At 40.4% G+C, this 57671-nt stretch carries 55 protein-coding genes (2 of these 55 running past the window's edge); 13 read left to right on the forward strand and 42 right to left on the reverse strand.

What is annotated here, in order from left to right; all coding sequences use genetic code 11:
• From BHF69_RS05150 to BHF69_RS05240, 18 genes are all read right to left on the reverse strand, one after another.
• Positions 1 to 1193: the 5' portion of a M18 family aminopeptidase gene (locus tag BHF69_RS05150; protein WP_075670006.1), read on the reverse strand. The gene continues 121 nt to the left of window position 1, outside the view; only the first 1193 of its 1314 coding nucleotides appear in the window; it begins with the start codon at positions 1191 to 1193; the stop codon falls past the left edge of the window.
• A gap of 15 nt (positions 1194 to 1208) precedes the next feature.
• On the reverse strand, positions 1209 to 2396 hold the full coding sequence (locus BHF69_RS05155) for a ribonuclease E/G (RefSeq protein WP_075670007.1): 1188 nt from the start codon (positions 2394 to 2396) through the stop codon (positions 1209 to 1211).
• The gene (locus tag BHF69_RS05160; RefSeq protein WP_075670008.1) at positions 2393 to 3085 is read right to left on the reverse strand and encodes a TIGR03936 family radical SAM-associated protein; all 693 of its coding nucleotides are present in this window, start codon (positions 3083 to 3085) and stop codon (positions 2393 to 2395) included. Before BHF69_RS05160 ends, BHF69_RS05155 begins: the two co-directional genes overlap by 4 nt.
• The gene (locus BHF69_RS05165; RefSeq protein ID WP_075670009.1) at positions 3075 to 4934 is read right to left on the reverse strand and encodes a TIGR03960 family B12-binding radical SAM protein; all 1860 of its coding nucleotides are present in this window, start codon (positions 4932 to 4934) and stop codon (positions 3075 to 3077) included. Before BHF69_RS05165 ends, BHF69_RS05160 begins: the two co-directional genes overlap by 11 nt.
• A 145-nt stretch (positions 4935 to 5079) precedes the next feature.
• Positions 5080 to 5457 carry a DUF2935 domain-containing protein gene (locus BHF69_RS05170; RefSeq protein WP_075670010.1) on the reverse strand — a complete coding sequence of 126 codons (378 nt, stop codon included), beginning with the start codon at positions 5455 to 5457 and terminating at the stop codon, positions 5080 to 5082.
• Between the two features lie 167 nt (positions 5458 to 5624).
• Positions 5625 to 6224, reverse strand: a complete 600-nt coding sequence (locus tag BHF69_RS05175; RefSeq protein WP_075670011.1) for an SGNH/GDSL hydrolase family protein — start codon at positions 6222 to 6224, stop codon at positions 5625 to 5627.
• 11 nt (positions 6225 to 6235) lie between these two features.
• Positions 6236 to 6916, reverse strand: a complete 681-nt coding sequence (locus tag BHF69_RS05180; RefSeq protein ID WP_075670012.1) for a DUF554 domain-containing protein — start codon at positions 6914 to 6916, stop codon at positions 6236 to 6238.
• Between the two features lie 178 nt (positions 6917 to 7094).
• A complete protein-coding gene (gene fabV, locus BHF69_RS05185) occupies positions 7095 to 8285 on the reverse strand; it encodes an enoyl-ACP reductase FabV (RefSeq protein ID WP_075670013.1) in 1191 nt (396 codons plus the stop codon).
• A gap of 127 nt (positions 8286 to 8412) precedes the next feature.
• The gene (locus BHF69_RS05190; protein ID WP_075670014.1) at positions 8413 to 9354 is read right to left on the reverse strand and encodes a M14 family metallopeptidase; all 942 of its coding nucleotides are present in this window, start codon (positions 9352 to 9354) and stop codon (positions 8413 to 8415) included.
• 1 nt (position 9355) lies between these two features.
• Positions 9356 to 10288 carry a M14 family metallopeptidase gene (locus tag BHF69_RS05195; RefSeq protein ID WP_075670015.1) on the reverse strand — a complete coding sequence of 311 codons (933 nt, stop codon included), beginning with the start codon at positions 10286 to 10288 and terminating at the stop codon, positions 9356 to 9358.
• A complete protein-coding gene (locus BHF69_RS05200) occupies positions 10289 to 11077 on the reverse strand; it encodes a transglutaminase family protein (RefSeq protein WP_075670016.1) in 789 nt (262 codons plus the stop codon). It abuts the gene before it with no gap.
• A gap of 3 nt (positions 11078 to 11080) precedes the next feature.
• Positions 11081 to 11752 carry an alpha-E domain-containing protein gene (locus BHF69_RS05205; protein ID WP_075670017.1) on the reverse strand — a complete coding sequence of 224 codons (672 nt, stop codon included), beginning with the start codon at positions 11750 to 11752 and terminating at the stop codon, positions 11081 to 11083.
• The gene (locus tag BHF69_RS05210) at positions 11734 to 13047 is read right to left on the reverse strand and encodes a circularly permuted type 2 ATP-grasp protein (protein ID WP_075670018.1); all 1314 of its coding nucleotides are present in this window, start codon (positions 13045 to 13047) and stop codon (positions 11734 to 11736) included. The genes BHF69_RS05205 and BHF69_RS05210 overlap by 19 nt, the downstream gene beginning before the upstream one ends.
• A gap of 108 nt (positions 13048 to 13155) precedes the next feature.
• A complete protein-coding gene (locus tag BHF69_RS05215; protein ID WP_075670019.1) occupies positions 13156 to 15198 on the reverse strand; it encodes a transglutaminase-like domain-containing protein in 2043 nt (680 codons plus the stop codon).
• 8 nt (positions 15199 to 15206) lie between these two features.
• The gene (locus BHF69_RS05220) at positions 15207 to 16181 is read right to left on the reverse strand and encodes a hypothetical protein (protein ID WP_075670020.1); all 975 of its coding nucleotides are present in this window, start codon (positions 16179 to 16181) and stop codon (positions 15207 to 15209) included.
• A gap of 1 nt (position 16182) precedes the next feature.
• The gene (locus BHF69_RS05225; protein WP_075670021.1) at positions 16183 to 17118 is read right to left on the reverse strand and encodes an AAA family ATPase; all 936 of its coding nucleotides are present in this window, start codon (positions 17116 to 17118) and stop codon (positions 16183 to 16185) included.
• Positions 17119 to 17308: 190 nt separating this feature from the next.
• On the reverse strand, positions 17309 to 19600 hold the full coding sequence (locus BHF69_RS05235) for a hydratase (RefSeq protein ID WP_075670023.1): 2292 nt from the start codon (positions 19598 to 19600) through the stop codon (positions 17309 to 17311).
• 150 nt (positions 19601 to 19750) lie between these two features.
• Positions 19751 to 20482, reverse strand: coding sequence for a lysophospholipid acyltransferase family protein (locus BHF69_RS05240; RefSeq protein ID WP_075670024.1), 732 nt, complete (start codon positions 20480 to 20482; stop codon positions 19751 to 19753).
• Between the two features lie 113 nt (positions 20483 to 20595).
• Here BHF69_RS05240 and BHF69_RS05245 point away from each other — a divergent pair, with 113 nt between their 5' ends.
• A complete protein-coding gene (locus BHF69_RS05245) occupies positions 20596 to 20829 on the forward strand; it encodes a chorion class high-cysteine HCB protein 13 (RefSeq protein ID WP_075670025.1) in 234 nt (77 codons plus the stop codon).
• 210 nt (positions 20830 to 21039) lie between these two features.
• Here BHF69_RS05245 and BHF69_RS05250 read toward each other — a convergent pair whose 3' ends face one another.
• Positions 21040 to 21456 (reverse strand): hypothetical protein, encoded by a 417-nt coding sequence (locus tag BHF69_RS05250; protein WP_143249483.1) that lies wholly within the window; start codon positions 21454 to 21456, stop codon positions 21040 to 21042.
• A gap of 114 nt (positions 21457 to 21570) precedes the next feature.
• Positions 21571 to 21771, reverse strand: coding sequence for a hypothetical protein (locus BHF69_RS05255; protein ID WP_075670026.1), 201 nt, complete (start codon positions 21769 to 21771; stop codon positions 21571 to 21573).
• Positions 21772 to 21827: 56 nt separating this feature from the next.
• On the opposite strand from BHF69_RS05255, the gene BHF69_RS05260 reads away from it, so the two are divergent.
• Both BHF69_RS05260 and BHF69_RS05265 read left to right on the forward strand, forming a co-directional pair.
• Complete coding sequence (locus tag BHF69_RS05260) at positions 21828 to 22217, forward strand: hypothetical protein (RefSeq protein ID WP_075670027.1); 390 nt, start codon at positions 21828 to 21830, stop codon at positions 22215 to 22217.
• A gap of 9 nt (positions 22218 to 22226) precedes the next feature.
• On the forward strand, positions 22227 to 22496 hold the full coding sequence (locus BHF69_RS05265; RefSeq protein ID WP_075670028.1) for a hypothetical protein: 270 nt from the start codon (positions 22227 to 22229) through the stop codon (positions 22494 to 22496).
• Between the two features lie 149 nt (positions 22497 to 22645).
• Here the strand turns inward: BHF69_RS05265 and BHF69_RS05270 are convergent, their stop codons facing one another.
• From BHF69_RS05270 to BHF69_RS05285, 4 genes are all read right to left on the reverse strand, one after another.
• Positions 22646 to 23134 (reverse strand): hypothetical protein, encoded by a 489-nt coding sequence (locus BHF69_RS05270; protein WP_075670029.1) that lies wholly within the window; start codon positions 23132 to 23134, stop codon positions 22646 to 22648.
• A gap of 187 nt (positions 23135 to 23321) precedes the next feature.
• Positions 23322 to 24662, reverse strand: a complete 1341-nt coding sequence (locus BHF69_RS05275; RefSeq protein WP_158022556.1) for an MATE family efflux transporter — start codon at positions 24660 to 24662, stop codon at positions 23322 to 23324.
• A 95-nt stretch (positions 24663 to 24757) separates the two neighbouring features.
• The gene (leuS, locus tag BHF69_RS05280; protein ID WP_075670030.1) at positions 24758 to 27169 is read right to left on the reverse strand and encodes a leucine--tRNA ligase; all 2412 of its coding nucleotides are present in this window, start codon (positions 27167 to 27169) and stop codon (positions 24758 to 24760) included.
• Between the two features lie 162 nt (positions 27170 to 27331).
• Complete coding sequence (locus tag BHF69_RS05285; RefSeq protein WP_075670031.1) at positions 27332 to 29008, reverse strand: L,D-transpeptidase family protein; 1677 nt, start codon at positions 29006 to 29008, stop codon at positions 27332 to 27334.
• A 154-nt stretch (positions 29009 to 29162) separates the two neighbouring features.
• On the opposite strand from BHF69_RS05285, the gene BHF69_RS05290 reads away from it, so the two are divergent.
• A complete protein-coding gene (locus BHF69_RS05290) occupies positions 29163 to 29528 on the forward strand; it encodes a VOC family protein (RefSeq protein WP_075670032.1) in 366 nt (121 codons plus the stop codon).
• Between the two features lie 91 nt (positions 29529 to 29619).
• Here the strand turns inward: BHF69_RS05290 and BHF69_RS05295 are convergent, their stop codons facing one another.
• On the reverse strand, positions 29620 to 30168 hold the full coding sequence (locus BHF69_RS05295; RefSeq protein ID WP_075670033.1) for an HD domain-containing protein: 549 nt from the start codon (positions 30166 to 30168) through the stop codon (positions 29620 to 29622).
• 15 nt (positions 30169 to 30183) lie between these two features.
• Positions 30184 to 32259, reverse strand: a complete 2076-nt coding sequence (locus BHF69_RS05300) for an elongation factor G (protein WP_075670034.1) — start codon at positions 32257 to 32259, stop codon at positions 30184 to 30186.
• A 241-nt stretch (positions 32260 to 32500) separates the two neighbouring features.
• Between BHF69_RS05300 and BHF69_RS05305 the strand changes: the two genes are divergently transcribed.
• Positions 32501 to 33616: a prephenate dehydrogenase gene (locus BHF69_RS05305; RefSeq protein ID WP_075670035.1), complete on the forward strand. Its 1116-nt coding sequence runs from the start codon at positions 32501 to 32503 to the stop codon at positions 33614 to 33616.
• 44 nt (positions 33617 to 33660) lie between these two features.
• Positions 33661 to 34938 carry a 3-phosphoshikimate 1-carboxyvinyltransferase gene (gene aroA / locus BHF69_RS05310; RefSeq protein ID WP_075670036.1) on the forward strand — a complete coding sequence of 426 codons (1278 nt, stop codon included), beginning with the start codon at positions 33661 to 33663 and terminating at the stop codon, positions 34936 to 34938.
• A gap of 100 nt (positions 34939 to 35038) precedes the next feature.
• On the opposite strand, the gene BHF69_RS05315 is transcribed toward aroA, so the two are convergent.
• The 11 genes from BHF69_RS05315 to BHF69_RS05365 all read right to left on the reverse strand — a co-directional run bounded on the left by BHF69_RS05315 (position 35039) and on the right by BHF69_RS05365 (position 45576).
• The gene (locus BHF69_RS05315) at positions 35039 to 35974 is read right to left on the reverse strand and encodes a glycosyltransferase family 2 protein (RefSeq protein ID WP_075670037.1); all 936 of its coding nucleotides are present in this window, start codon (positions 35972 to 35974) and stop codon (positions 35039 to 35041) included.
• A 10-nt stretch (positions 35975 to 35984) separates the two neighbouring features.
• Positions 35985 to 36800, reverse strand: a complete 816-nt coding sequence (locus BHF69_RS05320) for an aldo/keto reductase (RefSeq protein ID WP_202816992.1) — start codon at positions 36798 to 36800, stop codon at positions 35985 to 35987.
• 70 nt (positions 36801 to 36870) lie between these two features.
• A complete protein-coding gene (locus BHF69_RS05325) occupies positions 36871 to 38319 on the reverse strand; it encodes a polysaccharide biosynthesis tyrosine autokinase (RefSeq protein ID WP_075670038.1) in 1449 nt (482 codons plus the stop codon).
• 31 nt (positions 38320 to 38350) lie between these two features.
• Complete coding sequence (locus BHF69_RS05330) at positions 38351 to 39847, reverse strand: CpsD/CapB family tyrosine-protein kinase (RefSeq protein ID WP_075670039.1); 1497 nt, start codon at positions 39845 to 39847, stop codon at positions 38351 to 38353.
• A 15-nt stretch (positions 39848 to 39862) separates the two neighbouring features.
• Entirely contained in the window at positions 39863 to 40735 is an 873-nt protein-coding gene (locus BHF69_RS05335; protein ID WP_242946117.1) for a DUF5011 domain-containing protein, read from the reverse strand.
• A gap of 13 nt (positions 40736 to 40748) precedes the next feature.
• The gene (locus BHF69_RS05340; RefSeq protein ID WP_075670040.1) at positions 40749 to 41507 is read right to left on the reverse strand and encodes a tyrosine-protein phosphatase; all 759 of its coding nucleotides are present in this window, start codon (positions 41505 to 41507) and stop codon (positions 40749 to 40751) included.
• A gap of 152 nt (positions 41508 to 41659) precedes the next feature.
• A complete protein-coding gene (locus tag BHF69_RS05345; protein WP_075670041.1) occupies positions 41660 to 41905 on the reverse strand; it encodes an LPXTG cell wall anchor domain-containing protein in 246 nt (81 codons plus the stop codon).
• 25 nt (positions 41906 to 41930) lie between these two features.
• Positions 41931 to 43082, reverse strand: coding sequence for an LCP family protein (locus BHF69_RS05350; protein WP_075670042.1), 1152 nt, complete (start codon positions 43080 to 43082; stop codon positions 41931 to 41933).
• The gene (gene srtB, locus BHF69_RS05355; RefSeq protein ID WP_075670043.1) at positions 43066 to 43863 is read right to left on the reverse strand and encodes a class B sortase; all 798 of its coding nucleotides are present in this window, start codon (positions 43861 to 43863) and stop codon (positions 43066 to 43068) included. The genes BHF69_RS05350 and srtB overlap by 17 nt, the downstream gene beginning before the upstream one ends.
• Positions 43864 to 44004: 141 nt before the next feature.
• Positions 44005 to 44898, reverse strand: coding sequence for a metallophosphoesterase (locus BHF69_RS05360; protein ID WP_083651075.1), 894 nt, complete (start codon positions 44896 to 44898; stop codon positions 44005 to 44007).
• Positions 44899 to 44979: 81 nt separating this feature from the next.
• Positions 44980 to 45576: an Ig-like domain-containing protein gene (locus tag BHF69_RS05365; RefSeq protein WP_075670044.1), complete on the reverse strand. Its 597-nt coding sequence runs from the start codon at positions 45574 to 45576 to the stop codon at positions 44980 to 44982.
• Between the two features lie 215 nt (positions 45577 to 45791).
• Here BHF69_RS05365 and vanR point away from each other — a divergent pair, with 215 nt between their 5' ends.
• Together vanR and BHF69_RS05375 are read left to right on the forward strand one after the other, a co-directional pair.
• Positions 45792 to 46493 (forward strand): VanR-ABDEGLN family response regulator transcription factor, encoded by a 702-nt coding sequence (vanR, locus tag BHF69_RS05370; protein WP_442855852.1) that lies wholly within the window; start codon positions 45792 to 45794, stop codon positions 46491 to 46493.
• An 8-nt stretch (positions 46494 to 46501) separates the two neighbouring features.
• Positions 46502 to 47596: a sensor histidine kinase gene (locus BHF69_RS05375; RefSeq protein ID WP_075670046.1), complete on the forward strand. Its 1095-nt coding sequence runs from the start codon at positions 46502 to 46504 to the stop codon at positions 47594 to 47596.
• A gap of 12 nt (positions 47597 to 47608) precedes the next feature.
• On the opposite strand, the gene BHF69_RS05380 is transcribed toward BHF69_RS05375, so the two are convergent.
• On the reverse strand, positions 47609 to 49324 hold the full coding sequence (locus BHF69_RS05380; protein WP_075670047.1) for an AAA family ATPase: 1716 nt from the start codon (positions 49322 to 49324) through the stop codon (positions 47609 to 47611).
• 162 nt (positions 49325 to 49486) lie between these two features.
• Here BHF69_RS05380 and BHF69_RS05385 point away from each other — a divergent pair, with 162 nt between their 5' ends.
• The 3 genes from BHF69_RS05385 to asnB are packed head-to-tail and all read left to right on the forward strand — an operon-like array spanning position 49487 to position 52821.
• Positions 49487 to 50386, forward strand: coding sequence for a dipicolinate synthase subunit DpsA (locus BHF69_RS05385; RefSeq protein WP_075670048.1), 900 nt, complete (start codon positions 49487 to 49489; stop codon positions 50384 to 50386).
• Complete coding sequence (locus tag BHF69_RS05390) at positions 50377 to 50955, forward strand: dipicolinate synthase subunit B (protein WP_075670049.1); 579 nt, start codon at positions 50377 to 50379, stop codon at positions 50953 to 50955. The genes BHF69_RS05385 and BHF69_RS05390 overlap by 10 nt, the downstream gene beginning before the upstream one ends.
• Before the next feature lie 15 nt (positions 50956 to 50970).
• A complete protein-coding gene (asnB, locus tag BHF69_RS05395; protein WP_075670050.1) occupies positions 50971 to 52821 on the forward strand; it encodes an asparagine synthase (glutamine-hydrolyzing) in 1851 nt (616 codons plus the stop codon).
• Positions 52822 to 52907: 86 nt separating this feature from the next.
• On the opposite strand, the gene BHF69_RS05400 is transcribed toward asnB, so the two are convergent.
• Both BHF69_RS05400 and BHF69_RS05405 read right to left on the reverse strand, forming a co-directional pair.
• Positions 52908 to 53558 (reverse strand): retron system putative HNH endonuclease, encoded by a 651-nt coding sequence (locus tag BHF69_RS05400; protein ID WP_075670051.1) that lies wholly within the window; start codon positions 53556 to 53558, stop codon positions 52908 to 52910.
• Between the two features lie 13 nt (positions 53559 to 53571).
• Positions 53572 to 54858, reverse strand: a complete 1287-nt coding sequence (locus BHF69_RS05405) for an AAA family ATPase (protein WP_075670052.1) — start codon at positions 54856 to 54858, stop codon at positions 53572 to 53574.
• 283 nt (positions 54859 to 55141) lie between these two features.
• On the opposite strand from BHF69_RS05405, the gene BHF69_RS05410 reads away from it, so the two are divergent.
• Both BHF69_RS05410 and tnpB read left to right on the forward strand, forming a co-directional pair.
• Complete coding sequence (locus BHF69_RS05410; protein WP_075670053.1) at positions 55142 to 55534, forward strand: hypothetical protein; 393 nt, start codon at positions 55142 to 55144, stop codon at positions 55532 to 55534.
• Positions 55524 to 55892: an IS66 family insertion sequence element accessory protein TnpB gene (tnpB, locus tag BHF69_RS05415; protein ID WP_083651079.1), complete on the forward strand. Its 369-nt coding sequence runs from the start codon at positions 55524 to 55526 to the stop codon at positions 55890 to 55892. Before BHF69_RS05410 ends, tnpB begins: the two co-directional genes overlap by 11 nt.
• A 299-nt stretch (positions 55893 to 56191) precedes the next feature.
• Here the strand turns inward: tnpB and BHF69_RS05420 are convergent, their stop codons facing one another.
• Together BHF69_RS05420 and BHF69_RS05425 are read right to left on the reverse strand one after the other, a co-directional pair.
• On the reverse strand, positions 56192 to 57487 hold the full coding sequence (locus BHF69_RS05420) for an RNA-guided endonuclease InsQ/TnpB family protein (RefSeq protein ID WP_158022557.1): 1296 nt from the start codon (positions 57485 to 57487) through the stop codon (positions 56192 to 56194).
• A gap of 102 nt (positions 57488 to 57589) precedes the next feature.
• Positions 57590 to 57671 carry the 3' portion of a hypothetical protein gene (locus tag BHF69_RS05425; RefSeq protein WP_075670054.1) on the reverse strand. The gene runs 350 nt beyond the window's last position, so 82 of the gene's 432 nt are visible here — the last part of the coding sequence; its start codon lies beyond the right edge, outside the window — the gene reads right to left on this strand; it ends in the stop codon at positions 57590 to 57592.

Consider the following 57671-nt stretch of genomic DNA (forward strand, 5'->3'; position numbering starts at 1 on the left):
ATCGCCAGCTGAGCAACCCCAATGTCTGCTGTATTGATGGCAACCTGCATATTGGAAATGTTCCCCAATGTAGATCCACCTAAGATATCAGATCGATTCAGATAATCCTGATATGGCACTTTCGCCTGTGCACAGATCATACGAATCATCGCAGCAGAAATAGCATCCGTGGTGTATTTCTGATTGGCACTATGCTTAATCAGAATTCCTCCATTCATTCTCGGGCGATTCGTAGGATCGGTCTTATCCGGCTGATTTGGATGAACGGCATGCCCATTATCCGCCGAAATCATAAATCCGGAAGCTAATGCTTTCAGATAATCCTCTTTTGTCCTGCCCAGGACAAAATTCACCCTCTGCAATGTATCCTTCAGAAACGTAGACGCAGCTCCCTGCTTTGTCCCACTTCCTACTTCTTCGTTATCGAAGACTGCACAGACGGTAACTGTTTCTGAATTACCACCTTTTAAAAATCCTTTCAGAGAAGAAAATACACATTGAAGATCATCCAATCTAGGGCTTGAGATAAATTCTCCCTTGGCACCCCAAATCGTCCCTTTCATCCGATTATACAAAGACAATTCACAGCCGATGATCTCCTCTTCTTCCACCCCTGCTGCCTGAGCAATGATCGCAAGAAAGCTTTCTTTGGCATCTCCGTCTCCCAGCAGCGGAAGCATATCTTTCTGTGGATTGTATTTATAGCCATCATTGGCTTCCCGATTCATATGGATGGCCAGATTAGGAATCATGACCAAATCCCGGTCAACCGAAACCAGCTTTGTCTTGATTTGATTTTCCTCTTTTATGACAATTCTTCCTGCCACAGACAGAGGTCGATCAAACCATGGTGCCATAAGCATGCCGCCATATTTTTCCACATTTAATTTGGTATACAGCTTTTCCACATCCATTTCTCCATGCTCTTTGATGCGAAATGTTGGTGCATCGCTGTGACTTGCCATAATATGAAAGCCCTTAAAATCTTTCTTTGGTATCTTAAAAGCAATCAGGGAAGAACCATTTCTTGTCACATAATAGCTTCCGCCCTCTTTCAAATTCCAGTTCTCGCTTTCCTTTAATTCCTCAAATCCCTGCTGTCCAAGCATATTTTTCATATTGTCAATGACATGAAAGGTACTCGGACTTTGCTCAATAAACGCAAATAACTCTTTTGCCGCTTCCTGATACATATGTTATCCCTCCTATTATATGGATTCTTTCCATTGTTCATACAGAGGCTTGCGCACTTTTTTTCTCGTAATTTCCACCAAATGCAGCTTCGTCATATCCACTACCATGGCCTTGATTCGATCTTTTCGTAAGACCTGCTCCATTTCTTTCATAAGAATAGCCTCAGATTCTGGCTCCTTCATATCAATAAAATCTACAATAATAATGCCAGATAAATTTCTCAGCCTAAGTTGGCGTCCAATTTCTATGGCCGCTTCCCGATTAATCCGAAGAAAATGCTCCTCTACTCGTTTTCCTTTGATCGCCTTCCCTGTATTTACATCAACGACAACCATAGCCTCTGTAGGCTGGATCACCAGATATCCTCCTGACTTAAGCCATACCTTTTCCTGAAGAGCCTGCTTTAACTCATGAGAAATACGATAAATCTGGTCCAAACGGACCGTATCCTTCTCAAACAGCTGCAGTATCTTCCGCTCCTCTTCTTCCTCTTCCAGGTAATGGGCAATCTGATCATAAATGTCCTTTTGGTCTGTGATGATTTCATTGAGACAGGTCTGCTTCTGATCCCGAATCAATGACAAGTAGCCCTTTGGAGCTTCTTCCACCATCTGACATGATTTTAGATAGCCCGCACGGTCACACACTCGGTCATAACGTCTGATCAATCGATCTGCTTCCTGCAGAATCTCCTCATCCAAAGCACTTCCTGCATTGGTCCGAAAGATAATTCCAAAATCATCCCGTAAAAAATTCTGTGCCAATTGCTTTAACTGGCAGATTCTCTGTCTATCATGTATTTTATTGGAAATCCCAACACCACGCTTTTGCGAAGTCAACACTACATATTTCCCGGTAAAATTCAAATTGCTGGTCACGGTTGGCTGCTTTGTTTTCACGTTCTCCCGGCTCACCTGAACCAAAATCTCATCGCCAGCTGCCAGCGCTCTTTCTCTGACCGGCGTCAGAAAATGATGATGGGGATTTTCCGCCAAAGAGTAATAGCAGATTATCCCATCAGCCACTTCTACAAAGGCCGCATTGATATTCTTTACAATGTTCTTTACCTTTGCCGTGTAAATGTTTCCCAAAATACTTTCCTTCTTTTCATTTTCACAGGCAAATTCTACAATCTTTCCCTGCTCTACCATGGCAGTTACGATTCTTCCTTCCATACGGGTGATGATGATCTTATCGCTCATAGAATCTCTTCTCCTGCACTTCCCAGAGGGAGAAGTTCTCCATCTTTTTCCAGATACGTATCCAGCCGATGAACCATAAATGCAAATGGTTCATGCTCCAGTCCCAAATAACGACAGAAGGCTTCCATGACCAGATTTGGTTTTAAGTTATTTACACTTCCCGTCGCCAGCTTCATGTAAATATGACCATCCTGCACCTTCATATCATAGATCATCGGGCGAATATCCACTTCTCTTTCACTTTTTTTCGTCTTCTTTACGATGGAGATTGCGTCCTGCGCAAAGAAATCCTCTGTCTTTTCCAGAAACTCTTCCTCTTCATAATAACCGTCCCGGAAGGTAATCCGATAATCAGCTCCAGCCACCGAAGACATAGCATTCTTGCATTTATCTGGCAACTGTTTAAATTCCAGCAATACGATTCCTTCATTCATCTGTTCATTGATTTTTTCCAACATCTCCCTGGATGAGCTTACAGAATGAAATTCTGCATCCAGATATTCTCCATCACTGGTAACTCCCAACCCCAGGGGAGCGGCAAAGGAGATGATCTGATGAGGGCTATAGCCTTTGGAATATGCAATATCCACTTCTGCCCGACGAAAAACCTTCTGAAAGTATCGCATAATGTCCAGGTGTCCTACAAATTTTAATGGACCATTTTTGGAAAACTTCATTCTAATCTTCATAGCATACACCTCCTTTGTACATCGCTGCTCCACAGCCAGAACACTGCATTCTGCAGTTCGGTGTGACCTTTTCTTCTATGGCATTTTTCCATTCCCGTTTCATAAAGTCCTTCGTTACTCCAATATCTATAAAGTCCCAAGGGAAGACTTCATCCAGATCTCTAGGGCGAGTCGTATAAAAATCAATGTCCACCCCGGTCTTTTCAAAGGCTTCCAGCCATTTCCCATAATCAAAATATTCTGTCCAGGAATCAAACAGACATCCACTCTTATAAGCTTCATAGACAGACTGTGCCACCTTTCTATCTCCTCTGGCAAGTACCCCCTCCAGAATCGTCGTTTTGGCGTCATGCCATTTAAAGCTTAAACTCTTTCTATTCACTTGTTCCTTAAATGTATCATTTACCAAATGGGCCCGATCCATGTATTCTTTTGGTGAAAGCATGGTCGCCCACTGGAATGGTGTAAATGGCTTTGGAACAAAGAAGGATGCGCTAGCCGTAATCTGCACCCGTCCATTTCTTTCATGCTTTGGAATAGAGTAGTATTCTTCTGCAATTTTTTGTGCCAGATAGGCAATCCCCTTTTGATCCTCTTCATTTTCTGTTGGAAGTCCTAACATAAAATATAGCTTTACTCGATTCCATCCGCCTTTAAACGCCTCTAACGCACCATTTAGAATGACTTCTTCTGTTAACCCCTTATTGATAACATCTCGAAGTCTCTGAGAACCAGCTTCCGGAGCAAATGTCAGACTGCTTTTCTTAACATCCTGTACCTTGCTCATAACATCCAGTGAAAAGGCATCAATCCGAAGGGATGGCAAGGAAATGTTCACTCCTTGCTTTCCAAATTCTTCAATTAGAAAATAAGTCAGTTCCTTTAGCTGTAAATAATCGCTTGAGCTTAAAGAACTTAAGGAAATCTCACCGTGCCCGGTATTCTTTAGCATCTTGTATGCATAATCCTTTAACGCCTCTAAGGATCTTCCTCTCGTTGGACGATAGATCATCCCTGCCTGACAAAACCGGCATCCGCGAATACACCCTCTTTGAATCTCAAGCACCACTCTGTCCTGTGTCACCTTAATATAAGGGACCACCGGCTTTTCCGGATATGTGGCTTCTGTCATATCAGAAACCACCTGCTTTTTCACCTTTTGTGGCACACCCTCCTGTGTTGGAACCATCTCTTTGACAGTTCCATCTTCGTGATATGTGACCTGGTAAAGAGACGGTACGTAAATTCCCTCAATGCCAGCCGCTTTCCGTAAAAACTCTTTTCGACTACAGCCACTTTCTTTCGCTTCTTTATACAGATCGATCAAGTCAAAATACACCGTTTCGCCTTCTCCGATGTAAAAAAGATCAAAAAACTCTGCAATTGGCTCTGGATTATAAGTACATGGACCTCCGCCAATCACAATTGGATCTTTCTCCGTGCGATCCTTTGCCCAGATCGGAATCTGGCTCAATTCCAGTACCTGAAGAATGTTGGTATAGCACATCTCATACTGGATCGTAATTCCCAAAAAGTCAAAGTCCTTTACAGGGTCCTGTGATTCCAGCGCAAATAACGGAATATTCTGCTCTCTCATAATTTTATCTAAATCTGTCCAAGGAGAATATACTCGTTCACAATAGACATCCTCTCTTCGGTTGAACATATCATATAAAATCTGAATTCCCAGGTGAGACATCCCGATTTCATACACATCCGGGAAGCACATACAAAAACGTACATCCACTTCATTGAGATCTTTCTTCACACTATTTACTTCATTTCCAATATATCTTGCCGGCTTTTCAATGGTCAGCAAGATTTCATCTGATAACGCTAATTTCTGCATAAAATAAATCCTTTTCTAAATCATCCGTCTGTTTGATGGATATGCCACATTGAAAAGAATAGATTGCTTTCAATGTGGCTCTAAATAGTTACATCAACTTTACTATTATACGCATTTAGGGGAAGAACATCAAGAAAATATTATTTTATCCTTCTTCTTCTGTTTCTAACAATCTGATATAATGATTGGCCTCTCTCAAAACATGATCTGCCAGCAGTTCTTTATATTCTTTTGCATATTGATCTGCTGTCTCGATCAACTGTTCCTGAGTTGGATCCAAAAGTCCTCGAATGAATAACGCATGTTCCATCATAATACGATTCCAAAAATCCTCCATATTTCCTAATTTTTTTCTGGAAACGGATTTATGATATATGATTTCCATCAAGATGGCCCGATACATTTTCGCTTCTCTTAAGATATGTTCTATGAGTAATGGATAATTAGCTGTAAATAACCTGCACTCGTCCACCTGCCGAAGAATCTGTTCTTTAAAATGAATAAAATCAGAAAGCAGCTTCACTGCTCTTTCATAATCCTTGCAAAAAATAAATGTGTTTCCAAAGATAGATCTGCATAATGCTTCATACTATTTCATACCTTTATATAACCATATTCTTTATAATATATGTCAGATTACCGTATATGGTGATCTTGCCATAGCCCATATTCGGTATGATCACATGGATGCTATAGTGCGAAAAACTCTTTCAACCAGGCTTCCTTTACCATATGATGGCCAAGTCTGGTCAAGTGTACTCCATCCAGCGTTAATTCTTCATACGTATGTTTAATACTTGCTTTGGCAAACATACCATCTAAACAGATCAGTCCTGTTTGATATTTTCTTGCCAGTTCCCTGACCACCTGAATCTCCTCATCTAGCTGAGGACGCCATAGCAGTCTTTCCGCCGGATAGGGAAATACAAATGGCTCCATCAAAATCATCCTGGCTCCGGTCTTCTCGATAGTCTCACGAATCAAAAACTCCAGATTATGCTCAAATTGTTCCGTGGTCGTCTTCATTCCTCCATCCATGCCTGTCCAGATCTCATTGGCACCGATCAAAATGGTCACCACGTCTGGATGAAGGCGGATACAGTCTCTGTCCCATCGCTTGATCAGCTCCTCAGCCCGGTTTCCATTCACTCCCTTATTGGTAACCTGATATCCTTTTGGAAGCAGTTCTTTGGCTATCATACCCACATAACCATAACCATATCCATGGTATTCCGGATAAAATAAGCGATCTGCATCCGTAATACTATCCCCTTGAAATAATAAATGCATGATGATTCCTCCTAAAAAAATCTACATAATAAAATTGGCAGAAAGATTGCCGGAACATAATTCATAACCTTTATTTTTCCAATCTCCAGCATGTTGATGGACAATCCGATCAACAACACTCCCCCTACACAGGACATCTGTGTAATGACAACATCTGATAGATATGGTGCTACCAACGAAGACAAAAGAACAATTCCTCCCTGATAAATAAACAATAAAACACTTGAAAATAATACACCAATTCCAAAGGAAGAAGCAAAGATGATGGCTGCGATCCCATCCATCAGTGATTTGGTAAAAATCATATCATGATTTCCCGTAAGACCGCTCTGCAGAGAACCCACGATGGACATGGCACCTACGCAAAATAGCAATGTTGCCGAAATCATCCCTTCTGCAATGGAAACTTCGTTGCCATCCTTTTTAAATTTATCTTCTATCCATTGACAAAAAGCAGATAATCTGGCATCCAAATCGATTCCTTCTCCAATAAGTGCTCCAATGGCAATGGAAAGAATGATAACCATGGTCTTTCCTCCATCCACACATCCGGTTATTCCAAGATACATGGTACAGAGTCCCAAGCCTTTCATAATTGTAGAGCGCATCCGTTCCGGGATTCCCTTTTTCAACATCAGGCCGATGGTTCCTCCTAAAATAACAGCTGCCGCATTTACAATAGTTCCTAACATATCCTTTTCCCTCTTTTCTTCATATCCCTTTCTGCCAGCTTTTAGTTTAGCGATTTAAAGCGTTGTTATGCCAGATTATTTTATCATAAAGTATAAGAAAAAGCAAAAAGAGCTGTTGCCTGTAAAAGAAAACCAAAAGAAATTTTCTTCCACTGACAACAACTCTATCTCCATGTTATTATTCTTCTATACTAGGAATCGGAACTACTACATCTAAATCCTCTTCGTAATCCACACCATCTATACGGAATCCAAACATCTGATAAAAATCATCCCAATATCCATCAATATCTGCCAATTCTTCCAGATTATCTTCATTGACTGTTTCCCAGCTTTCCTTGATACGATCCTGCACTTCCTCGGATAATTCATAGTCATCCACACGAATCAGTCCCTGGGCATCTACAATTGTTGGGTCTTCCAACAATCTTTCATGAAACATGCGATAGATTTGTTCGATGCATCCTTCGTGATTTCCCATTTCCTTCATTACTTTGTACATAATAGAAATATACAAAGGAACAATTGGAATCGCTGCACTGGACTGTGTCACCAAAGCCTTGTTCACAGAAACAAACCCTTTAATGTCCTTTGCCTTCATCTCTTCTGTAATCACATCGGCAGTCTTATATAAATGCTGCTTTGCCTGTCCAATAGTTCCACCATAATAAATTGGATACGTAAGTTCTGGTCCAATATAGGAATACGCAATCGTTACAGCATGGTCTTCAATGGCATCTGCTTCTACTAAAGCATGAATCCAGTCATTCCAGTCTTCTCCACCCATAACCTTAACCGTTGCTTCTACTTCCTCTTCTGTAGCAGTCTCTACCGTCTTCTCACTCAGCTTATTAGTACGAAGATCTAAACTCTTATTGGTAAAGGTCTCTCCCGTTGTCTTCAGAACAGAGGAATAAGTCGTTCCGTCTTCCATCGTTCTTCTAGGTGCAGCAAGACTGTAGATTACCATATCCACCTTGCCAAGGTCCTCTTTGATCACCTGGATGGCCTTTTCCTTCATTTCCTTTGAAAAAGCATCCCCATTTAAGGATTTTGCATAATATCCATTCTGAGAAGCAAAGGTTTCAAATGCAGCTGTATTATACCATCCTGCTGTGGCTGTCTTTCTTCCATTGGATGGACGCTCAAACATAATTCCAAGAGTATCTGCACCACATCCAAATGCCGCTGTAATTCTAGAAGCCAGTCCATATCCAGTAGATGCACCGATTACCAGCACCTTCTTTGGACCATCCTTCATCATACCCTTCCCGGTTACATATTCAATCTGTTTTCTTACGTTCTCTTTACATCCTTCTGGATGTGCAGTCAAACACATATATTCTCGAACTCGTGGCTTTACTACCATAATACCCTCCTAATCATTCATTCAAAATGTTAACTATTGATGAGTATAATGAATAATACTTTGATTGTCAAGATAATTCACAATACTACATCTATGGGTATTTTAGACCATTTTTCAGCTTTTTGAACTATACGTAAGATGCCTCCATACGAATCATCTGAAATGCAATGGTGTTTTGATACACCAGCGGTTCATCATGATGGAAGAACACCATACCATCACAAGGAGCCAGTACTCTGGATATCACATGTCCTTCGTATGGATCTACGATCTCTGCAAGGATTTCTCCCGCTTTTACATTCGTTTCAATATCTACCAGACAGCGGAACAGCCCGGCATTGTCAGTTTTCACGATTTCGATCATATCCTCGGTCACCTTCCGGGACAGGAATCCACCATAAGTAGGGTAATCAATACATCCACGATCATGCAAAAAGCGTAGCACTGCTTCAATAGCCTGATTGGCAGATACCAGATCGATACGATCTGTTTCCTTTGTATAGAGAGAAAATGCCTTTGTCTCCCAAATCTGCCAGTTGTAATTCAATGTCGTGGTATCAAATGGAGTAATATCCCTGATCATCACATAAGGAAGCCCGAATTTTTTTGCCAGCTCCACATCTTCAAATCCAGTTTTCATCATACGGACATGAGGAACATAGTTCCCAGGAATATAAAAACTGGTAAAATGAATCCCATATTCATAATCTTTGACCGCCCGAAAGATTCCATCCGCAATTCGCTGAGTCGTCTCACCCAGATCATATCCTGGAAACATTCGATTGATATCTGTATTATCCACCGCCCAGAACCGTTTTCCAATATTCATTCCATAATGATTGGCTGATGGAAGAATTAAAATCCCCTTTTCACTGGAAACTCTTCCATCCCGTTCCAGCTTCTTTAATGCTTTTACAATCTGCGAACAAATATAAAGCTGCTGAATCTCATTGCCTCGAAATGCACCTGCAATGGCAACCGTCTTTTGATTTCCTCCAAAGTGATATCCAGTAATTCTAAGATGATCCCGGTATAAAGACTTTAGTTCATATATTATCTCTTTTTCCATGTCAATCCCTTTCTAAGATTCTTCCAACCAAAGAACCTTCATATACGACCGGATATTCTCTCAGCGTAAAGAGTACGCCTGTGACCGGTGACAACACTTCCTCCAGTAATGCTCCTGTCAGAGGATCTACGATCTCTCCAATTTTTTCGCCCTTTTTCACATTGATCCAATGCTCCACACACGACACAAAAATTCCAGAATACGCAGCATTTAGATAAGAAACATTCCCATCGGTGGATACAATTGGTTCCTTGGGTTCCGTAACTGGTCCATCCCAGATTCCCAGATCCTTCATCAGAGTAAAAATCCCATCGGTCAGCTGATTTCCATATTCTCTCGTAATCCTCATTCCAACTCCCATCTCTACGACCAGACAAGGAGTCCCCGTCATATTAAGAGAATGCGCCAGCGTAGATTCCAATACCGTAGCGGCACTATGAATCCAGATGTAATCGATGTTCAATCGTTTGGCATATGGAACCAGCGTCTCCTGACACATCTCATTGATTCGCACCTGTGGGATTTCTTTTAGAAAGATATTGCTGGCATGGATATCAATGACCATATCTGCACCACTCATGTCCTCAATGATTTTGGCTGCGGCATATTCCACCATGGTTCCTTCTGTGTTCCCAGGGAAGATTCGATTCATATCCAGGTCAAATTTCGGTACTCCACGGGTAATCGTATCCACTCCCAGAGGATTCAGTGCCGGATAGATATCTACGATCCCTTTCAGATGCTGCAGATTCTCCTGAAGCCTTCTTTGTACCTCATAGCAGACATATTGTCCTTCTAATTCATCCCCATGGGTTCCGGTAACAATACAGATGCGTTTCTGATTCGCATCAGAAGCCTGTGAATGTATGGAATTCTTTTGAATTCGAAATTCTTCATCTACCGGAAGCATAGAGGAAGCTACTTTTTCTATCATTTATATTTCCTCCACATTTACATGTATTTTCTGGAGCTGTTCTCCAGTTCCATAGAAGCGTCCTTTGTTCAGAACACAATCCTGATAATCCCTTCCTACACCAATCATAATATAATTGCTGTCAATCAACAGATGGTTCGTCGGATCAAATCCATACCATCTTCCATTACTATAGATTTCTACCCATGCATGGCTATAGCCTTCCCCGATCATCATTCCTGCCACATAACGAGCCGGTATTCCATAGTGACGACAAAAGGCAAGCATAATATGGGCATAATCCTGACAAACACCCTTTTTCTGCGCAAATGCCTGAGCTGCCGTCGTAGAGATTCCCGTAGAACCACTTTCATATTGAAATACGTTGTATAACGTATCCATGATCTCATGGGCTTTATTCATCTTACCCATGCGGAAAAACCTTAAATTACCCCATTGCTCATCGGCAAATTCCTCCATCTCCTTTGACATTTTTGTCAGAGACGTTGGCATCCGATAGAGCAAAAGTCTGGAAGGATCCGTATCATAAACAGCCCAATCCACCCTGGCAATCCCCTTGACCCGAACTCCAAATCTCGTATGCTCTTTCTCATAATGACCATAAAGGGATTCATTCCCAAATCCATCCTCCGACATCTGATAATGATCATCCGGCGTTACGATAATCTCCCGTTGCACAATTTCCTGTCTCGGCCGAGTTTTGGGAAAACATTTCAATGTAAAATAATGCTCCCACACCGGACTTGAGAATATAATTTGCAGATCATAATCAAATCTGAGTGTTTTCATTTTCTATACCTCGAATAAATTCTCCACTAGTGTAATCAGTTCAGGATAACATAATTCTTCCTCATTGACTAAAACAGATAACTCATCATATGCCTTACGATTTATCGGAAGATCTGCTCTCAGAACTCTGGCCGTCAGCATATGAAATGCTTTCATAACCTGTTCCTTGTTCTTTCTCAGTCGCAGCAGCAGATCCATCTTTTCCTGACGTTTTCCCGTCTTAAAAATTCCCCGAATCTTGCGTTCCTCCACATTTTCATCGATACAGGCAATAAAAGCAAGAAGATAGTCAATGACTCTCTGCAGATGCATTAGAAATCCTGATTCTGCCGTTGATTTTGCCATTTCCATTTCGGACAATGCCAGCTCCACATAAGATATGCTTTCGGTTCCAATCGCATCCCGCATTACCACCGCATTGTCATAAATTCCGTTTAAGGTTGCCATTACGGAATTGATATTCTCCATGTCAAACAGATAACGTTTTGTAAAATCGGATACGGATTCATATACATTTGGAATATCCAGGTATTGGCAATAAGTAATATAATCGTCAGGTTCTTCGATCATGATGTCAAATCCATCGAAAAATTCCCGAATCGTTGTATATGTTCTTTCTGTGTACCGACCTAGCCAGTACAAATGATCCATTTTTTCTATTGAGATAGTACCCATGTGTCTTTAAATCCTCCTCCCTGAGATGAATTAACAATAAAGGAATCCGGCACTGTAGAATATCTGGTCAGGCCGCTTTTCCATACCTTCGTCTCCTTTCCTGATAAGACAAAGGCTCTTAAGTCTGCTTTTCTTTGCACGATCGTATCATGATCCTTGATTTCCAGATCTTTAAAATCGATCACTTCCTGCGCAATAAAACGTCTTGGTTCTGTTTTGATCTTTTCCTTAAATTCTGCCTTTTGTTCTTCTGTCAGACTGTTTCCGAATACAACTCCATAGCCACCTGCTTCGGCCACGTCTTTGATGACCAGTTCATCAAAATGTTCCAAAACATAGTCCCTGTCTTCTTCATAATAAGGAAGATAGGTCGGCGCATTATGTAAAATTGGTTCTTCCTTGAGATAATAAGAAATCATCTTCGGAACAAAATAGTAAATTCCTTTGTCATCGGCAGCTCCATTGCCCGGGGCGTTGATCAGAGCAACATTTCCTTTTCGATAGACCTCCATGATATGGGGAACGCCGATCACTGATTCTTCGCAAAATGTCATCGGATCCATATATTCATCTGAAATTCTGCGATATACGGCACCAACCTTTTCCAGGCTGTCAGAAAAGCCTTTAAAATACAGATATCCATCCTTAACCACCAGATCATTTGGCTTAACTAACAGGACTCCTGCCTGCTCTGCCAGATAGGAATGCTCAAAGAATGCAGAATTATATCTTCCTGGCGTCAAAATGACATTAATTCCTCCCGTATTCACATAATCCATAACTTCTCTCAGCATTGACGCATAATTTCGGTTGTCCTCAATTGCATGAGTACGGAACGTCTCCGGATCTGCTCTTCTGCAGAGTTTTCTGGCAATCATCGGAAAAGAAGCACCAGACGGAACTCTTAAATTATCCTCCAAAACATACCATGTTCCATCCTTTGCCTGAACCAAATCGATACCTGATATATGACTATATATCTTCTTTGATGGAACAATTCCCTCGCATTCCGGCAGATAACCAGTAGAAATAAAAGCAAATTCCTCTGGTACTATTCCATCCTTAATAATCTTCTTTTCCCCGTAAATATCATTTAAAAAAGCGTTCAATGCATCCACTCTCTGAATGAGCCCTTTTTCCAGATAATCGAATTCTTTCTTCTCAATCACACGTGGAATTGCATCAAACGGAAATAGCTGTTCCCGATACGTATTATTTTTATAAATTCCAAACTTTACACCATATCTTGCCAACAGGCTATTAATATCCTCTGCATGCGGTATCAAACTATACATATTCTCCACTCCTTTCAAATTTATATAGAAAAAAGGCGTCCTGATCATTCAGGACGCCTTCGTCATTTCTATAGTACTATTCTAAACAAGTTGTCATAGTTTGTCAATTTACAAAATATCACGGCAAGCAATAAATACATCAAATAAATTCATGTATGCCGGCAGCTTTTGCCGATATTCATCTCTCACCTTTTTTGCCGCCACATATACCTTATCCTCTTCTTCCTGCATCATCTCATGATCGCTATATCGCGCACATTGGATGATCTGACCAATCTCGGCTTCTTTCTCCATACTGTAACGTTCCCAGGTATCTGCATAATGCAGGATTCTTTCCCGTCTTCCCATTCTCTGTTTCTGATAATGATACCATGCAGATACAAGAAATACTCGAAGAATAATAAGAAAAATGATAAATCCAAAAAGCTTGATACCGCCAAGAACCAATTCTCCAGTGGACATCGTAAGCTTTGGAAGGCTTGGAAGCTCAATCTCTCTGGCATCGCTGGCAGCAACCAATGTATTTCCAGGAACCACATCCACCGGTACCCATCCTACTCTATCTGCATAGACTTCCACCCACGCATAGGCATTCTCCTCTTCCATATTCACAACCATTTTTCCGCCCGTTACTGTTCCATCCCGAAAGTCCTCTTCCTTTAAGACATAACCTTCTACATATCTGGCAGGTATCCCACAGCTTCGGAACATAAAGACAGCTGCTGATGCGTATTGGGAGCAATATCCCCTTTGGGACTTCTGAAGAAAATATAGGGTCGGGTCTTCCCCTTTTGGTGTATCAACAACACTGGAAGTATAGGTATAACGACTTCTTAAATATGAACGGATATTCTTCTTCGTCTGTCTCAGAGAATCCCCTCGCTGAAAGAATTCCTTTCGCATCTTTTGTATTTCTTCCTGAAGATTGTCAGGAATGGATAAATAATGCTTTTTTGCATTTTCCCTTGCTTCCTGTTCTCTGGCATAAAATTTCCTGGAAAGTGCTTCATCATATTCCGGAACCCGGATATCCAACAACTCATCAAAGCTTTCTACCGATACATACGGAATCTGCTGCTTTTTCGAATTTCCGATCTCTTCATCCTCATTCGCCTCAGAAGCAGGGATAAAATACGGTATCAGATCCATTTTCTCATCTTCTGACATGTATTGAATCGTCATATTCTTTCCTGTGGATGAAACCGAACTTCTATCCCTTTGCTCCAGTTCCTCCATAACTTCATAATCCCACAGCCAGGTTACTTCATCCTCTCCACTCATAGCTGTTTCATCTTTGCGCCATTTTCCAGAAGCATAATCCCTTCCGACATATCCTCGCAGGTAGAACGGATCTTCCACAGAATCCAATGTCACTCGGATTTTTACACCTGTATCATGACGACGAACAGCTTCTTGCTTTAAATCACCAAAATTTAAAGTAAAGACCGATTTCTTTCCTCTGACAATATTATTGGCATATTCCATAACAACCAGGCTCCCCTGACGGATGCTGTTCATCTTCTGTCCAAACAATTCTGTGGAAGGATACACCTCAAAGATCATTGCCATGAGTACCAAAAGAGTAAATCCTATCATTGCACATTTGGGCTTATGATGTTCCATATAATACAGCCCTATGATTCCTGCAAAATATAAGAAAAAATCCCCATGAACAGCCCTTGGTGCAAGAATCAGAATCATTACCATCACCGGCATTGTATATAAAACTACCAGGCCACATCTTCTTCGGCTTAATAATAAAATTCCACTATAAAGCAATAATACGATTACAACAAAAATGATCATATCTGACTGTCCAGTCTTTTCATTGGCATCTGCAAAATATGTAAAATCCCGATGGAAGGTGGTATTAACAATATCAAACAGGCGATTTGCCAAAACCTTACCGCCTCGCAAACAGGATTCACCCTCATACAATACATATCCAGCCAGGCCACAATACTGGACATACTGAATCCATCGAAGCTGCTGGTTGTTGTGAAACAGATCCGAAGACAGAACACTCCAATATAGAAAGAAAAATACCGCTACGATCACAACAAAGCCTTGATATCCTTCTACACCAAAACCGGTACATATTCCATATATAACTGATAAATATACACAAAACAATAAGAATAATTTCTTCATGCTCGCTCCTATAATGATAAATAAAAGATATCCTCCTGTAAATTCTTTGCTCTGACATATTCGGTCATTGCAAATTCCCTCTGAATCGAATTTTCATCACGAATCACCGCAATGGCTTTCCCATAATAAGAAGGCAGAGGAAGTCCCTTTCCAGTCGTAATCACGTGGGTGATCATACTCATATCCTTGGGTCGCTCCAATAGACGATCAGCCCGTAGCAAATCAAAAATTCTTCCAAATACGGGAAGATAATCTTCCCAGTCCTCCACCACGAACTGTTCCATCCCAAATAGCAGTCGATGACAATACCGATGCTTTAAAAGCGTACTGGATACCGCATATACGACCAACAAAAAACAAGTTCGAATTGACAGATCCTGCTCATACATCAGGCTGTTCAAATCCAGATACAGCATAGGCTCTGTCTTATCTTCCTGCTTTTTTGTTCCCGTCAGTCTCACATTACCATACTCTTCTACGGCATCTGAAATTTCCCCATTCTCAATGCTATATTCTTTGGGCAACACCAATATCTTTTCATAAAAGTCCACGTTCTTTTTAAATTGAAAACAGCCACACAGATCCTTTAGATAGAATTCATTGATTTCGATTTCCAGACAGTCACATTGCTTAAGCTCATGCTCCAACACTACTTTTCCGTCTGTTCTCCGCTGTAAAAGTAACGATTCCCGGACCTTTTGGGTCTTTCTTTCCATAATAGATGTGTACTGTACCTCTACTATGATTTCCCTTGTTTCAAAAATCCTTTGTTTGGGAACCTCAATGATCAGCTCAAACTTTTCTCCCTGCCGATAGACCTTCTTATATTCATTAAAGGATATATCAACATAACGAATCATTCTTCTTCCCTTGAAAAAAGAATATCCAAGCATAACAAATAAGAATGCCAACAGGCAGCCTCCCATGACATTCTGATAAATAAGAAAATATATAAAGCTAAATCCAAGAAACACCAGATACATGCTATCTTTTCCTTTCCATTCCCCTTGGCACCGGAATCTGCTCCAGTATGGTCATCAAGATCTGACCACTCTTCCTGTTTTCCAGCTTCGCATACCTGCTTAGCCTTACCCGATGACTGGCCGTGTCCACTAAGATTCTCTTTACATCAGAAGGAATCACATAATCTCTTCCTTCTAAAAATGCATTGGCCTTAGACATCTTTAAAATATCAAAGGATCCCCTTGGGCTGATCCCCATCTCCAGAAGTTGATTATTCCTGGTCGCATTCACAATGGAAACAATATATTCATAAATCTGGTCACTGACATAGACATGCTTTACCTGATTACGAATCTCAAGAACATCGGTAATTTCCAGTGCTTCATTTAAGGATAAGATCTTTTCCCGAATATTCTCTTCCTTTAGCATCTGAATCTCACTCATCATATCCGGATATCCAATGGAAATTCCGATCATAAAATGATCCATCTGAGATTCTGGAAGCATATTCCCGGAAAGGCTTAATGGATTCTGTGTCGCGATCACCACATAAGGATCCGGAAGCACCGTCACATGATCATCCACCTTAAGCTTTTTATCCTCCATCATCTTCACCAGCATGGACTGGATCTTTGGTGAAGAACAATTAATCTCGTCAGCCATCAATAAATGTGCCGTCTCCTTCTCTTCTTCTCTCTTCCCAAACCTCTGATGATGAACGCTGTAATAAGCAAGATCCTTCGGCATAAGATCCGGCGTAAATAAAATTCTCTGATAATTAAGTCCCAGCACTCTTGCAAATGCCAATGCCATCGTTGTTTTCCCTACTCCTGGAATATCCTGGATCATTATATGGCCTCCTGCAAGAATCGCCGTCATCACTCTCTTGATCATCTCTTCTTTTCCGATCACTACTTTGGAAATCTCATCCATCCCATTCTTGGCTTTATTCACCATCTTCCCCACTTCCTCTCCATTTTAAATCCATTCTTCGATAAAATATCCGATCATCATTTACTCTTATTCTACACGAAATCATTTTTTTCCGCAACACAAGGAAACAGGATGCCTCCAGCTTCTGCCGAAGACATCCTGTGATATATCGATATTTGGTTATATTCAAACCTGTGGACAAATCTTATATTCTTTATCCACGATAATAGTTGATCAGGCATCCCTTTAAGATAATCGTACGCTCATCATCAGTCAATTCGCCCATCTTTAAAGTAAATTCTTTTAATTCAGAACCGGATACAACATAAGCCTTGATTTCTGTCAGCTTATCTTCGATCGCCTTTCTGATCTCTGGAATAAACAGATAATCGCCATTCGCAAATGGAAGATCCTCACCATCAATCAAGAATGGAAGCATACCCCAGTTGATCAGGTTGGAACGATAACGCTTTGTAGCATATTCATTGGCAATATTGGCCCATCCGCCTAATACCTTCTGGCAGGAAGCTGCCTGTTCACGGGCAGAACCATCTCCTGGTTTTACTGCAAAGATGGTACTTCCAACACCCAGATTGTCCTTTCCAATAGAAGGATATACCGTATGAATGGTATCCATTACTGGCTTTAACTCTGGAAGTGCCTCTACTGGACACTGACTCGCTTCAATGGCCTTTTGTGCTTTCTGAACTTCCTTCGCTCTTCCTACATATGCAGGATCTTTTCTAGATAACGCAAACTCTGCCAATCCCAGAGGGTTAGAACGATAAGAAGATGTCTCACCGGATGGAATCAATTCATCGGTAGTCGTAACTGGATCATGAATCTCAGATACCACTTTTAATATCATATTTTCTGGAAGTGCAGACATCTCTGGCCAATCTTTGATGTTTGGTCCAAATTTAATTTCTACGCTTTCATCTGCAACTCCTTTAGAATCAAATACACGGTTATCATAAATTGTCTTATCGAAATGATACTTTGGTTTTGTATAGTCAACGTCTACCATATCTGTTGCAGGTGTTAAATAGCCTTTGTTTGCTGCGGTCGCTGCAATAGAACGAGCATCCATCAGTGCTACAGAAGAAATCTGTCCGCTCTGTAATTTAGAACCTTCGCGGTTCGGGAAGTTTCTCGTTGTATGACGGATAGAAAATGCATTATTGGCAGGTGTATCACCAGCACCGAAGCAAGGACCACAAAAGGCAGTTTTTACAATAGCTCCAGTTGCCAGCAGATCTGCAACGGTTCCATTCTTAGCCAGTTCCATAAAGATCGGTGTACTTGCAGGATATACACTTAAAGTAAATTCATCTGCACCAATATTAGCTCCTTTTAAGATATCCCTTGCGTCACAGATGTTTTCATAACCTCCACCTGCACATCCAGCGATAATTCCCTGTTCTACATATAATCTGCCGTTTCTTACTTTATCTCTTAATGTATAATCAACTGCTCCATCTAAGCTTACCAATGCTTTCTTTTCTACATCAGCAAGAATATCATCTAAGTTTGCATTCAGTTCTTCGATGGTATATGTATTGCTTGGATGGAATGGCATTGCGATCATTGGTTTTACTGCACTTAAATCTACTTCTACCATGCCATCATAATAAGTAACTGCCCCTGGAGCCAGTTCTTTATATTCTTCCGGTCTCTGATGAATTTCATAAAATTCTTTAATCTTATCATCTGTTTTCCAAATAGAAGAAAGGCAGGTTGTTTCTGTAGTCATAACATCAATGCCGATACGGAAATCTGCACTTAAATTCTCTACACCAGGACCAACAAATTCCATAACTTTATTATTTACATATCCATTTGCAAATACTTCTCCGATAATTGCTAAAGCTACGTCCTGAGGTCCAACTCCCTTTTCTGGTTTTCCTTTTAAATAAATACCTACTACACCTGGCATATTAATGTCATAAGTTCTGGAAAGAAGCTGTTTTACCAGCTCTGGTCCTCCTTCTCCCATTGCCATGGTTCCTAAAGCTCCATAGCGGGTATGGGAATCAGATCCTAAGATCATCTTACCGCCACCTGCCAGCATTTCTCTTGCAAACTGATGGATAACAGCCTGATGAGGAGGAACATAGATTCCACCATAACGTTTTGCACATGTCAGACCAAATACATGGTCATCCTCATTAATCGTACCACCTACTGCACATAAAGAATTATGGCAGTTTGTGAGCACATAAGGAATTGGGAATTTTTCAATTCCTGATGCACGACATGTCTGAATGATACCAACAAATGTAATATCATGTGATGTTAATTTATCAAATTTAATTTTTAACTTTTCCATATTACCGGAAACATTATGTTCTTTTAAGATGCCATATGCAATGGTATTCTTTGCTGCATCTTCTTTTGCCATAACCTGTCCCGTTGCTTTTTTCAGTTCGTCTGCCTGCTCTGGTCCATCTGGAATAATCGTTGTTCCATTTACCAGATACGCTCCGCCTGGATATAATTTAACCATTTCAGTTCCTCCTATAATTCACGCTTTTGAAGGAATTATATCACAATCCTTCATATTTGTAAAATAATATTTTGATTCCTGCCTTGATTCAAAGCCAGAATCTCAGATTTGAAAAAATATGGCGTGACAAAAGCCACGCCAGAACCCTTTTTATAAGATTGCGTTCCCCTCTTCCTCCTTAGTCCGACAAATAGCCTCACGAACACGGTCTTCTACCATCTTCGCAATCTCCGGTGTCTTCATTCCCTGATATTCTTCATAATAAATCGGTGTCAAATACCGTACATACACCTTGACCTTCTTCACACTTCCAGAATCAAATGGATAAAAGGAATTCATAATTGCTACCGGTACAATGGGACACTTAGCCTTGGTGGCACTTTTAAAAGTCCCCGCCTTAAACTCTCCTGGAACATTCCCGTTCTTTGACCTGGTTCCCTCTGGAAAAATCAGATAATTCCTGCCTGACTTTACTTCCTTTGCCATCTGTTTGATCACACTCATAGACTGGCGGATATCATCCCGATCGATATAAATTCCTCGTACTAGCCGGATAATATCCTTGACAAAAAAAACGTTGGACATTTCCTTCTTAATGACGATTCCAAATGGTCGTTCATGTGTCTTAAAAAACACCAGGCTGTCAAACAGGCCCTGATGATTGGAAAATAAAATGTAGCCATTTTCCTTCGGAAGCTGTTCCATCCCTTTCGCATCGATTTCCACTCTTCCTGCCCTGCAAATCTTTCCCATTAGCCGATGTACAAATGTAAATGCTTCTTCTTCTGAATATTTTTCCGTATTCCCATATTTTTTAATCTGATAAAACCAGAATGGTACAAATACAATACATCGGACTACCATTAATATAATTCTTTTCATACAGCTCTCCTTTATCCCCTATAGCCTTTATTGTATCACTTTTCGTTTTGATTGTCACCACGATTCCCATCTCGCATACTATATACTGTAATCAAAAAATCGGAGGTATTCCAATGAGCGATTTAGCTGCAACTGGATGTGGAAATGGATGTGGAGGAAATAGCTGCGGATGCGGTGGAAACAGCTTGTTATTGATCATCCTCTTATTATGTTGCTGCAACAATGGAGATAGTTCTTTATTCGGAGGCGACTGCGGATGTGGAAACGATAACTTCTTATTATGGATTATCATTCTGTTCTGCTGTGGCGGATGTGGCGGCGGATGCAATGGTGGCTGTGGCTGCTAGTTTCTAATTTGATCCAGACAAAGGAGCTGTGGCAAAACGAAGTGAAATAATTTCACTTCTGGAGCCCAGCTCCTTTCTTTTATGAAATAAAATGCGGGTTTTGTGGACTAAATGAAGAAGAAAATTTCTCCTCCTGCGCCTAGGATGCCAGAACGTAAGAACAACCAAAGCTGTCTGGATTTACCCCGAGCCAAACCCTAATCCGCTCCGCTAGTCGGGCTTGGCATGGCACAAGACGAACTGCATTCCTTTTTTCCATAACAGTTGGAAAGGTAAGTAAACTTCCCTACCAACTGTCCTATGGAAAACAGTCATCTTCGATGCCTGAAGCAGTTCTGGTGATAGAATCCAGCCAACAGGTTGTTCTAACATTCCGCATATGTCGCTTTCGGAGAAGTTTTCTTCTTTGCCACACTCCGTTTCTCCACACGAATATGAGAGAAGCCAATATACTACAAAGAACGAAACCATTCCGGTAAAGCAATCTGCGAAGGAGCTTACATGTTTTCTCAGGCAGAAAATCTTTACCAAAAGCAATGCTTTTGGTCGTCCATAAGGACAAATGGCTGGAAGCTTGCTTACATAGCCATTTGTCCCTGGACGAGAAATAAGATTTTCGTCTGTCATGGTATAGAACAAGAGAAAACATGTATCAGATTTGGAAGCTCCGTAGTCTGATTGCTAATCGGAATGATTTCGTTCTCACTCACTATCCCATAGTCAAAGAAACCCGCATTTTTTCTATTTACAGCACATGATTAAAAGTATTAACAACAGATTATTGGAAATTCCTCTTTTTTTTCGCCATTGTACCTCCACATAAGCATCTACTGCCTCCTGCTCCTTGCAGGCTTTCTCCCCTTGCCCTTCTTCATTTAGTCGCATACATTCCTCATCGATTTCATATACCGTATTTTCTTCTTCCACTAATTTGGTACTCATAATTTCAATCACCTCCCCATAAAATAGGTTATGATAGAAATGAAAGGTTGTGTCTCATGGAAGATATTTATGCTGACATGTTGGAAGCTGCTTTTCCCTATGTGTCCAATGAAATGAAGCGTCCCATTGCGACGCTGTTAAAAATACAGGAGCTTCAGCGGGTATGCAATGACTTTGATACCGATGAAATGATCCGCGCCTGTAATCTGGACTCCAGCAACATCAACATCGAACAAATGCTGATGGCCATGAAGGCCCGTGCCACTCCAGAAGTGGCTTCTCAGATTGAAATGATTCTAAACACCATGAATATGATGAAAATCTATCAGAATTATCAGGAATTTCTTCAAAAGAATCCCTCTCTTTCATCATCCATGGAAACCAATTCTTCTTCCAGCGATATGCTGACATCACTCTTAAGTGATCTAATCAAAAAGAATAGCTGAGGTATATGTATGAAAGCAAAATGGATGGATGATCCAAGAATCCGAACCGTCTCACCAGAAAAACTAAAAGTGATGATTCTGTTAATGGAACAGGCAAAAGGAAAGACACCGGAAGAATTCCTTCCCATTCTTCTTAAAACCAGCCAGTCTCTGGAGAAGGCCGGCATGACCTTCACCCCTGCCGAAACAGAATTGATCATCGATGTAATAAAAGAAGATATGTCTCCTGCTGAAAAGCAAAAGCTTGCCTTCCTACAGTCTCTCATGAAAAAACATTAATATCTTCAATTCCACAATACAACAAAAACAGGAGCGTCATGAACAACAGGGTCTTCTGCCTGTTCTCCTTTGTGACACTCCTGTTTGATAAGAAGTAGGGGAATTGCATGATAAAAGGCTATAGTAGGGATTACTTTCTCCTGATAAACTTATTCATACCAGATTCCTGTCTTTGATAATCTAGATAAAGCTTCTTTGTCACCAACTAGCATTACACATTCATGTTCTCTTAAAATAGCCATTGGATTCTCGGATAAAACACTACTTTCAAAGATATCTTTGATCATCCGCGCCTGTTCTTTGCCTTTCACAACCATAAGTACCGTTTCTGCTTCCTTGCATGTCTGATATACTTCATAACCACGAGAGAAATTGCTGTTCTTAGACACTTCCACAAACAACAGATCCACATCAGACAAATAAGAATTGCTTTTCTCATAATCAATCAATGAAGCCTGAGAAAAATCCACATATCCATCTTCCGTCCAACGCATTAAGATCCTTCGAATCCCTTTTGTTTCTTCAGAATAGTTCATAACGCCCAATACACTTTCCGGTTTTTTCAATATCTGCGCAGCTATGATATTGGCCGCCACCAAAAACACTTTCTGTTCACTTTCTTTACAGTAAACAATCACAGCACAAACCTCCTCTATTCAGTTTTGTCGAACAAACCTTCTTCCTCCAATTGTTCCGCCCTATTCTTTCTTTTATCGTAACATTTTGACAGAATTCCGTCAATCTGATATTAAAAATTTTCTTCATTTTTAATAATTTTAGAAAAATTTTCTTCATTTTACAGCAATGAGAAATTTCTATCATTGCCTATTTTATCAGCAAATTCCGCTTCCAGCGATTTGATTTCGCATACCACCATCCGATGGGTACGGAAATGGATGTGGCCACCATACATGCTATGTAGATACCGGTCACGCCCCAAATCTTGTTAAATGCATAACAAAGTGCCACTCTCACCACAATACAGTTCATAAAGGAATTAAACATAGCAAATTCTGACTGTCCCGCTCCGATGGACAGTGCATTGTAGATCATAAAAATAGCATAAAAGATCTGTCCAAAAATCTCAATTCTAAGATTTAAGGAAGCCGCTGCTGCCGCTGCCTCATTCTGAGTAAAGAACCCTACCATCACCGGTGCAAACAGCTGACATATGACAATCGTAGCAACTGCCATCACCAGAGAAATCCCAATGGCCGTATTTACCACTGCCATGACTCTGTCGTATTTCTTTGCTCCCAGATTCTGGGCTACCATCGTAGAGGCCGCCAGACTCATAGCACTTAAGAATAGCTGACAAATATCCTTGATTTTAATACTGACACCATTTCCTGCTGAGACATCCACGCCATACTGATTGATCAGATAGGTCACAAACAGCCAGGAGATTCCCGCAATGGTCATCTGAATAGCCGATGGAATTCCCAGACGGAAGATCATCTTGATTTCATGCGCCTTCATTCCCATGCTGTCCTTGGTAAAGGCAAAGCTTTCTTTATGCCGGAGCAAAAAGATAAGTGCTACGATGCAGGAAACTCCCTGGGAAATTACCGTAGCAAGTGCTGCTCCTTTTGTTCCCATAGAAAAAAATGCCACAAATACAATATCCAAGACTATATTGACACAAGTGGAGACCATAATGCACTGCATCGGCATTTTGGAATTTCCCATAGCACGCAAAATACCACTCAAAGCGTTATACAGCCATACAAAACCTAACCCAATGGCACAGATTTTCAGATATGTGACAGCTTCCTCCAAGGCAGGTGCCTTTAGCTTTATGAGAATCCACTCCGCTCCTACAAAGAAGGTGACCATACTTAAAATTCCAAGCAATACAGACAGCATCGTAAGCGTTCCAACAGCATCTTTCTTTCGTTTTTCATCGGAAGCCCCAAAATACTGACCGATCATAATATTTCCACCCTGGGTAATTCCTACTGCGATCTTTGTAATCAGTAAAATCACCTGACTGGAATTATTGATCGCAGATATTCCCGTGCTTCCAATAAAATTGCCGGCAATCAGTATGTCCACCAGACTATACAGCGACTGCATAAAACTGGTCATCACCAATGGAACGGCATAGCGAATCAACTGTTTTGCTACATTCCCTTTCGTTAAATCATTTTCCATTTTTTTATTCATTTCTTTTTCCCATTTTCTTATTTGTGTACAAAAGTACAGCGCAAACAATACATTCATTGTTTACGCTGTTGACTCATTTTTTATTATGATTGATTCTATTTTGCAACGATATTTACAATCTTACCTGGAACATAAATTTCTTTACGAATCGTAGCAGTGATCTTACTTTCCACTGCTGCTTTCGCTTTTGCAAGTACCTGGTCTTTTGCTTCATCTGCAGCAATTACGATGGTTGCTCTTGTCTTGCCATTTACCTGAACTGGAATGGTCAATTCATCGTCTTTCATCTTATCTTCATCATAAGATGGCCATCCTGCCTCAAACACGCTTTCGGTATGACCTAATTCTTCCCACAATTCTTCTGCAATATGAGGAGCAAATGGAGCCATTAAGACTACCGCTGTTTCTAAGGTTGCTTTATCTACTCCGCCCTTCTTAGCCATTTCATTTAACTTATTGTTGTATTCCATGAAACCGCTGATTACGGTATTTAAGCTGAAGTTTTCTAAACGAGTAGTAATATCATATACTAATTTATGACGGATTTTTACTAATTCTTTTGTTTCCTTGATTCCTTTGTCTTTCTGATCCATTACCAGATTGTAGAAACGATTCAGGAAGCGGTATACACCATCAATTCCTCTTTCATCCCATTCAGAATCCAGTTCTGGTGGTCCAACAAACAATTCATATAATCTTAAAGAATCACAGCCGTAATCTCTTACCAGATCATCTGGAGATACTACGTTTCCTTTGGACTTACTCATCTTGATTCCATTTTTACCAGTAATCATACCCTGGTTAAATAATTTCTTGAATGGTTCATCGAAATCAATCGCTCCAATGTCATATAAGAATTTTGTATAGAATCTGGAGTATAATAAATGAAGAACCGCATGCTCTACTCCACCGATATACATATCTACTGGAAGATACTTATCTGCTTTTTCTCTGGAAACCAGTGCTTCTGTATTCTTATTATCTACATAACGTAAGAAATACCAGGAAGAACCAGCCCACTGAGGCATTGTATTCGTCTCACGTTTTGCAGGCTTTCCACAAACAGGACAAGTAGTATTTACCCATTCTTCGATATCTGCAAGTGGAGATTCTCCTGTACCTGTTGGCTGATATTTTTCAACTTCAGGCAGCTTTAATGGCAGCTGATCTTCTGGAACCGGTACACATCCACAGTCTGGACAGTGAACGATCGGAATTGGTTCACCCCAGTAACGCTGACGAGAGAATACCCAGTCTCTTAATTTATAATTGGTTGTCTTCTTACCAAATCCCATCTTTTCGATCATCTCAGGTGCTTCTTCTTTCAATACAGAAGATTCCATGCCATTCCAATCGCCGGAATTGATCATGATACCAGAAGCATCTGTATAAGCTTCTGTCATATTCTCAATTTCTTTTCCGTCTTTTGCGATAACCTGGATAATCGGAATATTGAATTTAGTCGCAAATTCAAAGTCACGGTCATCATGAGCAGGAACACACATGATCGCACCTGTACCATAATCTGCTAATACATAATCAGATAACCAGATCGGTACCTTAGCACCATTCAATGGATTGATCGCATAGCTTCCTGTAAATACACCCGTCTTTTCCTTATCCTGAAGGCGGTCTACAGATGACTTCATAGATGCCTTAAAGATATAATCTTCCACTGCTTCTCGTGTTTCATCCGTTGCAAGCTCTTTTGCCAGTGCATGTTCTGGAGCCAATACCATGAAGGTAGCACCATATAAGGTATCTGGTCTTGTTGTATAAACAGTGATCTTATCCTCTCTTCCATCTACTGCAAAATCAACTTCTGCACCATGACTCTTTCCGATCCAGTCAGACTGCATCTTTTTCACCTTTTCAGGCCAATCTAATTTATCTAAGTCTGCTAACAGACGATCTGCATATGCTGTAATCTTTAACATCCACTGCTTCAGATTCTTTTTTGTAACAGGTGCTCCACAACGTTCACAGCATCCATTGACAACTTCTTCGTTGGCAAGACCTGTCTTACAGGAAGGACACCAGTTGATCGGCATCTCCTTCTCATATGCCAGCCCTTTTTTGAACATCTGAACAAAAATCCACTGTGTCCATTTATAAAATTCTGGATCTGTTGTGTTTACTTCCATATCCCAATCATAAATAGCCGCAATTTCATTGATCTGGCGTTTGATGTTTTTGATATTACTTTCCGTAGAAATACTTGGGTGTACTCCCATCTTGATCGCATAGTTTTCTGCTGGAAGACCAAATGCATCCCATCCCATTGGATGAATGATGTAATATCCCTGTAATAATTTGTAACGACTCCAAACATCACTGATCACATAACCTCTCCAGTGTCCAACATGAAGCCCGCTTCCTGATGGATATGGGAACATATCCAGACAATAATATTTTTCCTTTTTGCCATCGTTGACATTCACAGGATGTTCCTGCCATTTGTTACGCCATTTCTGTTCAATGGCCTTATGGTTATACGGTGTTGCCATATATCTATTCCTCCTAATGATATCTGCCTTCTCACAGATTTATTGATATAATAAAATATAGATTTTAACTGTTTTATTTTACCATACTGAATTTTCTTGTCAATATTTCCGGATAAAGTTTAAAAAGCAGCATGAAAAATCATGCTGCTTCTTTAAAACAAATTATTCTACAACAGGTACATCCTCTTCAGTTTCTGATGTCTCTGCTGCCCCTGCTAACACAAGATTCAATGTGATCTTATCGTTTGGTGCTTTTTCAAAAGTAATGGTACATGTGCTGTTTTCTGCATCGATCGTATAGGTTGGTGTAATTGCTACTCCGTTAGAAAATACGAATTTACCATATGCTTCAATCGCTGTCTGTACACTCTTTTCATCCATTGCAGGAACTTCAATGGTCATGCCATCTTTTAATTCTTCGTATCCGTCATTTGCTTCAAATACTACTTCTGCAATTGCGACTTTCATCGTTGCCGTAACTTTGATGTTATTCTCACCAACTGCTGTATAAGTGATTGTGTATTCACCCACTTTATTTACATCAATATCATCAAATCCAGAAATAGATACAGACAACTTACTTCCATCATAATCCTTTGCTGTTGCTAAGGACTTCAGATAGGATTCTGTGATCTTTGTTCCAAGACCTCTGGTTATTCTCTTATATTTTAATTTCAATGTTGGTTTCTTAACGGTTACTGTAATTTCCTTTGTAGCTTTGTTATACTTACCACTTAAAGTCTTATTCTTACAAGTTACAGTATATTTTACTTTATATGTACCAGTTTTGGTAAATTTGTACTCTTTTGCTTCATTATAAGATTTTGCTTTGCTGTAAGAATCGCTTCCTGGTTCTTTGATGTAAACCTTTGCTGCTGTTGTACGAACAGTTCCATTGTTCATCTTCGCAGACATACCTTTCACTGCACTGACAGTATTTAAAGCAACGGTTCTGTCAGATGCTTTGATGGTTGGAGCGGATGTATCCTTTACTACGAATTTAAATGTCTTGGTAATAGATACTCCTTTAGTACCAACTGCTTTGTATTTGATCTTATACGTACCTTCCTTCTTATTATTAAATTCTGCAGATACGTATTTTTCTTTTTTTGCATCCCATTTTGTTACAGTAATAGTCAGACTCTTTAAGCTCTTACCATTCTGCTGTTTTGCAGTAACTAATTTTCTTGCTGTATCATTGCTGGAACCATAATTAATTGCCTTATACTTCTGAGTTAACACTGGTCGTGTCTGGTAATATGGGTTCTTAGAACTTGCATCTGTTGGATCCCAGTTCATCTTACCAGCACTGCTTGGCATCTTATAAGCTGCCGGTTTTCCAAGAGGTCCAGGGTTCGAGCTCTTATAGAAGGTAACCTTGGTTCCTACTGCACAATTATTATAAACCCACTTTGCGTCCTCTGTAGATAAACGAACGCATCCATGAGAAGCTGTTGTACCCAGCTTATTAAACTGCGCAACTGCCTGAGTTGTTCTGTCTTTGCTGTAATACCATACTGAATGGAATAAAATACTTCCTACGATACGGGTAGAATACTGACCATAGCTTGGTCCCATTAATGCTTTCCATCCAGGACATTTTTCTACCGTATTATAACTTCCACTCTTTGGTGTATTCGTACCACAGGAAGTCAACATTGCTTTTACCGGTTTCCATTCGCCACTTGTGTACTTGTAAACAGTAGCAACATTTGCCTGATAATTTACTTTGATCCAGTATTTACTGGAAGCTGCCTGAGTGTCCACTGCCTGTAAGTTCACACAGGTAAAACACATTACAAGAACAAGAAATCCGGCAATTAATCTTTTGATTTTCATGCTTTTTCCTCCTAATCTTACATTTAAACAATAACGACTTTAATTATACTATTTTTTTAATAAGAAAGATAGTACAAATTTCTTTTTTTTGAAAAATATGCTATACTAAAACACAGCAATGCTGTTTTACAGTAAATCAAAGGAGGTTTCTATTATGTTTCAATTTAACCATTTTAATTTTAACGTATTAGATCTAGACAAAAGTCTGGCATTTTACAAAGAAGCTCTCGGACTTTTTGTTGTACGGGAGAAGAAAGCTGATGACGGTAGTTTTATCTTAAAATATCTGGGTGATGGAAGTACAGATTTCCAGTTAGAACTTACCTGGCTCCGCGATCGTACGGAACCATATAATTTAGGTGAATTGGAATATCATCTTGCATTTACCGTAGATGATTATGATGCTGCACACAAAAAACATGAGGAAATGGGCTGCATCTGCTATGAAAATCCAGATATGGGCATCTACTTCATCAACGACCCGGATGGATACTGGATTGAAATCGTTCCAGCAAAATAAGTTTTTTATCATTTTAAAAGGCCATCATGCCAAGCGCTCTCGCTCCCAGCATGACAGCCTTTTTTATATCTTTTTATATCATAAAAAACTTCTATTTCATAATATCTTGAAAAACATCCTGTACCAGTCTTACATATTCGTGATATTCTGAACTATAGCTTAAAGAAGACAGGCTTGGAATCATACTGCAATAGTACCAGCCCTGCTTACGCTTATCCTTCTCATTAAATCTCTGCCATAATTCATCTCCTATCTTTAAGTAATCCCTCTTCAAAGAACGGATATTCGCCAACTTATCTGATAATGCGATAATCTTCATCTCCCTTGAGGCTTCATAGGTCAGGAAATCGATGGTATGCTGCTTTCGCTCCTGCCAGGTCTTAGATTTGTCTTCTGACTCCATAGCTACTAAAGATGCTACCCTTGACCCAAATTCCTGTTCCAGTTGCGTGTAGGTTACCCCATCACAATCCTCAATCACATCATGCAGCATAGCCGCACAGATCACCTCTATATCATCCGTAATCCCTGCTGCAATGGCTGCAACCTCCATCGGATGAACAATATATGGAAGATTCGTTCCTTTTCTACGTTGACCTCTATGGGCATTTGCCGCAAATATTACCGCTCTTTCCAGCATGTCTTTCTTCCTCCATTAGTCGTTCTTGGCTTCTTTTAAGATCTTTTCCTGTACGTCAAATGGCATCTGCTCATAACGACTGAATTCATATGAAAATTCTCCGCTTCCGCCAGTCATAGAACGTAAGGTAGTTGAATATCCAACCAGACTTCCCAATGGCACGTCTGCAATGATTTCCTGCTTACCTTCCAGTGGATTCATTCCCAATACTCTTCCGCGACGTTTATTCAGATCCCCCATAACATCTCCAGTATAGTTATCGGTTACCACTACCTTCAGAGATACGATAGGTTCTAACAGAACAGGATTTGCATCCATAATACCATTCTTAAATGCCATCTTAGATGCCATCTTAAATGCCAATTCAGAAGAATCTACTGGATGATAAGAACCGTCTAACAATGTTGCCTTAATACCAACAACTGGATAGCCAGCCAATGGTCCTGCTTCACAGCTTTCTGCAACCCCTTTTTCTACTGCAGGGAAATAATTCTTTGGTACTGCTCCTCCAAAAATCTTTTCATCAAATGTATATGGTGTATCCAGATCGCCAGATGGCTCGAATTCCATCTTAACATCACCGTACTGTCCATGTCCACCGGATTGCTTTTTGTATTTTCCCTGTACCGTAACTTTTCCTCGGATAGTTTCCTTATATGCAATTCTTGGTTTGGTCAGTTCGATCTCAACTTTATAACGTTCTTTCAACTTGCTGACTACAACGTCTAAGTGCTGATCACCTAAACCATATAACAAAATCTGTTTGTTCTCTTTGTCGTTTACTTCCTTTAAAGTAAGGTCTTCTTCCATCAGACGTTTGATGGCGCTGGACGCTTTGTCTTCTTCACCCTTTTTCTTTGTTACATAGCTCATAAATGTATATGGAGTTGGAACTGGAGTCTTTTCGTAAATGATCGGACAATCTTTTGTAGATAACGTATCTCTCGTCTGGGAAACTGCCAGCTTGGCAATGGCACCGATATCTCCTGCATTAAGCATATCGACTTCCACATTATCCTTGCCTTTTAATATATACAGTTTACCAACCTTTTCTTCTTCGCCTTTTTCTGCATTATACAATACAGAATCCTTCTTCAGAACACCGTCACATACTTTTACCAATGAGAATTTTCCCACAAATGGATCTACAATGGTCTTAAAGATATATGCGGATACCGGCTTACTGCTGTCATATTCTGCAACATAGGCTTCTTCTGTCTTCTGGTTCACACCATGATAGATGACATTATCCTTAACTGGAGATGGAAAATACTTCTTAATTGCTTTTAAAACAGCATGTGGGCCGTATCTCATAACAGAAGATCCCATCAATACAGGAATGATATCCCCTTCAATAACGGTCTGACGAAGTGCCAGAGATACTTCTTCTCTTGTAAATGTTCCGCCTTCAAAATAACGTTCCATATACTCTTCGCTGGTCTCTGCAACTGCTTCCATCAGCATATCTTTGCATTCGTCTAATTCGTCGATCTCGCCCTCATCGATATCATATTTCTCATAAGTTCCGTCAGGATTATAACGACGTCCTGCCATCTTAACTACATTTACAAATCCCATGAACTTATCTTCTTCCCATAATGGTAACTGGAATGGTGCGATCTTCTGTCCATACAGATCCTTTAGCTTACTAACCACTCCCATAAAATCTGCTTTCTCGCTGTCAATATTAGACACGAATACCATGCAAGGAATATGGTAATCACGGCAATATTCAAACGCCTTTATGGTACCAACCTGTACACCATCTGTTCCTGAAATACAGATGATCGCTGCATCTGCAACGCTTAACGCTTCGTAAACCTCCCCTGAAAAATCAAAAAAGCCAGGTGTATCTAAAAGATTAATCTTGATTCCTTCATATTCAATCGGAACAACGGAAGCCTGAATAGAGAATTTACGCTTGATCTCTTCTTTATCATAATCGCTGATCGTTCCGCCCTCTTCAATCGTACGAATACGATTGATCATACCAGCTGCATATGCCAATCCTTCAAGCAAAATAGTCTTTCCGCTTCCGCCGTGCCCTAGTAATACTACGTTTCTGATTTTGTCTGACTCATATACGTTCATCTTCTAGCCCTCCAATACTAAATTCGTTATTCATATTTTACTAGAAATCAAAGCAACATTCAATACTTTTGGATACTTTACACAAAAAATTCCACACTTTTTTGTATCAAAATAGAAGCTTCCGTCCATGCTTCCCATTTTGTTCCAACACTTTATTGCCTTAAAGCATTAATGTATTGACTTTCCTACTTTTTTTGTGTACAATGAATTGGAGATTTTATCGAAAGATTGGTGAATAAATATGAAACAAGACAAACGCGAAACCTTATGCATTGGCTTTGTAGGATTAGGATTAATTGGTGGTTCCATAGCCAAGGCAATCCGCAGAGTCTTTCCAAATTACAAATTGATCGGATTTGATACGGATACCGAAGCACTACAGGCTGCCAAAGACGATGGCACCTTGGATATTACTGTACATAATGTAAAATCTGAGTTTTATCCATGTGATTACATCTTCTTATGCACACCAGTAGGACATAACATGGCATATCTTTCTATTTTACAGGAATGCTTAAATCCAGACTGTATCATCACCGATGTAGGAAGTGTAAAAAGTCCGATTCACGAGATGGTCAAGACCCTAGGCATGGAAAAACGTTTTATCGGCGGACATCCTATGGTAGGTTCTGAAAAGAGCGGCTACAGTGCATGTCATGACCGTTTGATCGAGAATGCTTATTACTTCCTGACTCCGACGGACAAGGTCCCTCAGGAAAAGGTAAATGAACTAAATAGTTTTATAGAAGAATTAGGTGCTATGACCATCCATCTTGATGCAGTCGAGCACGACCAGATTACAGCAGCTATCAGCCATGTGCCTCATCTTCTTGCCTGCGAACTGGTGCACACCGTACGAAAGATGGATACGAAGGACGGTATGCTTAAGCAGCTCTGTGCAGGAGGATTTAAGGATATTACCCGTATCGCTTCTTCTTCCCCGGAAGTATGGGAGCAGATTACTATCTCCAACCGCAAGAATATTGCCCATCTGCTGGAGAACGTCATCGGAGATCTTAATGAGCTTCTGGATGCGATCAATGACACAGAGAACGATTATATCAACCAGTATTTTCAGATGGCTGGAGAGTACCGTGATTCCGTACCAGAAACTGCCGTAGGCCTGATGCAGAAGACACATGAGCTTTTCCTGGATATCCCAGACGAACCTGGTATGCTTGGTGCTGCCTTTACACTTCTGGGCCAACACAACATTAACATTAAGAATATCGGTATTATTCATAACCGTGAATACGAAGAAGGCTGCTTAAAGCTTGTTCTGCATGATAATGAATCTGCAATTCAGGCAGCACAGATTTTCCGCGAACACGATTACGTGGTATATCAGAGAAAATAACTATTTCCCAGCAGCCATAGATTTTAATACAAAGGAGACTTGATATGAAATTAACACGCACAAAGGGACTTCATGGAACCATTTCCATCCCTGGAGATAAATCCATCAGCCACCGTTCCATTATGTTTGGATCCATTGCAGAAGGTACCACCACAATTCGAAACTTCCTGATGGGAGCCGATTGTCTGGCTACTATCGACTGTTTCCGCTCTATGGGCATTGCGATCGATGTCAGCGATGAGGTGGTAACCGTACATGGTAAGGGACTTCATGGCCTTACCAAACCTGACAAAACCCTGGATGTAGGCAATAGCGGCACAACGACCCGCCTGATTTCAGGAATCTTAAGTGGTCAGGATTTTGACGTTACCTTATCTGGAGACGAATCCTTAAACAGCCGCCCGATGAAACGAATCATGACCCCATTGAATGCAATGGGAGCGAATATTACCAGTGTACATAATAACGGATGTGCTCCTTTATCCATAAAGGGCAGCAAAATCAAAGCATTTCATTATGACTCCCCTGTCGCTTCCGCTCAGGTAAAATCCGCTGTTCTTCTGGCCGGCTTATATGGCGACGGTCCAACCAGCGTTACAGAGCCTGCCGTATCCAGAAATCATACCGAATTGATGCTTCAGTCTTTTGGTGTCGATGTCCGATGCGAAGGCAAGACCGCCACTGTCTACCCGCCAGAGACGATGACTGGTCAGGATATCGTAGTACCAGGTGATATTTCCTCTGCTGCTTACTTTATTGTCGCAGGCCTTATCACTCCTGATTCCCAGATTACAATGAAGCATGTGGGTATCAATCAGACCAGAGATGGTATCATAAAAGTCTGCCAGGCTATGGGGGCTGACATTACCCTTTCCAATGTTCAGGATGACAATGGAGAGCCGACTGCAGATATTACAGTAAAAAGCAGCAAGTTACACGGAACCGTTATCGGCGGAGATCTGATTCCAACCTTAATTGACGAACTTCCGATCATCGCCGTTCTGGCCTGCTTCGCAGAAGGCGAAACTGTTATCAAAAATGCAGAAGAATTAAAAGTAAAAGAATCCAACCGCATCGACCTTATGGTAAATAACCTTGTGCGCATGGGTGCAGATGCGATAGCCACAGAAGATGGTATGATCATCCACGGTGGCAAGCCATTACATGGCATAAGCATCAACTGTAAATACGACCATCGCATTGCCATGACCTTCTCCATTGCCGGTATCAATGCCGACGGAGAAACTGTGATCGAAGATGCCCAGTGCGTAGATGTATCTTATCCAACATTTTATGATACATTAAAGCAGCTGGCGCAGTAAATTCGCTTTCTTTTATCTTTTTCAATATAATATATGGAAGACAGTATACTCCTTTGCTTTATATGCTGCCTTCCACCGATGAGAAAAGGTGAACTTCCATTTACAGAAGTTCACCTTTTTTCATCTTCCCACATTGCTTTGCAATAATATAACGTGGTCTTCCTTTGATTTCTTCATAAATCTTGGCAATATAATAGCCGATAATTCCCAGGCTGATCATAATCATACTACCGGTAAACAGCTGTATAATGATCACCGTAGTAAATCCTTCCAGTGCAACGCCCTGAAACTTTTGTACCAGAGCAATGCCTCCCAGAATCAGGGAAAAAAATAACATAATTCCCCCTAAAATAGTTACAATCTGCATCGGTGCCGCCGAAAAAGATGCAAGATTAGATACTGCATATTTTACCAATGCCCATGTGGACCATTTGGACTCTCCACATTCACGTTCCTGCACCTCAAATTGGACGGAAGCCGTTGTAAATCCTATCCAGGAGGAAAGAGCCCGGAAAAAGGCCTGCTTTTCCTGCATATTTAACAGAACATTGACCGCCTTACGATCTAGAAGCTTAAAATCAGATGCCCTGCTCATATCCATATGAATGGCTTTTCCCATGAGCTTATAAAAACATCTGGCACCAAAAGCGTGCCATGGACTTTCTTCTCCACGGCTTTTCTTCACGCCTTCAATCACCTCATAGCCCTGCTGCCAGAGATGATACATCTCCACCAGTTTTTCCGGTGGATGCTGCAGATCACTATCCATCACCGCCACACAGTCACCTTGAGCCTTATCAAGTCCTGCAAAAATCGCAGACTCCTTTCCAAAGTTTCTGGAAAAGGCAATCCCTCGGATCTTATCTGACTCTTCAGATAATCGACAAATGGTTTCCCAGGTCCTATCCTTTGAACCATCATCGATAAATATAATTTCATAATCAATCTCCGCTTCCCTCAAATGCCAGGAAACTTCTCCTGCTGCCTTCTGAATCATTTTCTCTTCATTATAAGCAGGTATAATTACTGATAACATAAAATTTCACTTACCATTCATATCCAGGCTGATATCCGCGTTTTGTTATTCCTGTATTCTGTGCATAAATAGCAGCCATATCTTCTTCAGATAATACAAAATCAAAGACACTTGCATTTTCCACCATTCGGTGTTCCTTCACTGACTTCGGAATTGCGATAACACCTCTTTGCATATGCCATCTTAAGATAATCTGGGCTGGTGTCTTACCATATTTCTCTGCCAGATTTATGATAGTTTCATTGGTCAGATCATTGCCCTGTCCCAATGGTCCCCATACTTCTACTGTGATTCCCTGTTCCTGGCAATATCTTACCAGCTCATCCTGTGTAAATAAGGGATGGCTTTCAATCTGATTGACCATCGGTTTGATCTTCGCCGTCTCTAAAAGTGTTTCCATATGATGCTTCTGGAAGTTGCAGACTCCAATGGCCTTCACTCTTCCTTCCTCATATAATCCTTCCAACACCTTCCAGGATCCGGCAACATCATTCAATGGCCAATGAAGCAGATACATATCCACATCATCCAGTCCCAAATTGGCAAGGCTCTGTTCAAAGGTCTCTCTTACCTTTCCCTGCACCATATCGGTATACCAGATTTTTGTTACTACCGTAATCTCTTCTCTCGGAACGCCGCTTCTTCTAATTCCTTCTCCCACTGCCGCTTCATTCTTATAGAACATAGCGGTATCAATGTGACGATATCCTAATTTCAGCGCTGTGGAAACTGCCTGCGCAGCTTCCTCATCGTAGGTATCCCACATTCCAAGTCCAATCTGTGGTATTTTAAGGCCATTATTTAATGTAATATACTCCATTTTCATAGTCAGTTCTCCATTTCTTACTATTAATGTTTTTATTTCAACCGCAAGAACGCGGTTGGTGTCCTTGCATTTATTCTGATTCCTGCTGGGCTTTTTTCCCAATCTTTCGATAACGGAATTCATTCTTACTTCCACTGTATCCATGCTTTGTTCTGGTTGCACTGGCATCATTTAAAATACTTCCAACGATCTTTACCCCTGAAGCTGCCAGAATCTCCGTACCTTCGATGATACGGTCGATCCATGTATAATCCTCCCGAACTACAAAAATAGCACCCTGCACATACTGTCCAACGATGGCTGCATCTGACAACAGCCCACTTGGCGGCGTATCAATGATGACATAGTCTGCACGTTTTTCCAGTTCTTTGACAAAATTTTTCATCGTCTCTCCACTTAGGACGGATGCCGTATCAGAGATGGCTTCGGAACCAAGCAAAAGCTTTACATTGCTTTCTTTATACGGAATTAAGGCTTCCTGATAAGAAACCTGTCCCTTTAATACATCCAACGTGCCATTACCATGACGTTCCTCCGTAATGCCGAATACCTTGGCCGTAGATGGGTTCCGAAGGTCCGCATCAACTAAGATCACAGACTTGCCCCTTGCTGCCAGAGACAATGCAATATTGGCAGATACGGTAGATTTTCCTTCACCGGGCATCGCACTGGTGATCAGGAACGATTTCATTCCCTTTTCCCTGCTGATCCTCTCCAAACGAGTACGGATACTTCTGGTAGATTCCAAAAATCCATCTGGTATCTTCTGGTTATCGATCAGTACCAGTTCTGACTGCTGCTTACTGCTTCTCTTAAATCTGGCTCTTGGCAGCATTCCAATGGTCGGTACATTTAAGATTTTCTTCAAATCCTCTTCGTTATGAATCGTCTTTCTGGTAAATGCATAGATCAAAATCAATACAAAGCAGATTGCGATTCCGATTAAAACTCCGATTCCCGCTTCTCTTTTGTAATTAAATGGATTGATCGGTGCTGTTGGAACTCCGGATTCATCCAAAAGCTCCAAATGAGAGCTTCCGATTACATATTGTGCAACGGAAGGATACTTCTTAACGACAGATTTTAAAATCTTTTCTGCCATCTTTGGATCTTTAGATTTTACTTTTAATGTAAACAAGTTCGTATCCTGCATCACTTCCGCAGAAATGCTTCCAGGAATCTTCTTTACTCCTAAATCTTCCTTTACCACATCCTTCAAGATATCACTCTTTAAAATATACGGAAATGTTTTGGCCATCTGATTGGCTGTCTCGTTATCCAAATATACATTAGAGGATTCCGCAGAGATGCTGGCACTGATGGTATAGGTCTTATAAGCTTCATAATACTGTACATAAGTAATGCGTCGGTATCCGCAGAACAGTACCATACATACGAGGATAATAACTGCAAAGCGGATCTTATAATGCTGTATTGCTTTTATCATATCTCGCAGCAAAGTAGTAATGTCGATCAAATCATGCTCTTCGCTGGAGTAAATCTTCTGTCTGTCTTCCATACTATCTCCTTATTTAGATTTTTTCACTTAGTTATACATGCTTAGAACGGTTCTTTTCGTATGCTCCGCCATAACCGTATTTGCCGTAACCGCCATAACCATAGCCGTAGCCATATCCATAACCGTAGCCGTAATTTCTTGTCTTTTCTGCGACTCCGACAAATGCATCATTATAAATACATCCAAGCAGCTTCATACCAGTAGAATTCAACACTTCAATGGCATCGTTAATGTCCTTGGTCTGAGCCACATGCTGCTTCACAACCAATACGGACACATCAGCCATATCTACCAGTTCTTCTGTATCTGCCACCTGTGCCATAGGAGAAGTATCGATTACAATATAATCCACCTGCTGTTTCAAATAAGAAAGTATCTTTTCAAACAATCCCGTTGTTAACATCTCTGTAGAATTTTCATATCCTATGCTATTTAATAAAACATACAGATTGGTATTGGTAATCTGGTTGATCAGTCGATCCGCCTTTGCCTTTCCTTCTAACATCTTACCAAACTGATCCGTTTCTTCTTCTGTGTACCCAAAAATCTTATACTGAGCCGGTTTTCTTAGATCTCCATCGATCAGCAATACCTTCTTGGATTCTTCTGCCAGTGCCAATGCCAGATTGGCTGCAACCGTAGATTTTCCTTCTCCCTCTTCTACGCTGGTAATCAGAACAGTCTTTGCCCCGGCCTCATCCATGCTGCTCTTTACCTTTCGTGCCAGTTTGCGCATGGTTTCCACATAACGAAAGCTGGTAGACGGATTGGTGATCAGAATGCTGTTGTGGGTATTCTCCTGCTTGATCTTAGCCTGTAAAGTCTTATTCTTATCCTCATGATACAGCGTTTCTAACAGCTTGGTATTCAGCTTCTTGGAAACCTCTTTCGGCTTTCTGATGGTATCCTTCATATATGACCAAATGCCAACAACGATACAAAGCCCTGCCACTGTGATCAGGAAAGTCTTCTGCATGATATCAAACGGCATAAAACGATTGATCGGTTCCGATGGGACTTCCGGTTCCTGCAGGACATCCAGCACAACATTTCCGATCAGAAGATCGGATACAATATCATAGTTATCCATCAGTGCTTTGGTCAGCCGGAAGGATAGTTCTGGGGAAGTTGCCTGCACCTTTAACACGAGCAGGTTGGTCTCCGGTACGATTTCTGCGGTGGCCTGTCCTGGAAAATATTCCATGCCAAGCTCCTCCGCAATTTTCTTCTGCAGAATACTACTGTTTAAAATTTCAGAAAACTTCTTGGAAATCTCAGAAGTAACCGATAAGTTATTATATACATTATTATTGGTTCCGCTGGATGATACGATAAAGGTACTGGATGATTCATACATCTTTACGTATTTACGCCCCTGATTGACGTACATCAGCAGACTAATGGATGCTGCGATCAGTACGATCACCACAATCCATTTCTGAATGTCCTTTAAAATGGTATACGGATCAAAACTCATCGGACTGTCCGTATCTTTGGACATATGCTGGTAATTCTCATATTCTTTCATTCTTCTGTCCTCCCATTAATATACGACCACGATCAGGCGTACAGTTCCCACATGGGAGTCCACCTTTACTTTATACTTAATCTCATAAGTACCGCGTTTTTTATAGTTTACTTTGCTGTCATCATATTGAACCTGGCTGGTGCTGACATCAGAAATGATATCATCTGGATCCATATCATATCCTGTTCCCACAGCAACCTTCTCAATGTGGGAGCCTGGGCTGACTTTCTGTCCTTTCTTCACATAAATCACGTACTGATCCAAATAAATAAAAGGACGTTCTCTCTCTTTGTCACTGTCATATACTTCAATGGTAGCTGGAAGGGTAATGGTATCTCCGGCACTGTTGGTCACACGGAAATCCACCTTATAATCTCCGGCATCGTATAAATCTACGGTCTTGTCGGAAAGAACCTTGATCTGATCAGAGATATCTCCATCAATCTTATCCTTCACTTTCAGATTCTCCATAATATCCAGACCGTCTGAAGACGTACTGGCAAACACCAGAGGCTTCTTCAACTGAAATCTTGGAGATTTGTAATTCTTATACTTTACCACTCTGCTGGCTCTGGTTACATTGGTGCTTTTGTCCACTGCGGCATAAGTTACGACCCGCTTTCCATCCTCTAAAAAATTGGATACTTTCTCCACCACCAGAGTATCTGTTACATCTCCATCTTTATCATCTACGGCAGTCACTCCCTTTAAGAAATCCTCATCATCCGCTTTAATCCCTACGGTCAAAGTCTTCTTATCCATCTTGATCGTCGGCCCCACGCGGTCCAGAGAATTGATCTGAATAAACCAGAAAGCTATACTTAAGAGTAATGAAGCCAGAAAGATGCCAAAACAGATCTTTGTCAGTTTTTTCATGTCAATTTTCATCCTTATACTCCTCCTACAAGTACTTTTTTTCTATCTTTTTCCCTTGAAAAGGAATCGGCTGATCATAAATAAGCCGATTTGGATTATCATACAAAAGCATTTTTGCGTATTCATACGAATACCGCTCTTCCAGATATTCCTGTATCTCCCCCATATATGTCGTTCTTTCATAAGGACTGTGTGCATCGCTGGCCACCATATGTATCAGATGATAATCCGCCAGTACCTCCACAGTCTTTCTTGCACTCTCCCCAAAATACCCAAAAAAGCTACCTTTATTACACTGCGCTTTACATCCCCTATCCAGCAATTCATAAAGCAGCTGTGGCATATCCTGAATACAATGGTATCTCTCCGGATGTGCGATCACGGGAACCCGACCTGTATGCACAATGCGCAACAGACGATCCTCCATCACTTCCGGCATGATATCAAATGGAAATTCCATCAGATAATAACGAGAATGGTTCAGAGAAATAATTCTGCCATCCTCCATCTTATCAATCACATCTCCGGTTGTAAATACCTCCATACCACTAAACACCCGAAGTGGAATCCGCTCCTCAGAAAGTCTTTGACGAAGCTTCATCAGCAAGCGATGGAAAAACGGATCAAAATAATTGTTAAAAAACCCGGGGATATTGCAGTGGGGAGTTGCAATTATGGTATGTACTCCACTCTCCACCGCAAGACGGGCCATATTGAGAGAATCTCTCATATTCCGCGCCCCATCATCCATTCCGGGTAATATATGGGTATGGATATCTATCATGTCAATCACCTCAAGATTACAATATCTTTGTATACTTCTTCCTCTCCTTACGGAGCCCTTTGTTCTTGCATAAGCATTTCAAACAATTTCTTATGTAAGAACAAAAATCCCCTGTCCCTGAAAACAGAGAGAGGGGATCATGATTACTATCATTATTCAGAAATTTTCTTTCTTGCAATTCCTGCAACTCCAATTGCTGCTAGTGCTGCAAAAGCAACGGTCATTGGCATTGTTGTATCACCAGTCTTTGGTGAAGTTTCTTCTCCGCCACCAGATGGTTTTTCTGTCTCAGAATCTCTATCTGGACTTGGATTATAGTTGTCATCATTAGCCATAACGCTCATTGACATACTTAACATCATTACCAATGCCAATACAAGTGTTGTTAATTTTTTCATAATACATACCTCCTTATTAACTATATTATTCTTTATCATAAAACACATCGAGAATAATCTCAAACAGTGCCTTATCATCTACATCATAACGGGTAAATCCGTTCTTCTTAAATACCTTACCAGGTACTGTAATCACCTCTGCATCCAACAGATCGCTCTTACCGGCCAAAGATACCAGATAAGACATCTTGGCAGCATTAAGATTGGTTACGCTATCATCTGCTACCATCTTATATAAATCCAGCGGAAGCATAATATCCTGCTTACTCTGTTCCACTACCTTTTGGATAAAAGCAGATACATACTGCTTCTGTCGCTGCATACGATTATTATTCGTGCCAATATCTGCAGAATAAGCATCTCTGTATCTCACATAAGTCTCAGCCTGATCCCCATGGAGGGTTACATTCGCTCCCTGCTTAAGCTCCGGATCCACATTAGATAAATCCTCCAACACATTCACATCAACTCCTCCAATGGCATCATTGAGTACGCTGATTCCGGATAAATTCATACTAATATAAGAATCAATTGGCATTCCATAAAGCAGACGCTTCACAGAAGTGATCATATTCTCACAGCTCTTCTCCTTACCATCTCCATAGGCATAGGCAAGACAAAGCTGTGCAGTCTTCACACCCTGATACTTCATATTCTCATCATATACATTGATATCAACTTCTGAATCTCTGGAAATATTCAACAAGGTAGTCTTGTTCTTCTTCGTATCGATGACAATCAGAAAGATACTGTCTGCCTGTCCTGCACCTTTTTCCTTTAACGTCTCGTCATCTGCAATTTCTTCATTATCAATACCCATGCAAAGAATGCTGGTCACATCCTTATTATATCTGTATTTTTCTCCATTGTAAACAATTAAATCTCCATTATCCTCCGTTTTTGCCCCATGAATGGTATCTTTCATATTGACCAGATCCTTGAATAAGGAACCCTTTCCCATGGCAAACAGCCCGGCCACTCCAAGAATTGCTACGATGATCAGAACCAGCAAAACTACCAGGATCTTCTTCCACAGCTTTCCCTTCTTCTTTTTCCGTTTGGGCTGAATCTTCTTATCCTTACCCATATCCCCTTCATGCTCTCTGGCATACTCACTTAATTCCTGATTCAATTCCTGATTCAATTGCTCCAGTTCCTTTTTATCTTGTCTTGACATCTTCTAACACCGCCTGTACTAAATATCGAGATTCCGGCTTACCGCTTGCACAGGTACTCAGCGTAATGATCTTATCCTCGCTGGTCACTTTTACATCCTTACGGTAATTGGATACCATAGTATTTACCTCATAGATACTCTTTAAATACTTATCATACACTTCCTTGTCGCTAAAATCAAAGGTGCCCAGTATGTGTCTGTCATCATACTCATAAGCGGCAAAAATCCGATAGGTCATCACCTTATCCGGCGTATAGATAAATACAAACTTATTCTTCTCAAAAAACTTACTATCTTCAAAGTCATGAAGGCTTCCAAACATGGAATCATTCCTCATATTGTGTCCATAGATGACCGTATTCGGGTCCTCAAAATCCTTGCGATTATAATTCTCCGTATAAATACATCCGGCGAACTCCGGTTCCTTATTCATATTATACTTCAGATAATAAGAATTATCATCGGCACTCTGGGCAATCGGATAATCTACCTTCGTATGCGGGATATAAATCCATGCATACAGATCCGAATTGATCTTTCGAAGCTTCTCAAAGTCCACATCCTCTCCATGACGAATTCCTTTTGGAATATCCGGTTCCTCTCCCTCCATCTCACCAGTAAACTCCGTACTCTCCATCTCCTTTAGAATCTCCTGCCGATGCTTCTCGGCCAGATAATTCCGGTATGTGGTAACTCCATAATAGACTCCACATCCCACAAAGACCAAGATGGCCAATACAAATATGACCTTCCACACTTTCTTTTTCCCGTTCTGATCCATAACATGCTCCCTGCCTTTTGTCTCTGTGCAAACGGAATCCGGCACTTCATAAATGCCGGATTCCCATATTCTTATATAAATGTATTATAAACAACCTTTTTCAGAAAGTCAATGTATCTGGCTGCTTCTTAATATCCATATCTACTTTGCTCTTTCCAGATGAATCGTTACAATCTCCGGTGGATTGTGAAACCTTGGCAATACCTTTTTATCACTGCTTAAGCCTCTCGTAATGATCATGTTCTTTACCGTTTCAAAATGAAACTCTCCATAATCATACTTAGGAAACCATCCTTGGTCTCCACCAAAAATTCCACCAACTCCCGGTAGGACCACCTGCCCGCCATGATCATGTCCAGAGATGACTAAATCGATGTTCCAGGTCTTCCACGCCTCTCCAAAAATAAAACTATCCGGACGATGTGCCATCATGATCTTATATTCCTCTTCCTTTTGAAACGTCTCCAAAAATGTAAGCGTCTTTGGGTCCATATCTTTTTTGCTCATATGACCAGCTCCATCCACCTCAAAAGCATAATCATACATGCCTCCAATACAGATAGGATTGCCATTGATGCTCACTCTCTTATAGGTTTGGTCCAGCAGGACAGCTCCGGCATTTTGGATATCCTTCCACAGCCTTTTGCTTTTCTGTCTTTCCATATAATTCTCCTCATGATTTCCAAGAGAATAATAGACTGGATAATCACCGGTAAGCTGTTCAAGAAGTGTTACGACCACATGATCGTCTTCCGAAATATCGTTTAACATATCCCCAACCATTAGAATTACATCTGGATCGATGTTGCGGATCTTCTTCACCAATTCTTCGTTGTTCTGGCCAAATTCATGATCATGAAGATCTGAGATGACCGCCAAAGTTACCGGTGCATCCACCTTGTCCGAGCGAATCGTATATTCCTGTTCTTCCAATCCATGATAAGAGCGATAAATCTCCCATGCACAAACTCCGGTCAGAACTGCCAACAACAGCAGTATCCCACACAACCATCCTCTCAATCTCTTCTCTTTCATCTTCATTCCCCTTTTCTTTCTATCCCCATTTGAAAAAGAACCATGAGAATTCTAAACTCCAATTCTCATAGTTCTCCTCCATTATTTCACTATCACTTTACATTCTGCAGTCTTACCGCTGGCAAGCCTAACCGTAATCACTGCTTTGCCTTTCTTCCTCGCTTTCAGTACTCCATTTCTTCGGTTCACCGTAACAACCTGTGTATTACTGGAGGTAAATGCCTTTAGCTTATCGCCCTTTTGCATAGAAGAAACTTTCAGTGCGGAAGATCTGTCCCCCTCCTGCATGGTCATCTTCGTTCTGCTCAGCCTTATATAAGGCTTTAACTTTGCAATGGCTGTCTTCTTCTGAGTGCCGCACTTGGTGCATCGATACAGTCTCCATCCCTTCTCCAGGGCAGTTGACCGCTTTGTCTTTATAACCTTCCACTGATGTTTGCAGAAAATAGAAGCTGATTCTTCTCCTGGTCTGATATAACTGCTCTTTTCCCCGGTGACTACCAAACCGCCTTGTCCATATTCTGAATCATCCGTGTCATATTCTGAATCCGCATAAATAACTTCTTCCGATACTAATGCATCCGTCTCCTCCATTGCAAAGGATATTTCTCCCAGCAAAGACACTCCTAACAAAAATGTCAAGAAAAATACAAAACTACTTTCTATATAATGCTTCATATATTCCCTCCAGATCATTTCAATCCACTATTCCTATAACTATCCATAGTGTATCAAATTTCTCCAAAAAATTCCACCCTTTCACGCCACTTTGGAAAATCTTAAGTTTATCGTAAAGAAGTCGCAAGTTTCCTATGCTATAATGATAAAAGATAAAGACTGTCAAAATTAAGACAATCACTATGTGGGAATGGAGAGTTACTATGGAAAGCTTAATGAAACACATCTTGATCGTAGATGATGAAAAAGAAATTACAGATTTACTGGAAGTCTATCTTCTCAATGAAGGCTACCACGTACATAAATTCTATACAGGAAAAGGCGTATTAGAATGCCTGGAACAGCAGCCCATCGACCTGGCAATTCTGGATATTATGCTGCCCGATGTAGATGGATTTACCCTTTGCCGGGAAATCCGCAAGAAATGGTTCTTTCCCATCATTATGCTAACCGCTAAAATTGCCAGTTCCGATAAGATCAACGGTATCACCTTCGGTGCTGATGACTACATCACAAAGCCCTTTCATCCACTGGAACTTTTAGCCCGTGTAAAAGCACAACTTCGTCGGGCAGAAGTTTACAATCAGGCCTTTACAAAAGAAACAACTCAAAAAGAAGAAATCTACAACATTCGCGGCCTTGAACTCAATGCCACCGAGCATTCCTGCCATCTCTATGAACAGGCAGTAGCACTGACGCCGATTGAATTTTCCATTGTATTGTATCTCTGCCGCCATCTGGGTCAGGCCATCTCCACAGAGGAACTATTTGAACAGGTATGGGGAGAAAAGTATTTAGACTGTAACAACACCGTTATGACACACATCGCCCGTATCCGTGAAAAGCTACATGAGAATGCCAGAAAGCCCAAATGGATCAAAACCGTCTGGGGCGTTGGCTATAAAATCGAAGAATAGGAGGCCCTATGCAAAAGAAAATCAACTATGGAATCGCAAAAGAGCTTTTCTCCCGCTTTTTGAATCATATCGTAATCTATGCCATCGTCCTGCTGGCAACCTCAGCCATTGGATACTTCTGGGGCCATAGTCAGATCTGGTATGCTGGTACATCTGAATACCAGTTCTTCCACTTTATCCAGGATTACTGGGTCGTTCTCTTTCTGATCTGCCTCATCACCGGCTGTATGTTGATTGCCGGTATCCATATCGTAAAATTTGCAAAGATTCTGGGAGAAATTACAGGAGCCGTCAGTGACCTTTCCAACCAGAGAGTCACTTATATCAAGCTGCCATCTCAGCTATACGAAGTAGAATCCGAATTAAATCAGATACTAACCCAGATGCAGCAAAACCGCCAGATTGCAAAAGAGGCCGAGCAACGCAAAAACGATATGATCGTCTACATGGCCCATGACCTTAAGACACCTCTTACCTCCGTCATCGGCTATCTGACCCTGCTTCACGATGAGAAATCCATCCGTCCAGAACTGCAGGATAAATATCTGGGCATTGCCCTTCGAAAATCCGAACGACTAGAAGAACTGATCAACGAATTTTTTGAAATGACAAAATACAACTTTTCGAATACCGTTCTTTCCATTTCAAAGGTAAACCTTTCTCTTATGCTGGAACAGCTGATCTTCGAATTTAAACTGATGTTCCATGAAAAAGGCGTGGACTGTCAGATGGACATCCAGCCAGATCTGACCATTCCGTGTGACGTAGAAAAGATGGAGCGTGTCTTCGACAATCTGTTTAAAAACGCCTACAACTACTGCTATGAGAATACGACCATTCACGTACATTTAAAATCCAGCCCTATGGACGATGGCGTAATACTAACCATACAAAATGCAGGAAAGACGATTCCACAGGAAATGCTTGACCATCTATTCGAGCAATTCTTCCGGATGGATTCTTCCCGAAGCAGTAAGACCGGAGGAACCGGTCTGGGTCTGGCCATCGCCAGAGAAATCATCACGCTTCACCACGGAACCATTACCTGCGACAGCGAGAATGAAACCATCACTTTTACCGTTTTTCTTCCAAAAACGCCATAAAAACATGTTCATTTACCTCAACTGAGAGCAGCTGTCATTTTCACATATATCCTTCATGATTTTAACCTTTTTTCCACAAAAAGCCACTCCATAATTTAACGTTGTTATTACTTGATGATTTTTTTGTTCTACTGCATAATTTCGATCATATATCTGCTTTAATGCTTCTCTTGCCAATTCTTCCAGTTGTTCCTCTGTGCAATTCTTTTCTGATTTTAATTCAATCAAGATACCTGGTATTTTGTCTATTTTAGGCATTAGCTGAATATCAAACCTACCTTCTCCAGCCTCTCGATTTGATGTAATATAATATCGTTCCTCTAAAACTGCGCATAATCCAAGCATTAATCCATGATAGAAGCTCTCGTTTGCTGTATCATGATAGCTAACGCTCTGTATCAGTAATGTCTGCAAATGCTCCTGCAATCGCTTATTATCCCCTGTATACAAAGCTTCCTGAATTGCAATAGTTGTTGACTGCGGCAACATTGGCTCTAACTTGGAAAGAATCTCTTTTCGATAAACATAAGAAATTTCCTTATTTGGCAATGCAACCTGGCACATATAATCTCCTCCAAATTGTGCATCTGATTTCATTGCCTTTAAATATCCAGCCACCAACAGAAAACTATAAATAGAAGAAGGATTCTTTTGAATCTGCGGATATATGACTCCTATATCAATATGAGTAACAAATGATTCTTTTTGAACCAAAGATTGTAACCGTTCCATAATCTCTGGTGTTGCATTTTCCAGAATTTCTCCAATAATTTCATTGCTTCCTGTAGATTGCCAAAATGCTTGTGGGATGCAGTCCGCATTGAAGTATCCAATCACTGACCAGGGATTAAAGATTTCTGTATTTCCAAAACAATATCCGTCATACCAGCTACAGATTTCGTCATACTTTTCTGAAACATGATAATAATCTGCCATCTTACGTACTTCATCCTGTGTAAAACCAAAATATTCACTATAACGCTGATCCAAAATAGAATTAATCTTCAAGTTATTCAGTCCACTGAAAATACTTTCTTTTGCCACACGTAAAATTCCCGTTAAAAATCCATAAGATAGATGCCGATTATCTTTTAATCCACCAGAAAATAAATTACGCATAAATCGAATAACTTCGTCATAATATCCAGAAACATAACCTTGCTGAATTGGAGTATCATATTCATCTATGATAATAATCGGTGCAACCTTATAATGCATATCCAGCATCTTGGAAAGACGTAAAAGAGCATACGTTAATTCTACACGATCGGCAGAGCAGGACAATACTTTTTTAAAATATTCCTTCTCATAATCTTCACATTGATTACTATTTAACAGTTCTTTATGTCTACCGAATTCATCCTGTAGAATGGCCGCAATATTCTGTAATGTCTCTTCCCATGTCTCAAACTTCACATCTTTAAACGTAAGAAAAATCACTGGATATTTGCCTTGATATTTTCGATACATTTCTCCACAAGCCCAAATTTTCTTATCACGAAAATAAACGGATGTATCTTCTTCTGTCTTTTCAAAAAATACACGCAGCATATCCATATTTAACGTTTTCCCAAAGCGACGAGGTCTGGTAAACAAAGAAACCTGTGGTCGCTCATCCAAAAAGTCCCGGATCATTAATGTTTTGTCAACATAGTAATATTCTGAAGATGCTTTACGATAATCTGAAATTCCAATTGGAAGTGGACGCTTTCCCGTTGTCTGACTCATTCTGCACCGTTCCTTTCTAAATATAATATAGTATCTCTATTGATTTTAACACAATCCAGATAAAATATGAACCTTCGTTGCCGATCGCATTCTTAAATATTTCCCAATAACACTTTTTCCAATTCCCACATATCATAAATTAAACTATTTTGGAGGTTTTCCATGAACGATCAATATGACTATGCCGTCATAGGCGGTGATATGCGTCAGGTATATCTTGTGGAAGAGCTTGCACACGACTCAAACCGCATCTGCCACTATGGGCTTTGTGCGGTACCGGAGCGGCATCGTTGTTCCCCTGCCTCTTTCGTTACTGCTGCAAACTCTCTGGAAGAAATCTGCAATGCTTCTCCTTGCATCCTGTGTCCGATTCCTTTCAGTAAGCATGGAGAATTCTTGCATCAATCTGCATTTGACAAAGCTCTGCCCCTTAACCTGCTTCTTTCCAATCTGAAACCGGGTCAATCGCTTTTTGCCGGATGTATCCCCAAAGATTTTCGATCAGAAGCTGTCCATATGGGCGTGCACGTCTTTGACCTGATGTCAGATCTTCCCCTGTCCTACTTTAACACCATTGCAACCGCCGAAGGTGCCATATGTGAAGCAATCAAGCAAAGTCCCATCAATCTACATCAAAGCTCCTGTGCTATTTTGGGCTATGGAAAATGTGGTAAAACTCTTGCAGCCTATCTAAAAGGAATGTTTTGTCATGTATCTGTTGCCTCCAATCAAGAGGAAGAATGTGCTCAGGCCGCCCTTGTGACTGACAGGGCCCAAAGCTTAGAAGATTTCGGAACGTGTGTGGAGACTTTTGACTTTATCTTTAACACAATCCCTTCTACCGTGATTACTTCCGACCTTCTTGCAAGGATGAAAAGTACCGTTACCATCATCGACATTGCCTCTGCTCCCGGCGGCGTGGATGGGAAAGCTGCCAAAAAGCTTGGAATCCATGCCTTATTATGCCCTGGTCTCCCCGGAAAGTATGCACCTTCCTCATCCGCCAGGGCTATAAAAAAAGCAATTGAAAGAATTTTAAAGGAGGATCTCACATGTCTTTAAAAGGAAAACGTGTCGGAATCGCCCTTACGGGCTCTTTTTGTACCTATGAAAAGGTATTTCAAGAACTAAAGAAGCTAACCGACGAGGGTGCCCTTGTGCAGACCATCTTTTCCGATGCTGCAGGAACCATTGACAGCCGTTTTGGAAAGGCCGAAGACTTCATCAAAAAGGCCGAAGAAATCACCAGGCAAAAGCCAATGCTAACCATACCGGAGGCAGAGCCGATTGGGCCTGACAGCCTGCTGGATATCCTCGTTCTATTTCCATGTACCGGCAATACTATTGCCAAACTTGCCAATGGCATCACCGATACGCCTGCCTTAATGGCCGCAAAAGCACACCTTCGAAATAATAAGCCGCTGCTGATTTCTATCTCCACAAACGATGCCCTGGGCATGAATATGAAAAATATCGGCCTGCTGCTAAATGCCAAAAATATCTATTTTGTTCCGTTTGGTCAGGATAACCCCGAGAAAAAGCCAAACTCCATGATTGCCCACACAGAGCTGCTGATTCCTTCTCTGGAAGCCGCTCTTCATGGCAGGCAATATCAACCGATCATATGCTAAAAAGGAGAGTTTACCATGTGTGGAATCGCAGGTTTTTATAATCCCAATGCAAATTTTACAATGGAAAAAGACAAATGGCAGCATATCCTGGATGATATGAACCGCACACAAAAACGCAGAGGGCCTGATGATGAAGGGACTTATCTAAGTCCCTTATGTGGCCTGGCCCATGTGCGGCTTGAGATCATTGACCTGATTACCGGGCAGCAGCCCATGGTCAGAAAAATGGAAGGCCGAGAATGCGCCATCGTCTTTAATGGCGAAATCTACAATATGAAAGAACGAAAAGCAGAGCTTCTAAAAGAAGGGGCAACCTTCCATACTACCAGCGATACCGAAGTCATCCTGGCAGGATACATGCTTCACGGTAAGGACTATATCAAAAAGCTGAATGGCATTTTCGCAATCGCACTATGGGATTCCGCCTCTGGACAGATCCATCTATTCCGTGATCGCCTTGGCGTAAAACCACTCTTTTATACGATGATCGACCACACCCTTGTGTTCGCTTCCGAAATCAAAGGATTATTCGCCTATCCGGGTGTCAGACCTGTTCTGGATCACGACGGACTGTGTGAGATCTTTGCCCTTGGTCCGGCAAAGACGTATGGAAAAGGTGTTTTCAAGAATATCAAGGAAGTCCTTCCCGGCTACTGCCTCACCTTTCGTCAGGGATCCTGTACGATAGAGGCCTACTGGAAGCTGGAAAGCCATCCTCATGAGGATTCTATGGAAAAAACCATCGAAAAAACCGCATGGCTTGTGGAAGATGCGATAAAAAAGCAGATGCTCTCCGATATTCCCATCAGTACCTTTCTCTCTGGTGGCTTAGACAGCAGCCTGGTTACAGCCATCTGTGCAAAAGAGCTAAAAAAACAAGGAAAGGTACTGAATACCTTTTCCTTTGATTTTCAGGATAATCAAAAATACTTTCACTCTAACTCCTTCCAGCCCAGTCAGGACCGTCCATATGTAGAGCAAATGGTTGCCTTTGTCAAGACAAACCACCATTTCCTGGAATGTAACAATCAAGAACAGTTAGAGTGCTTATATAAGGCTGTGGATGCCAGAGACCTTCCCTGTATGGCTGACGTGGAGTCCTCCATGCTCTACTTCTGTTCCAAGGTCACGAAATACAACAAGGTGACGCTGACCGGTGAATGTGCCGATGAAATCTTTGGCGGTTATCCATGGTTCCACGATCCAAACGCATTTCAGACAGATGCCTTTCCATGGTCAAAGAGTATGGAACCCAGAAAAACACTTTTATCCGATGATGTCATCAATAGCCTGCATATGGAAGAATATGCTCATGCTGCTTATGAAAAAACTATTCAGGAGACCCCTCTCCTGCCAGAAGACACCCCCGAAGAAAAACGGAGACGGGAAATCGCATATCTCAACCTGCGCTGGTTTATGGCAACCCTTCTGGACCGAATGGACCGCACCAGCATGTACAATGGGTTGGAAGCCAGAGTCCCCCTTGCCGACCACCGGATCGTGGAATATGTCTTTAATATCCCATGGCATATGAAATGTCCTAATGGCATTGTAAAAGGACTCCTTCGGCATACCGGCAAAGGAATGCTGCCTGAGGATATTCTTTGGAGAAGAAAAAGTCCTTATCCAAAAACCTATGATCCAAACTATGAGAACCTGCTGGGAAACCAGCTAAAAGAAGTGCTTGCAGACCCTTTGGCACCGATTCGTACACTGCTGGACGAAAAAAAAGTCCATACCTTTCTTAACAGTCCTTCCGATTATGGAAAGCCATGGTACGGACAACTGATGGCAGGTCCACAGATGCTGGCCTATCTACTGCAGGTAAATTATTGGTTGGAAAAATACAAGATTCAGATTATATGATCAAGAATAGAAAAGCTACCGGACACACATAGAATAAAACGCTTGTATCTTACATTCTAATGCAAGATACAAGCGTTATTTTACCATCAATATCGTTTTAAATGTTTCTTTATGTACCATTGAATAATTCCAACATATTCTTGATACTGACCTAAGCTATCAGTGTTATTATAAACTTTTTCCAATTTTCTTAACAATGTTTCTGCACTTTTTCCTTTTGGAATCTCATTCAATTTATGAATAACAGGTTTTAATGCCGCCTTACGATTAGAGATTAATGTTCCATATTTATCATTAAGATTCAATATTTCATTTAATTCTTTATTATAAACAGAATTCTTAGAATATATTTTCCCTGAATTATCATAATAAATAGTCTCCATATCTGACTTTTTTTGAGGATTAAGTGTTAATGTATTATTACCTTTTTTCGTATCACAAGTAAATCTTCTCGGGTCAATTCTCCCCGTTTCACTTTTCCGTTTTTGATTTCCGTCACATACTGCAAGAAGATTCTTATAATCCATTTCATTTTCTTTATTCCTAGCATGATAATGTTCAATCTTCAATGAATTATTATCTCGAATTCTTCGCATGCAATATGCACAAAGATATTTTTGTTCAACTAGTAATTGATTTCGAATCTCTGTTTTGTCCAAATCGTCAAAAGACATACTAGGAGTATTTTTCTGCTGTATCAAGCTAACTGGCTCTTTCCCTTTTTGTATATAAATCATTTATAACACTTCCCTAAATCTGTTCTACATCGTAAGAGATTTTTGCTTCAACGACATCCGAATCATTATCGCCCAAAATATCTTCTAACTTTTCTAGTTCCTTTTTCGCTTCTTCATAATTCTCTACAGATAAATTATGATAAAATGAATCCAATAACTTAGTGATCACATCTGGACGTACTTCTACCTTCATCATTTCTCTTAATATCGTAGATATATCTCTGCCATATGTTGCATTAATTGGCTTATATACTTGATAATTTTCAAATAGTAATATATGTTCCTTTTGGATATTGGCAAGAATACTTGGAGCATGAGTTGTCACAATAAATTGAACTTTTGGAAATATGAAATGCAAATCTTCCATAATCCTTTTCTGCCATTCCGGATGAAGATGCATATCTACTTCATCAATTAAAACAATACCCGTTGTTTCGTCCAAAACATGTTCCAACAACTGGGGATTCAACACTGCCATACGATAAGCGATATCAGCCACCATACTTATGGTGCTTCTCAATCCGTCACTTAGCATCTTCATTGACAATTTTTCTCTTCCATTACATCCATCAAAAGTAATTTCTATTTCATGAGTTTTTAATTTATATTCGAATTTTACATTATTTTTATCATTATTTGCTCCTGCATAACACCTCGCCATAGCCATTTTTACAGCTTCTAATTCTGGAATTTTTTCTCCTTCCTGTATTTCGATCATCGTCATTTGTTCAAACCAACGCATCATCAACTTGTCATTAGACGCGGAATCTAGGCAATCTATATATCCACTTGTCCTCGTAAATTTCGTGTTTTGATTCTGATTTTTTTTCTGCTTTTTTTGCATATATAAGCGTCCTGTGCCATAGTAAGCAATAATTGGAAGAATAATGTCTTTATTTCCCTTTCTTATTTCTTCTTGAATTTTTCTGGCATAATCCATAATTTTCTTTGCTCCAGTAATCAAAGTTTTTCCATTAGGCCTTTGAAGAGATCTTGTCCATTCTATCTTCTTTTCGTTAATATTACAATCTGCATATATTTCAACAGGATATTGTGCTTCTCCATCCATCCTGCTTCCCAATTCAAACATTTGTAAACGAGCATCATCCTGCCCTATTCCATTCGAAGAAATTCCATCAAAGCCAGCAATATAACTTCCCAAAGCTAATGATATTCCATCTAATACGCTTGACTTTCCTGCTCCATTCACTCCAACTAAAACTGTATACTCTTTATTTAAATCAATTTCAATTTCCTCAAAACAACGAAAATTTTTAAGAGATATTTTATTTAAAAACATGTGTTTTACACCTCAATAATTTAACAAAATTCCTATACTATAAATAGTTTCCATTATTCCTTAGTCTACCACATTGACTGCAAAACAACAATATCATTTGGGTTCTATGAATGCTTTCAACAATTATTTCTGGAAACAATGTCTCCATTAAAGGTAAACGGTAGAATACAAGTACCTTTTTATTGATTTGAAATTATGCCATAATTACACTCGACAAGAAACTATAAGTCTAAAGAGTTTAGCACTCAACTTTTTTGACTGATTATAATCAGGAGGTACGATTATGGCTACACAAACCAGTTTAGTTGCCCAACAGGTCCGTCTCAAGCAGTGGGCTGAACAGATCAGAGAATGTCAGAACCGTCCGGAAGGTATGGATGTCAAAACCTGGTGCACCCAAAATAATATCACAAAAGCGAGTTATTATTACCGGTTACGCAGGGTACGTGAAGCTTGTCTTGAACAGATTCAGAACACAGATCCTGTGTTTGTTGAACTTCCTGCCCCGGATAATCATGCAGCAACACCAGCTAATGTTCCGGCCCTAGGCATTCCTGTTGATCAAACACCTGTGATCCGAATTAAAAATATCAGGAGACTTTCTGCAGAAATATTTTCTACTGCCTCTCCTGAAATGCTCCATTACCTTATAGAGGCTTTTAACCATGTTGAATGACGCTGATATTTCTGGGTTCAAAAAAGTCTACTTGGCGATGGGGTTCACTGATCTCCGCCGTGGGATTGATGGCTTGGCAACAATCATACGTTTTCAGTTCCATCTTGATCCATATGATAAAAACACCTTGTTTCTTTTCTGTGGAAGAAGGAGTGACCGGATCAAGGCATTTTTATGGGAAGGGGACGGATTTCTCCTCATGTATAAGAGACTTGATAATGGTGCATTTCGATGGCCACGTTCTGCAGATGAAGCAATATCAATCACAGAGGATCAGTACCGGATGCTGATGCAGGGGCTGGAGATCGTTGCCCGACATCCGATAGCAGAACTGAAAGAAACACCCAGCGTCATGTAGTTTGTGCAGAATGCTGAAAATAAAAAAAGTTTTAATTCCTTCAACTTACCTACATACGTATGTTGCATCGATATTCTTTGCTATTTCATGATCGATGCAATAATCCTTCAACTTACCTACATACGTATGTTGCATCAGCAAAAATATACAAACAAAGTAAGTCTTGCACGGATTAATATGTGCAACTTAACCTTTTCGAGTGTTTTCTTAATACATAAAATGTAGATTTAGTGTTACTATCTCGATTTCAGGACGGGAAGTCGCCCTAAATTAGTGCGAATAATTTGATAATTTCATGTTTACTTCTCTTTCGCACTAGTCATTTCTTCTTTTATGATAAGGTCAATCTGAGGAATTGAAATATTTAATGCTGCATTGTGATCTGCATTATCCTTATAACCACATTCCACACATTGAAAACTCTCTTGTGTTTTCCGATTGTCCTTATGGATACAACCGCACTGACTGCATCTTAAAGATGTAAATTTCGGGTTTATTTTGATTACTTGTATGCCTTGTTCTGCTGCCTTATATTCAATTTTAGACTGCAAATCATAATATGTCCAATGTTGTAAACGTTTTGGAAAACCTGTATTCTTCTTAATGCAACTAAGGTTTTCCATTTGGATTGTACCATATCTGTTTTTTACGGCATAATCGACCACTGCTTTGCTGTATCTGTGATTTAGAGTATCACGGTGATTTGCCAGCTTATTTCTTGTTGAGTAAACCGTTGAAAGTCTTGTCTTAATTCCGTGTCCGATTCTCCCCTCGCCACAATATCTGGCTTGTTTTTGTTTGGATATAGTTCTTGCTTCTAATCGTTTTGCATATTCTAATGCTTCCTCTCCTTTTATGGAAAAACTTCCATATTCTCCTATGGAACAAGCATAGATTGCATATGTCACTCCTAAATCTACACCAAGAATCTTATTCTTATCCAGTTTTGCATCTGTCTTTTTAAAAGAATACGTTATATATATAAACCATTTTTTCTTTTTATATACTAATTTGGATTCACCTAATTTGTATTCGCGAGACAACAGTCGTTGCATGATTGCTTTTTGAGCTTTATCACAAGCTTTTATCTGGAATAAAACATTGGATTTCCAAGCTTTCTTTTTCTTAAAATCTCCCGAGAAAAGTGATAATTCTACTGTATAAATCATTTCCCTCTCATGTAATCGGATACCATCTGGACGTAATATAATTGGCTGATCTTTTTTGTATGACGGGATGGACATCGTTCCTTTTAAAATATCTACTTTTGATGATCTATATTTTTTCGAAGCCGCCCGAATAGTAGCACTCAGATTACCACGACTCATATCCGGATACCTTGACTTTAATTTATCATAAACATATCCACTTATATCTTTATATCCCGTCTCCTCGACTAGATTTAAAGCTTTTCCTGTTGTTTCTAAAGATTCTTTGTTTGTATAATCCCAATGAAAGAAAATTTGTATGGTTTTATTTAAAATTTCTCTAGTATCTTCTTGTAGGCTCCATAGCATTTTTTGCATTTCATAAAAATCTTCTTCGCCGAGATACTTCAATTCATACTTCATTACTTTACTGATTTGTTTAGGCATAAAATTGGTCCTCATTTTGATGACTATACTTAGTCTTAAGTTTTTTACTATAACTAAAACTATTATGATGAGCAGTTTATGAATGCCAAGAACATTCTATATTCAATCGAATATGTTCTTTATAGAAAATGATATAATACCACTTTCCTCCTTCCTAATAAGTTCAAACAAATTCTCTTTTGTA

This window comes from Anaerostipes sp. 992a, assembly GCF_001940245.1.
GTDB lineage: Bacteria > Bacillota > Clostridia > Lachnospirales > Lachnospiraceae > Fimousia.

Coding starts and splice junctions, on each gene's coding strand:
- BHF69_RS05155 (WP_075670007.1), bottom strand. CDS start 2,396: ATGAGCGATAAGATCATCATCACCCGTATGGAAGGAAGAATCGTAACT.
- BHF69_RS05160 (WP_075670008.1), bottom strand. CDS start 3,085: ATGAAGATTAGAATGAAGTTTTCCAAAAATGGTCCATTAAAATTTGTA.
- BHF69_RS05165 (WP_075670009.1), bottom strand. CDS start 4,934: ATGCAGAAATTAGCGTTATCAGATGAAATCTTGCTGACCATTGAAAAG.
- BHF69_RS05175 (WP_075670011.1), bottom strand. CDS start 6,224: ATGCATTTATTATTTCAAGGGGATAGTATTACGGATGCAGATCGCTTA.
- BHF69_RS05180 (WP_075670012.1), bottom strand. CDS start 6,916: ATGTTAGGAACTATTGTAAATGCGGCAGCTGTTATTTTAGGAGGAACC.
- fabV (WP_075670013.1), bottom strand. CDS start 8,285: ATGGTAGTAAAGCCACGAGTTCGAGAATATATGTGTTTGACTGCACAT.
- BHF69_RS05190 (WP_075670014.1), bottom strand. CDS start 9,354: ATGGAAAAAGAGATAATATATGAACTAAAGTCTTTATACCGGGATCAT.
- BHF69_RS05195 (WP_075670015.1), bottom strand. CDS start 10,288: ATGATAGAAAAAGTAGCTTCCTCTATGCTTCCGGTAGATGAAGAATTT.
- BHF69_RS05200 (WP_075670016.1), bottom strand. CDS start 11,077: ATGAAAACACTCAGATTTGATTATGATCTGCAAATTATATTCTCAAGT.
- BHF69_RS05205 (WP_075670017.1), bottom strand. CDS start 11,752: ATGGGTACTATCTCAATAGAAAAAATGGATCATTTGTACTGGCTAGGT.
- BHF69_RS05210 (WP_075670018.1), bottom strand. CDS start 13,047: ATGTATAGTTTGATACCGCATGCAGAGGATATTAATAGCCTGTTGGCA.
- BHF69_RS05215 (WP_075670019.1), bottom strand. CDS start 15,198: ATGAAGAAATTATTCTTATTGTTTTGTGTATATTTATCAGTTATATAT.
- BHF69_RS05220 (WP_075670020.1), bottom strand. CDS start 16,181: ATGTATCTGGTGTTTCTTGGATTTAGCTTTATATATTTTCTTATTTAT.
- BHF69_RS05225 (WP_075670021.1), bottom strand. CDS start 17,118: ATGGTGAATAAAGCCAAGAATGGGATGGATGAGATTTCCAAAGTAGTG.
- BHF69_RS05235 (WP_075670023.1), bottom strand. CDS start 19,600: ATGGTTAAATTATATCCAGGCGGAGCGTATCTGGTAAATGGAACAACG.
- BHF69_RS05240 (WP_075670024.1), bottom strand. CDS start 20,482: ATGAAAAGAATTATATTAATGGTAGTCCGATGTATTGTATTTGTACCA.
- BHF69_RS05245 (WP_075670025.1), top strand. CDS start 20,596: ATGAGCGATTTAGCTGCAACTGGATGTGGAAATGGATGTGGAGGAAAT.
- BHF69_RS05250 (WP_143249483.1), bottom strand. CDS start 21,456: ATGACAGACGAAAATCTTATTTCTCGTCCAGGGACAAATGGCTATGTA.
- BHF69_RS05255 (WP_075670026.1), bottom strand. CDS start 21,771: ATGAGTACCAAATTAGTGGAAGAAGAAAATACGGTATATGAAATCGAT.
- BHF69_RS05260 (WP_075670027.1), top strand. CDS start 21,828: ATGGAAGATATTTATGCTGACATGTTGGAAGCTGCTTTTCCCTATGTG.
- BHF69_RS05265 (WP_075670028.1), top strand. CDS start 22,227: ATGAAAGCAAAATGGATGGATGATCCAAGAATCCGAACCGTCTCACCA.
- BHF69_RS05275 (WP_158022556.1), bottom strand. CDS start 24,662: ATGAATAAAAAAATGGAAAATGATTTAACGAAAGGGAATGTAGCAAAA.
- leuS (WP_075670030.1), bottom strand. CDS start 27,169: ATGGCAACACCGTATAACCATAAGGCCATTGAACAGAAATGGCGTAAC.
- BHF69_RS05285 (WP_075670031.1), bottom strand. CDS start 29,008: ATGAAAATCAAAAGATTAATTGCCGGATTTCTTGTTCTTGTAATGTGT.
- BHF69_RS05290 (WP_075670032.1), top strand. CDS start 29,163: ATGTTTCAATTTAACCATTTTAATTTTAACGTATTAGATCTAGACAAA.
- BHF69_RS05295 (WP_075670033.1), bottom strand. CDS start 30,168: ATGCTGGAAAGAGCGGTAATATTTGCGGCAAATGCCCATAGAGGTCAA.
- BHF69_RS05300 (WP_075670034.1), bottom strand. CDS start 32,259: ATGAACGTATATGAGTCAGACAAAATCAGAAACGTAGTATTACTAGGG.
- BHF69_RS05305 (WP_075670035.1), top strand. CDS start 32,501: ATGAAACAAGACAAACGCGAAACCTTATGCATTGGCTTTGTAGGATTA.
- aroA (WP_075670036.1), top strand. CDS start 33,661: ATGAAATTAACACGCACAAAGGGACTTCATGGAACCATTTCCATCCCT.
- BHF69_RS05315 (WP_075670037.1), bottom strand. CDS start 35,974: ATGTTATCAGTAATTATACCTGCTTATAATGAAGAGAAAATGATTCAG.
- BHF69_RS05320 (WP_202816992.1), bottom strand. CDS start 36,800: ATGAAAATGGAGTATATTACATTAAATAATGGCCTTAAAATACCACAG.
- BHF69_RS05325 (WP_075670038.1), bottom strand. CDS start 38,319: ATGGAAGACAGACAGAAGATTTACTCCAGCGAAGAGCATGATTTGATC.
- BHF69_RS05330 (WP_075670039.1), bottom strand. CDS start 39,847: ATGAAAGAATATGAGAATTACCAGCATATGTCCAAAGATACGGACAGT.
- BHF69_RS05335 (WP_242946117.1), bottom strand. CDS start 40,735: ATGAAAATTGACATGAAAAAACTGACAAAGATCTGTTTTGGCATCTTT.
- BHF69_RS05340 (WP_075670040.1), bottom strand. CDS start 41,507: ATGATAGATATCCATACCCATATATTACCCGGAATGGATGATGGGGCG.
- BHF69_RS05345 (WP_075670041.1), bottom strand. CDS start 41,905: ATGAAAAAATTAACAACACTTGTATTGGCATTGGTAATGATGTTAAGT.
- BHF69_RS05350 (WP_075670042.1), bottom strand. CDS start 43,082: ATGTCAAGACAAGATAAAAAGGAACTGGAGCAATTGAATCAGGAATTG.
- srtB (WP_075670043.1), bottom strand. CDS start 43,863: ATGGATCAGAACGGGAAAAAGAAAGTGTGGAAGGTCATATTTGTATTG.
- BHF69_RS05360 (WP_083651075.1), bottom strand. CDS start 44,898: ATGAAAGAGAAGAGATTGAGAGGATGGTTGTGTGGGATACTGCTGTTG.
- BHF69_RS05365 (WP_075670044.1), bottom strand. CDS start 45,576: ATGAAGCATTATATAGAAAGTAGTTTTGTATTTTTCTTGACATTTTTG.
- vanR (WP_442855852.1), top strand. CDS start 45,792: ATGAAACACATCTTGATCGTAGATGATGAAAAAGAAATTACAGATTTA.
- BHF69_RS05375 (WP_075670046.1), top strand. CDS start 46,502: ATGCAAAAGAAAATCAACTATGGAATCGCAAAAGAGCTTTTCTCCCGC.
- BHF69_RS05380 (WP_075670047.1), bottom strand. CDS start 49,324: ATGAGTCAGACAACGGGAAAGCGTCCACTTCCAATTGGAATTTCAGAT.
- BHF69_RS05385 (WP_075670048.1), top strand. CDS start 49,487: ATGAACGATCAATATGACTATGCCGTCATAGGCGGTGATATGCGTCAG.
- BHF69_RS05390 (WP_075670049.1), top strand. CDS start 50,377: ATGTCTTTAAAAGGAAAACGTGTCGGAATCGCCCTTACGGGCTCTTTT.
- asnB (WP_075670050.1), top strand. CDS start 50,971: ATGTGTGGAATCGCAGGTTTTTATAATCCCAATGCAAATTTTACAATG.
- BHF69_RS05400 (WP_075670051.1), bottom strand. CDS start 53,558: ATGATTTATATACAAAAAGGGAAAGAGCCAGTTAGCTTGATACAGCAG.
- BHF69_RS05405 (WP_075670052.1), bottom strand. CDS start 54,858: ATGTTTTTAAATAAAATATCTCTTAAAAATTTTCGTTGTTTTGAGGAA.
- BHF69_RS05410 (WP_075670053.1), top strand. CDS start 55,142: ATGGCTACACAAACCAGTTTAGTTGCCCAACAGGTCCGTCTCAAGCAG.
- tnpB (WP_083651079.1), top strand. CDS start 55,524: ATGTTGAATGACGCTGATATTTCTGGGTTCAAAAAAGTCTACTTGGCG.
- BHF69_RS05420 (WP_158022557.1), bottom strand. CDS start 57,487: ATGCCTAAACAAATCAGTAAAGTAATGAAGTATGAATTGAAGTATCTC.